Below are 55,566 nucleotides of genomic sequence, written 5' to 3'. Positions count from 1 at the left end.
GCCATGGCCGCGGGCAGATTGCGTTCCATCTCGGAAAACGCGATGGGCCAACCGGGCAAGTTTACCGGTGGGGACAGGGTAAAGTCGGAAGGCTCGAAGGGGCGGCAACGACCGGCCCAATGATTGGAGGTGCCACCCAGATAGCGCAGCCGGGTTTCTTCAGCGAAGACATCCAGCCCCGTGGAGGGACACTTGTAGAGGTTTTGCGAATACGCGGCATATTCGCGCCCCCCGCCCTCCAGAAGCACTACACGCCAGCCATTGCCAGCCAAACGCAAGGCCAGCGTAATGCCGGCCGGGCCTGCACCAACGATGCAGAAATCATAGTGATCGCGCAGGTCTTTCTGCGTTTGGTAGTCCTTGATCATATGTGCAGTTACCGGAAATGCGCGGCAGGTAATACCCACCCGTTGATCACGACAAACTCCGATTTCCCTGCAGTAGGCCGAACCCCACCCCCGGTAAATTTCATCGCCAGCCCCCCCAGGCTTAACAGGGCAAATGCCCGAATGAGTCCTCTGCGACTGATGACAGAGGTATTCAACACGCGTTCACTCATCACTCACGACTCCACTGGATCGAGATTTGCATCCGAGATTCAAAGGGTGCTTCAACGTCAAGAAAAACCGGTCAGGCGCTTAAATCGAACAGCCACTTGAAAACGACCAGCACCAGCTCCCCGCACAACGCCCCTACCACCAGCATAGGCAACACAATCAGCTCGCGCTTGATATCAAGAATACCCACGCGACGATTGACATACACAACCAACACCAAGGTCGGCAACGTATGCAGCGCGACGCCCCAGATCGCCCAATCGACCCCACCGAAAGCCAGTAACAGCGGGACCAGCACCCATAACGACACCACACGGATGATGTTGTCGATGGCCTGGTACTTGGTAAGTCCCAGGGCGATCCAGATTTGATTGGCCACGATGTAGCGCATCACGAAAAACGACGTCGAGAGCACGGCCATCATGTGGCCAGCCTGGGCGTAACGGTCGTCGTACAACACTTTGATGATGAGCGGACTGGTGACCCAGAGGAACCCGCAAAGAAACAGCAACGCAACGTCGACCATCATCTTGAAGCGGTAATACAACCTGCGCAGGCGCTCAAAGTCATTGGTTCTGGCGGCTTCGCCGAAGGCTGGCAGGGCCACGGCCCCGACCACTTTCAACACGCCGGTCTGCAAAGCGCCAAGAATCAGTACGGCAATCGAATACACACCCATTTCGAAGACTGTCATGCTGCCGCCGAAAATGATCCGGTCACCCTGCATGGACAGTACGCCCACGGCCGAAGACAACAGGATCCAGCGACCGAAGACCATCAGCTCGTGGAGTGCGGCGCGTTCCCAGCGCAGGCTGTTGGAGGGCCCTTCGAACCAGAAATGCCCAAGCAACGTGCTGACCAGGGCCGTGACCAGGCCGGCCGCCACCAGCGACCAGATGGAATGGGTGAAGTAACCGATGACCAGCATCACCAGCAGGCCGACGACCTGGGAGACGAACTCGGCGATCACCACTTTCTTTTGCTGGAAGGCGCGAACGGCCAGGTCGACTTTGGTCGACTGGAACCCATAGATGATCGCGGTAACACCGGTCCAGGCCAACACCATCGGCAGCTCGGGCGCAGCGTAGGTGGAGTTGTGCGACCAGAAATCGATGACTTGCGAATACCAGGCAGCGGCTGCCAGCAACAGCGTAAAGGCGAACAGTATGAAGCCGCGCACGATCTGCACGGTCCAGAGGGTATTGAGGAAGTGCGGGTCGTCTCCACGGGGACTCTGCAAGATGTTCTGGCGCAACCCCACATCGGAGAGCAGGTGCAGAACGAACAAGACGGTGGTGGCGATGGCGATGATACCGAACATTTCCGGCATCAGCAGGCGGGTCATCACCAGGTTGCCGCCCAGGCGTATCGCTTGCGAAGTGACCAGTGCCCCCAGGTTCCATGCCCCAGCAGATATCGCTCGACGACGAAGGCTGAACGTTGGCGATATGTTAACTGAAGGCATAACATCAATCCCCGTATTGAACGACTCGAAAGGTACTATAGTCGCTATTAGGCAAACCACTAGCCATTAGCCATCGCTCTCTCATCAAATAAATCGGTAGCCCATGCCTGAGCACTTTCGCGCGTTAGTCGTCATCCTGGTCCTTGCCGGTATCGTCTTCGCTTTTGCACGGCGACCGGCGGCAGATTTGATCCCCATGAGTGATTTCACCCGTCGGCGCAACCTTTGGTTTGGATTGACGCTGGTGGCCTTTTTTTCCTACAGCTTCTGGGTATACGCCGGCGTTGCCGCAATCATTCTGATAGCCACGCGACAGCGGGAGCGCAATCCCCTGGCGTTGTTCTTCATGCTGTTGTTTCTCATTCCACCCGCCAATGCGCAGGTCCCCGGCTTCGGCCTGGTCAACTATCTGTTTGACCTGAACCATGTACGCCTATTGTCACTGTGTGTGCTACTCCCGGCTTTTCTGGCCTTGCGCGGGAAGCCGGATACGTTGCCCTTCGGGCGTATCTGGCCGGACAAGCTGCTGCTTGCCTTTCTCCTCCTGACCGCTGCGCTTTCGCTACGCCAGACCACGCCCACGGATACATTGCGTCAATCGCTCAATCTGTTCGTCGATGTTTTTTTGCCTTACTACGTTGCCAGCCGGGCGCTGAAGAATGTCAGCGACTTCAAGGATGCGCTGTTGGCCTTTCTACTTGCCGCCATGCTGCTGTCGATAATCGGTCTTTTCGAATTTACCCGCCGATGGCTGCTGTATAACGCGCTGACGGATGCCATGGGCGTGCAATGGGAAATTTCCACTTATCTGAGCCGTGGCGGCTCGCTGCGCGCCAGCGTGACCACTGGCCAGGCTATTGCGCTGGGTTATGTGATCGCCGTGGCCATCGGTTTCTATCTGTTCCTGCAGGAGGGCGTTCACAGCAAAATGCAGCGACGCCTTGGCGCCCTGCTGCTCGCCGGCGGATTGTTTGCGCCCCTGTCGCGCGGCCCGTGGATCGGTGCCGCCGTCATGATCGTCATGTTCATCGGCACCGGCCGATATGCGGTCAGGCGCCTGATGCTCCTCGGGTTCGCCGCCGTGCTCGCCCTGCCGCTGCTGGCCATCGTGCCCGGCGGACAAAAAATCATTGACCTGCTGCCCTTCATCGGCTCGGTGGAAGCCGAGAACATCACCTACCGCCAGCGCTTGATCGATAACTCGCTGATCGTGATCCAGCGCAATTTGTGGCTGGGTTCCTTCGATTACCGCAGCACCCCCGAAATGCAGTCAATGATCCAGGGCCAGGGCATCATCGACATCGTCAACACCTATATCGCCGTCGCCCTGCAAATGGGCGTTATCGGGCTGACGCTGTTCGTGGGCTTTTTCGCCACGATTGCGCTTGGCATTCGCAAGGCGATGCGTTCCTTTCCCAAGCAGGACGATGAGTCACGAAGGCTCGGACGCGCCTTGCTGGCGACACTGGCGGGAATACTGGTGACCATCATCACCGTCAGCAGCATTACAGTCATCCCCGTGGTGTATTGGTCGGTGGCCGGGCTGGGCGTGTCCTATGCTCAGATGGCCCGCAGGCTCAAGCGCGCAGAGACAGCAAGCAGCAAGAGTACCCTCCTACAGACTTGGTAACGCTCATGACGTGTTTTTTTTACCGCATGCCTCTGCTGTCATTCTTTCTCCTGTTTGTTGTCATTTGGCCATTGAGTACCCGGGCGGCGGAGTGGGTCGCCAGCGTGGATGAACGCAGCGGCCTGCCCCAGGTCACGCGTGGTGGCAGCCCTGCCATGGCCTCTCAATTCGTCTTTTGGGGTGGCAACTGGGACTGGGCGGATTTCACCCCCTCGCTCAAGGTGATCTCGCCCTTTGTCTACGCCATGGAGGGCAAGAGCCAGAAACTCGATTTCGATGCGACCGGGCAGATTCGCAAGCAAGACGAGCAGACGTTGAGCATCAACCTTGTGCTGGATGCCCGCAGCCTCAAGACGAACGTGATGGGCGGGGGTATCGTCTTCAACTTCGACCCGGCCCTTGCCGAAGCAATGGGTGAGCCGGTGTTGCTGCCTGGCAACCGCGGCTGGACCTGGGGCAATGCCCAGGGGCGGCGCATCGAGATGCGCTTCGAACCCGCGCTGGCGAGGGTGTATTTTGAACCGGGTGATCGTTCCCAGATACGCGCTTTCCTTTACAAGGACCGGATCCAGCCCGGTCGAGAACACTTCACGGCCACGTTCAGCGTGGCTGGCGACGTGGCGCTGGGGCCGACCGCCGCAGAACGCTTTGGCGTAACGGACCCGAAAAGCTGGCCGAGCGACCGACTGGACTGGAAAACCGCACCGGTCGACCTGTCCTTTCTCAATGCCCCGGAAAAACCTGCAGGCAAGCGTGGATTCGTCAAGGCTGTCGGCGAGCAACTGCTGTTTGCCGACAACACTCCGGCACGCTTCTGGGGCACCAACCTGTCGGCCTATACGTTATTTCAAACACCCGACGATGCGATCAAGCTGCAGGCCAAGCGTCTCTCCGCCCTGGGTTTCAATCTGGTGCGACTGCACCACCATGATTCGTGGTGGGTCCTCCCCAACATCTTCGGTGACGGCAGGAAAGTGCATGATACCCAGCGCCTGAGCGAAGAATCCCTGAAGAAGCTCGACTTGTGGATCAAGTGCCTCAAGGATGAGGGCATCTATGTATGGCTCGACATGCACGTTCAACGCGCCCTCTGGGCGAACGACAACATCTTTGCCTTCGATGAATTGCCGAAGAACGAGTATGGCATCGCCGACCTCAAGGGCTACGCCTACGTAAACGAGACGATCCAGCGGGCCATGAAACGCTTTGCCAAGGATTATCTGAGCCACGTGAACAGCTTCACGGGCCTGGCCTACAAGGACGACCCGGCGGTTGCCGCCGTTCTGATCACCAACGAAAACGACATCACCCAACACTTTGGCAACGCCCTGTTGCCCGACAAGTCCGTGCCCAAGCACAACGAGCTGTACATGAAGGCTGCCAAGGCCTTCGCCAAACAGCACGACCTGCCTGAAGACCAGACCTGGCGATCCTGGGAGCCTGGCCCGGCCAAGCTGTTCCTCAACGACCTGGAACGGCGCTTCAACGTAGACATGATCGAGTCGTTGCGCGAGACCGGCGTGAAAGTGCCGATTGCCACGACCAGCAGTTGGGGCGGCAATGGTCTGAGCGCCCTGCCCGCCCTGACTGCCGGGGATGTAGTCGACGTGCATATCTACGGTGGCCCGGGGACCCTTGAGAAAAACCCGCTGACCAGCGCCAGCCTGGTGGACTGGATTGGTGCCGGCCAAGTCGTCGGCAAACCCCTGACCGTCACCGAATGGAACAACGAACCCTTCCCGATAGCCGACCGCCACTCGCTACCTCTGTACATGGCCGGCACGGCCAGCCATCAGGGCTGGGATGCGCTGATGCAATATGCCTACAGCCAGGAAAAACTCACCGAGCAATCGCAATCAGCCGGCAACTGGCACGCCTACAACGATCCGGCCATGCTGGCCACCCTGCCCGCCGCTGCCCTGCTTTATCGCCGCGGCGACGTTCACGAAGCCAAGACCACCTATGTCTTCGCGCCGACGCCAGAGACCCTGTTCAACCAACGTATTACACCCGACAGCTCGGCCCTGCTGCGCACCGCCATGGAGAAAGGCAAGCTGCAAATCGCCATGCCACAGACACCGCAACTGCCCTGGTTGCAACCGGGCATCATCGCCAGGAATGCACAAGTGTTCCACGACCCGGCACAGTCTCTATTGGACGCCACGGCCAGCGAATCCACCACGGACACCGGTGAACTCAAGCGCAACTGGAAACAAGGCCTCTACACCATCGATACGCCTCGCACCCAGGCGGCCACCGGCTGGATCGGCGGCAAGTCGATCCAGCTGGGCAATATCCAGGTGCAACTCAAGACTGCCTACGCCAGCGTCGTGGTGCAAAGCCTGGACGGCGTGCCCGTCGGCAAGTCCGCAGACCTGCTGATTTCCCTGGGCAGCCGGGCTATCCCCAAGGACAACGACGAGACGCCTTTCCATGTCGAGCCTCTGGAGGGCACGCTGTCCATCCAGGCCCCACCGGGCTTGACGCTGTTCACCCAGGGCGGCCCCCTTGGGCAACTGGGGAAACTGCCTGCCACCTACCTGGATGGCCGCTACACCATCAAATTTGACGGCCTGCAGGCGTCCAATTGGTTATTCCTGAAAAAAGCATCGCAAGCGAGTGAACCTCTGAAGTGACGGCAAAGACCTTTTAAAGGACGGGTCAGCCGCCTTGCGCTGACACCGCATCGATATCAAGGAGAGCGGCATGAAATTCCTGGTGATTGGCGGCGCAGGCTACATCGGTTCACACATGGTCAAGCAGTTGCTTGGCGCGGGGCACGAACTGGTGGTGGCGGACAACTTTTCCACGGGCTATCGCAGCGCGTTGCTGGGCGGAACACTGGTCGAGCTCGACATCGCCGACGCCCAGGCGCTGGATGCCTTGTTCGCCAGCCACCACTTCGATGCCGTGTTCCACTTCGCCTCTTTCATACAGGTGGGCGAATCCGTCACCGAACCGGCCAAGTATTACCAGAACAACCTGGCGGCCACCCTGACACTGCTCAAGGCCATGGTTCGCGCCGGGGTCAAACGCTTCATTTTCTCCTCGACCGCCGCCGTTTATGGCGACCCGCAATACGTGCCCATCGATGAGGCGCACCCCAAGGCTGCGATCAACCCCTATGGTCGCACCAAGTGGATGGTGGAGCAGATGCTGGAAGATTTCGACCGCGCCTATGGGCTCAAATCGGTCTGCCTGCGCTACTTCAACGCCGCCGGCGCGGACCCTGACGGGCAACTGGGGGAACGCCATGAACCGGAAACCCACCTGCTGCCGCTGATCCTGCAGGCCGCTTCCGGACGGCGCAAAACCATCACTGTCTATGGCTTTGACTACGACACGCCGGACGGCACCTGTATCCGCGACTACGTCCACGTTTGTGACCTGGTTGCCGCGCACGCCCTGGCCGTGGACTATTTATTGGCGGGGGGTAGCAGCACGGCGTTCAACCTGGGCAATGGCCAGGGCTTCTCGGTGCAACAAGTGATCGACACCGCGCGCCGCGTAACCGGCCGGGACATCTACATCAGCGAAGCCTCACGCCGCGCTGGCGACCCGCCACGGTTGGTGGCGGATGCGTCCAGGGCTAACACACTGCTGGCTTGGCGACCGCAATACGCCAGGTTGGAACAGATCGTGGCGCATGCCTGGGAGTGGGAGAGGAAGTATCCCTGGCATTGAAGACGGGCATATTTAGTCAACAGAGTCCGGGTAGGCTGGGAGGCGCCTTCACTGGCAAGCCAGCTCCCACAGTGGATCGAGTACATTCGCGAGCGATTGGTTGGCTGTAAAGCCGCCTTCGCGAGCAGGCTCGCTCCCACAGAGGGTAGGTGTACATCTGCAGGGAACAGGTTGGCTGCAAGGCCGCCTTCGCCGGCAAGCCTGGCTCCTACAAGACTCTTACCCCAGTGAGGTATGGACCCCAAGTATGTTCCCCAATCACCCAAACAAAAATGCCCGGCAAAAGCCGGGCATCAAAGACAAACACCAGGGCTCAAAATTCAGTCGGTATAACTCAACTCAGAAGCCCTGCCCTCCTGGGTCCGTCCACGCGTAGCCAGGCAGTAGTAGAGCGGACACGTCACCACCAACCCCACCAGCCAGGACAAATCGGCACCCTCGACCAGATTGGCATAAGGCCCCACATACAACGACGTGTTGGCAAACGGCAACTGCACAATGATCCCGATGAAATACGCCACGATCGCATGCAGATTGAAGCGCCCATACATCCCGCCATCCGCACGGAAAATCGAGGCAATGTCATACCGCCCACGCTTGATCACATAGAAGTCGATCAGGTTGATCGAAGCCCATGGCACCAGCACCAGCAGCAATGCCAGGATCAGCCCGATGAACTGCGAGATGAAATCCGCCGAAGCGCCCAATGCCACCACACAGCAACCCGCCAGCACCCCGCTCGACAAGACCACGCGCACCTTGATGCTCGGCGTCCACTGACTGGCGAACGTCTGGATCGAGGTGATGATCGACAGCACCGCGCCATACAGATTCAAGGCGTTGTGGCTGATGATATTGAGCAGGAACAGTACCATCAGGATCGGTCCCAGCCAGCCGGTGGATTGCTTCACCGCGGCCATCGCTTCAGTACCTTCCGGCGTCGCCAACACAGCCACCGCACCGAAGGTGAAGGACAGGATCGTGCCCAGGGTTGCCCCCAGGTAGGTGGCCCAGAACGGCTTGGCAATGCCGATATCCGCCGGCAGGTAACGCGAATAGTCAGACACGTAGGGCGAAAAGCTTATCTGCCAGATGATCCCCAGGGACACGGTGGCCAGCCAGCCGGACAGGTTAAAACCACCCCGGGTGAAAAAGTCCGCCGGCAGGTCATGGGCAAAGATGTAGAGGAACCCGGCGAGCAAGGCGCTGCCCATGACCCAAGTGCCGATGCGGTTGAGCGAATGGATGAAGCGGTAACCGATCACGCCGATCGCCGTGGCGCTGAGCGCTCCGATCAGGATGCTCGCCGGCACCGGTACCGAGGGCGCGATGCCGACAATCGACTTGCCCGCCAGGACGATGTTGGAGATGAAGAAGCCGACGTAGATCAGTGCGGCGAAGAACACGATCAGCAACGCGCCATAGCGGCCGAACTGGCCACGGCTCTGGACCATTTGTGGAATACCCATGCGCGGCCCCTGCGCCGAGGCCAGGGCAATCACCAGCCCGCCCACCATGTGCCCGAGGGCAATCGCCAGCAGCCCCCAAAACAGGTCGAGATGGAACACCTGGACCACCATGGCACCGGTGACGATGGGCAGCGGCGCGATGTTGGTGCTGAACCACAGGGTGAAGAGATCGCGGGCCTTCCCATGGCGCTCTGCGAGTGGAACGTAATCGACCGTGTGATTTTCGATCAACGGGTCTTGCCGGGACATCTGGGACATATGCATGAACTCGAGTTTGTCTGTTCTTATCTTTGTATGAAGCCAAACCGGGGGGACTCTCTGGCCGCCCCTCAGATGCGCACCATATTATGGTATTCCAACATTTGCACAAGACTGATTCGGTCTTTAAGCGCCCATCTGATCCGGTATTCTCCGGCAGATCTGCACCGGTTGCCTGGCTGAAAGCCCCGCAAACACTGACTTCAATACCACAGGCATACGTTTATCGGACGACCAAAAAAGCCCTTGCAAACGATGTATTACGGTATACCATCAGACCTACAAACTCATAAAAACCACGTTCCACTCCCGAGGACAGTCCAATGATCGATGCCGCCATCTACAAACAAGTCATGGGCTCGTTCCCGTCCGGCGTCTGCGTGATCACCACCCTTGACGACGACGGGCAGATCGTCGGCCTGACCGCCAGCGCCTTCAGCTCGCTGTCGATGGACCCGGCCCTGGTGCTGTTCTGCCCTAACTACAGCTCAGACTCGTACCCGGTCCTGATCAGGAACAAACGCTTCGCCATTCATGTGCTGTCCGGCGGCCAGCAGAGTGAAGCCTATGCCTTCGCACGCAAGGGCAAGGACAAGGCGCAAGGCATCGAGTGGACGTTGAGTGAGCTCGGCAACCCGATCCTGGCCAACGCCACGGCGGTTATCGAATGCGAACTGTGGCGCGAGTATGAAGGGGGCGACCACGCGATCATGGTCGGCGCGGTGAAGAACCTGATCGTGCCCCAACACAATGCGGGGCCACTGGTGTATTGCCACGGCAAGATGGGCGCCCTGCCCGTTCTGGCCTGACACAGCAAAAGATCGCAGCCTTCGGCCGCTCCTACAGGGAGTATGTGAGCTTTTGTAGGAGCTGCCGAAGGCTGCGATCTTTTGATCTGATAGATTTTGCAGCATGGCCGTATTATGGTATACCAATAATCAACAGCCCCGCAGTCGACGGGTCGACCACAAGAGATTCGAGGTAGCGTCATGAAATTTTCCCTGTTCGTACACATGGAACGTTGGGACGAAAGCGTCAGCCATCGCCAGTTGTTCGAAGACCTGACCGAACTGACGCTGATGGCCGAAGCCGGTGGTTTCAGCACCGTATGGATCGGTGAACACCACGCCATGGAATACACCATTTCGCCAAGCCCGATGCCACTGCTGGCGTACCTGGCTGGCAAGACCACCACCATTCATCTTGGCGCCGGCACCATCATCGCGCCGTTCTGGCACCCCATCCGGGTCGCCGGCGAATGCGCACTGCTCGATGTCATCAGCAACGGTCGCATGGAAGTGGGCCTGGCCCGTGGCGCTTACCAGGTTGAATTCGACCGCATGGCCGGCGGCATGCCAGCCTCCTCTGGTGGCCAGGCATTGCGCGAGATGGTCCCGGTGGTTCGAGCCCTGTGGCAAGGCGACTACGCCCATGACGGCGACATCTGGAAATTCCCGACCTCCACCAGCGTGCCCAAGCCGATCCAGAAGCCGAACCCGCCGATGTGGATCGCCGCCCGTGACCCGGACTCGCACAACTTCGCCGTCGCCAACGGCTGCAACGTGATGGTCACGCCGCTGATGAAAGGCGACGAAGAAGTCCTCGACCTGAAGAACAAATTCCAGACCGCCCTGGACAACAACCCGGACGTGCCGCGCCCACAATTGATGGTGTTGCGTCATACCCACGTGCATTCGGTCGACAATCCCGAAGGCTGGAAGGTCGGGGCCAAGGCGATCGCCAAGTTCTACCGCACTTTCGATGCCTGGTTCGGCAACAAGGAAACCCCGGTCAACGGCTTCCTGGCACCGAGTCCGGAAGAGAAATTCGCCGGCCGTCCAGAGTTCGAACTGGAGAGCTTGCACAAGACCGCGATGATCGGCACCCCGGAAGAAATCATCCCGCGCATCAAGTACTACCAGGAGCTTGGCGTCGACGAGTTCAGCTTCTGGTGCGACAACAGCCTGCCGCATGCCGAGAAGAAGAAATCCCTGGAGCTGTTTATCAAGCACGTAGTGCCAGCGTTCCGCTGAGCCCACCCCTCTGTGGGAGCGAGCCTGCTCGCGAAGCGATCTGACAGTCGACATTGATGTTGGATGTGAAACCCTCTTCGCGAGCAGGCTCGCTCTCACAAGGTTTGTTGAATGATGTCCAGGTTCGATTTCCATGCTCAATAATGGTCATCTCCGGTCACTCCCCCTTCCCTCCGGCGCCGCGCAGGCTTACCTGCGCGGCGAATGGACCGCTTCGCATATCCATTTGAAGCGCCTGCCCGCCAGTGTTTCCGCCAAGCAGAACGGCTTCTGGCAACCCGTTTACTGAGCCTGCCCAAATAGAACGTCACGCACGCCATACCGCTTCATTGCGCGGTATGCACCGTGCATTGTGCTTCGGCTCATGATCAGGTTTGCCCCATGAACAATAACAACGCTCTGTTGATCATCGACATGCAACAGGAGGACGGTTTCGTCCTCGAACACTTCGACAAGGTGGTGGCCAACACGGCCGACCTTCTCGATACCGCTCGCCAGCAGAAGGTCCCGATCCTCTACACCCGCCACATCAATCAAGCCGATGGCAACGACCTGCCACGCGGCGAGCCCCGTGCGTGCGATGGTGGTCCGAGCGGCTACCGCGCCGGCACCCGCCAGGTAGAGATCATCGAACGCCTGGCACCGCGGCCTGATGAGGCCATTATCGACAAAGGCCGCTACAGCGCCTTCCACCGTACCGATCTGGATGCCCGGCTCAAGGCGCTGGACGTCGACACCCTGATCATCAGCGGCGTGCTCACCGATGTCTGCGTGCTGACCACGGTGTTCGATGCGTTCGCCCTGGGTTATCACACTCGCCTGGTCAGCGACGCCTGCACCACGACCACCCTGGCCGGGCACTACTCGGCCCTGTTGATCATGGCCAACTGGGTCTACTCCCTGGAAATCCTCACCAGCAGTGAATGCCGGCGCGCCCTGCAAAACCTCGACTACTTGAGCCTCAATCCCGAGCACCCGGACCTGTTCGCGCACCAGCCCCATGAACTGCCAGGCACCATCGCCCGGCTGCAAACCCACCTCGTGCGGACTCAGGAGTAATCGCCATGCAAGTCGAAAAAAGAAGCATCGATTTCATTCCCGAAGCCGAACGCCATGGCCGGCCAGGGTCGCTGTTCTTCATCTGGTTCGGCGCCAACATGAACATAACCACCATCGCCTCCGGGGTGCTGCCGGTGGTGATGGGGCTCAACCTGTTCTGGAGCGCCCTGGCAATTGTCGTCGGCTCGCTGCTGGGGGCGATTTTCATGGCCTCCCATTCCGCCCAGGGGCCCAAGCTGGGCATCCCGCAGATGATCCAGAGCCGTGCGCAGTTCGGTGTACTCGGGGCGGTGCTGCCGCTGCTGTTCGTGATGCTGATCTATCTGGGGTTCTTCGTCAGCAACACACTGCTCGCGGCGCAGGCGCTGGAGTCGGTCAGCCCGTTGCCGGCAAGCGGCAACATCTACCTGATCGGCGCCTTGTGTTTCGTGGTTGCGCTGTATGGCTATCGATTGATTCACCGCTTGCAGAAGCTGCTGTCGATCCTCTCGCTGCTGGTGTTCGCCGCGGCCACGTTGCTCGCCTTGCAACTGACGATCCCGGCCGAACAATGGCTGCCGACGGGCTTCTCGCTGTCGAAGTTCCTGGTGGCGGTGAGCATTGCCGTGACCTGGCAGCTGTCCTACGCGCCCTACGTCGCCGACTATTCTCGCTACCTGCCAAGCCGCGCGAGCGCCGCACAGGTGTTCTGGTACAGCTACGCCGGCACGGTCAGCGGCGGTGCCTGGATGATGATTCTCGGGGCGATCCTGAGCGTCGGGATCGGCGACTTCTCCAGTAATGTCGGGGGCCATGTTGCGGGGCTGTTTGGCAGCGGCGCGATCCTGCTCTTCGCCTTCATCGTCTATGGCCAGGTGTCGATCAACGTGTTCAACCTGTACGGGGCGTTCATGTCGACCATCACGGTGATCGAACCCTTCGCGCGCTTGAAGGTGACGCCACGGGTACGCGGCCTGTTCATGCTGGTGATCAGCGTCGTAGCGACCGGACTGTGCACCATCAGTCAGGACGACTTCATCACCTTCTTCCTCAACTTCATTTTCTTCATGAGCTACTTCCTGATTCCCTGGACGGCGATCAATCTGGTGGACTTCTATTGCCTGCGCAAGGGTGAATACCGGATCGATGACATCTTCGACCTCAACGGGATTTATGGACGGGTCAACTGGATCGCCTGCGGCAGTTTCGTCCTGGCGATTGCCTTGGAGATTCCGTTCATGAATACCACGCTTTACGTCGGTCCGGTCGCCACGGCCCTCGATGGTGTCGACCTGGCCTGGCTGGTGGGCTTGCTGGTGCCGGCCTTGAGTTATTACTGGCTGATGAAACTCGGCAAGCGGGCCGAGCGAGTCGGCGAACTGTCCTGATCCCTCCCTGAAGACCACGACGCCGGGTGCCATGCCCGGCGTCGTGCCCTGGCCCCAGTCGTTGATTAAGCACACTGAATCCTGCGGAGTACGGGTGGTGTATGGCTGCCATCAACTGGTAGCCTGAGCATTCTTGCCTGCGCGTCCCTGATCAATCAGCGGGGCGCGAGGACGCCTTGAAGACCGCTACACCTTCACTCAATCCAGACAACGGTGACCTACCTTGACCAGCACCAACCCCGCACTGGCCCGCGATATCGACGGCAAAGCAATCTCTGCCAAGGTTCTCGACGAGGTTCGAGAAGAGGTTCAGGTCCTGGCCCGCCAACAGATCTTCCCCGCCCTGGCTGTACTGCTTGTCGGTGAAGACCCGGCCAGCGAGGTGTATGTGCGCAACAAGCTGCTGCGGGCCAAGGAAGTCGGCATCCGCTCGCTGGAATACCGCCTGCCGGAAAACGCCAGCCAGAACGACGTGCTGCAACTGATCGCGCAGTTGAACGCCGACGTCACGGTGAACGGCATCCTGGTGCAATTACCCCTGCCGGCCCACATCGATGAAGCGGCGGTGATTCATGCCATTGACCCGATCAAGGACGTGGATGGTTTTCATCGGGAAAACGTCGGTGGACTGGTTCAAGGGATCGAAGTACTGACGCCCTGCACACCCAGCGGCTGCATGCGGCTGCTGCAGGAAACCTGCGGTGACTTGAGTGGCCTGCATGCAGTCGTCATCGGCCGTTCGAACATTGTCGGCAAACCCATGGCGACGCTGTTGTTGCAGGCCGATTGCTCGGTCAGCGTGGTGCACTCGCGCAGCGTCGACGCGCCGACATTGTGCCGGATGGCGGACATCGTGGTGGTCGCGGTGGGACGCCCACAGATGATTGACGCCAGCTGGCTCAAGCCCGGGGCGGTGGTGATTGATGTGGGGATTAATCGCATCACCACCGCATCGGGCACTCGACTGGTCGGCGATGTCGACTACGCCAGTGCACGCACTGTCGCCAGCGCAATCACGCCGGTGCCCGGTGGCGTCGGGCCGATGACCATTGCTTATCTGCTGAAGAACACCCTGGTTGCCAGCCAGTTGCAGCGTGGGGTCCGGACTCGACAACTCGAACCGGTTCTGCGTCCACTGCTGTAGGAGCGAGCATGCTCGCGATGGTCGTTAACGATAACGCGTGCTTACTGGCTGAACACGGCGTTCTTTAGACCATCGCGAGCGGGCTCGCTCCTACAGGTAGATCACTGTCGATCAGTGGTTGTAGGCGCGCTCATTGTGCTCGCCCAGATCCAGGCCCAACTCCTCCACCGACTCATCGGCTCGCAGCCCAACCACGACATTCACCACTTTAAGAATGATCCAGCTGACGACGAAGCAATACACCGTTGTCAGCGCTACACCCTTGATCTGCGCCAGCACCTGCCCGCCCATGCTCACCCCTTCCACCAGCCCGCCCAGCGACGGCACGCAAAACACACCGGTCAACACTGCGCCAATCATCCCGCCGATGCCGTGAAGGCCGAACACGTCGAGGCTGTCGTCGTAACCGAAGCGGCGCTTGAGCACGGTGACGCTCAAGTAGCAGAACACCCCGCATAACAAACCGATGGCCAGGGCACCGCCCACGCCCACATAGGCACACGCCGGCGTAATCCCCACCAGACCGGCCAGGGCACCACTGGCCAGGCCCAGTGCACTCGGCTTGCCGACCTTGAACCACTCGGTGAACATCCAGCCAAGAATCCCGGCGCACGCTCCCAGCTGGGTGTTGAGCATGACGATGCCGGACGTGCCACTGAGGCCGCCACCGGAACCGATATTGAAGCCAAACCAGCCGACCCAGAGCATCGCTGCACCGGCCATGGTCAGGCTCAGGTTGTGCGCCGGCATCGGGGTATTTTCATAGCCCTTGCGCTTGCCCAGGATCAGGCAGGCGGCCAGCGCGGCGACGCCGGCATTGATGTGCACCGCGGTGCCACCGGCAAAATCGAGGACTCCCCAGTTATGCATCAAGGCCCCCGCACCACCCCAGACCATGTGCGCCACCGGGGCGTACACCAGGGTGAACCACAGTGCCATGAACAGCAACGCCGCCGAGAATTTCATGCGTTCGGCGAAGGCACCGGCGATCAGCGCCGGGGTGATGATGGCAAAGGTCATCTGGAAGGTCACGAACACCCCTTCCGGAATCTCGCCGACCAGGCTTTGCGGAGTCATGCCGGCCAGGAAAGCCCGGCTCATGCCGCCGACAAAACTGTTGAAGGACACCTCGCCCTCGACCATGCCCGTGGTGTCGACCACCATGCTGTAGCCGTAGATCACCCACAGGACGCCCACCACCCCGGCGATGCCGAAACACTGGGTGAACAACGACAACATGTTTTTCGCCCGCACCAGGCCGCCATAGAACAGGGCGAGACCGGGCAGGCACATGAACAGCACCAATACCGTGGCGGTCACCATCCAGGCGGTGCTGCCGGTGTTCAATGCTGGTGCATCGGCAGCCTGCGCCAAGGGCACCAGCGCACCACTCGCCAATAAGCCAACAAGGGATTTGCCGAGAAGACGATTGACCATGTTCAAAGCTCCTGCAATGGAAATGGGAAGTGTCGGCAGCGAGCAAGTGTTGGCGCGTGAGCCTCTTGGCGGGCCCCCTAATGTGATCGATCCCACGCAGAGCGTGGGATCGATCCAAACCCACCTCAGAAACCGGAACCCGGGATCCAGCGGGTTCCCGCCAGCGGTACCCGCGCCATGGCCGCCGATTCCACCGTCAATGCCACCAGATCCTCCGGATCAAGGTTATGCAAGTGCGACTTGCCGCATGCGCGGGCCATGGTCTGGGCTTCCAGCACCAGCACTCGCAGGTAATTGGCCAGGCGGCGACCGCCTTCCACCGGGTCCAGGCGCTTGGACAGTTCCGGGTCCTGGGTGGTGATCCCTGCCGGGTCACGGCCGTTCTGCCAGTCGTCATAAAAGCCTGCGGCTGAACCAATCTTGTGCAGCTCTTCATCCAGGCGCGGGTGGTTGTCGCCCAGCGCAATCAGGGCCGCCGTGCCAATGGCCACCGCGTCCGCGCCCAGCGCCATGGCCTTGGCCACGTCAGCACCGTTGCGAATCCCTCCCGAGACGATCAGTTGAACCTTGCGATGCATACCCATCTCTTGCAAAGCCTGTACCGCTTGCGGGATGGCCGGCAAAATCGGAATCCCCACGTGTTCGATGAACACTTCCTGGGTCGCCGCCGTACCGCCCTGCATGCCGTCGAGCACGATCACGTCGGCCCCGGCCTTCACCGCCAGCTTGACGTCGTAGTACGGGCGACTGGCACCGATCTTGACGTAGATTGGCTTCTCCCAATCGGTGATTTCGCGGATCTCGGCGATCTTGATCGCCAGGTCATCCGGGCCGGTCCAGTCCGGATGACGGCAGGCGCTGCGCTGGTCGACGCCGATCGGCAAGGTGCGCATGCCTGCCACCCGCTCGGTGACTTTCATGCCCAGCAACATGCCGCCGCCACCGGGTTTGGCGCCCTGCCCCAGGACGATTTCGATGGCGTCCGCCTTGCGCAGGTCATCCGGGTTCATGCCGTAGCGCGATGGCAGGTACTGGTAGACCAGATGCTGCGACTGCCCACGCTCCTCCGGGGTCATGCCACCATCACCGGTGGTGGTGCTGGTACCAGCGATGGTCGCACCACGGCCCAGGGCTTCCTTGGCATTGGCCGACAGTGCACCGAAGCTCATGCCGGCGATGGTCACCGGGATCTTCAGGTGGATCGGTTTCCTGGCGAAGCGGTTGCCGAGGATCACATCGGTGCCGCACTTTTCCCGATAGCCTTCCAGCGGGTAGCGCGACACGCTGGCGCCGAGCAGGAGCAAGTCATCGAAGTGCGGGACCTTGCGCTTGGTACCACCGCCGCGAATGTCATAGATGCCGGTTTCGGCGGCGCGCTGGATTTCCTGGATGGTCAGGCGGTCGAAAGTCGCGGACTCGCGCAGCACTGGAGGGGTTTTCTCATTCATATCTGTTCTCCTCGCGTGGATCAGTACGCGGACGCGTTATCGACTTTGAAGTTGTACAACTGACGGGCCGAGCCATAGCGCTTGAAGTCGGCGGCCTTGTGCTCGAAACCGGCGCGCTTGAGCAGCACTTGCAGTTCTTCCAAGTGTTCGGCACGCATCTCTTTCTCGATGCAGTCCGACCCCAGCGACGCGACCCTGCCCTTCACGTAAATGTGCGTTTCATACAGCGAATCGCCCAGCGCATCACCGGCATCGCCGCAGACGACCAAACGCCCGGCCTGTCCCATGAAGCAGCTCATGTGGCCAATGCTGCCGCCGACCACGATGTCGATGCCTTTCATGGAAATCCCGCAGCGGGCCCCGGCATCGCCTTCGATTACCAGCAACCCGCCGTGGGCGGTGGCGCCGGCGGCCTGGGACGCGCTGCCCTTGATCCGCACCACGCCTGACATCATGTTTTCCGCGACACCCACACCGGCGTTGCCGTGCACGGTGATGCTCGCTTGCTGGTTCATGCCCGCGCAGTAATAACCGGCGTGCCCCTGGATATCGATGGACACGGCCTGGTTCACCCCGACGGCGAGGTTGTGCTTGCCGTTGGCATGGGTCACCACCCACTCACGGTCTTCTACGTTGTGCACCTGGTCATGCAACGCCTGATTGAGTTCGCGCACGCTGGCAATGGAAAGATCGATGGTTTTCATGTGTGCGCTCCTTAAGCTGACTCGCGTTCCCAGATGTACAAGGTGGCCGGTGCCGGCTCCCAGATCCTGGCGTTCTCAATGCCCGGCAGACTCGACAGCGCCTGGTATTCCGAGGCCATGGCGACGTAGTCGTCGGTCTCGGCGAGGATTGCCGGCTTGCAGGCAATCGGGTCGCGGATCACCGCGAAGCCGTTGCGGGTACCAATGGCGAAGGTGAAGAAACCGTCGAGGTCCTCCAGTGCATGGTCCAGTGCCTCTTTCAACGAATCGCCCTGCTGCAGGCGCCAGGTCAGATAACCGGCGGCCACTTCGGTGTCGTTGTCGGTTTCGAACTGGATGCCTTCACGCTTGAGTGCCTGGCGCAGGCGGAAGTGGTTGGACAGCGAGCCGTTGTGCACCAGGCACAGGTCGGCACCGGTGGAAAACGGGTGGCTGCCTTCCAGGGTCACCGCGCTTTCGGTGGCCATGCGGGTGTGGCCAATGATGTGGCTACCCTGCATGCCGGCCAGGCCAAAGCGCTGGGAAATCTCTTGGGGCAAGCCCATGCCCTTGAGGATCTCGATACTCTGCCCGGCGCTCATGACGCGCACGCCCGGCGCCAGTTCGGCGAGGGCCAGACGCACCGGAGTTTCCTCTGCGTGGATTTTCAATACAGCGGCGCTGGCGTTCTGGAACCAGTCCAGCGAGCAGCCGAGACGACCTTGCAGATCGCCCATCAGGGCCGGCCAATCGAAGCTTTCGTGGGTTGCCTGCAGGGTCAGCTTGACCCAGCCAGCAGCCACTTCATCGCCATAAATGGCGAAGCCGGCGCTGTCCGGGCCACGGTCGGTCATGGCCTGCAACATCGGCTCGAACAGTTGGCCCAGCCGGGATTCCAGCTGCGGGTTTTTCAGGTAAAGACCTACGATTCCACACATGACAACAGTCCTCACTACGTTCGGCAGCCGCAAGTTTCAAGCTGCGAGATGGTTCGTTTTTGCGCGTCTGCTCGCGCTTAGAAAAATTCGGTGTAGCGCGCGACTTCCCAGTCACTCACATGGCGGCTGTACTCCACCCACTCCATGCGCTTGAGCTTGATGAATTCGCCCACGATCTGCGGGCCCAGCACTTCGGCGAACAACGGGTCGGCCTCCAGCGCATCGCAGGCTTCCTTGAGCGATTGCGGCAAGGTCTTGATGCCGCGCGCGGCGATCTGCGCAAGGCTCAGGCTGTAGAGGTTTTCGTTGCAGACGTGGTCGATTTCCAGTTGGCGGTCGATGCCGTCCAGGCCCGCGGCGATGATCGCGGCGCTGACCAGATAGGGGTTGCAGCCGGCATCCGGCAAGCGAAACTCCAGGCGGCCGTAAGGCACCCGGACCATTGCCGAACGGTTATTGGCGCCGAAGGCAATAAACGCCGGCGCCCAGGTAGCGCCGGACAACGAATTGCCCACTACCAGACGCTTGTAGGAGTTGACCGTAGGCGCGGCAAAGGCACACAGCGCCGGGCCATGGGCAAGTAGACCGGCAGCAAAGTGATAGGCCATTTTCGACAGGCCCATGCCGCTCGGGTCGCTGGCGTCGTGGAACAGATTCCTGTTCTCGGCGCTGCTGATCGACAGGTGAAAGTGCATGCCGTTGCCGGCGCGCTTCGGGTCGGGCTTGGGCATGAATGAACAGATCATGCCCAGGTCATTGGCGATCTCGCCGGCGGCCATGCGAAAGAAGGTGAAGCGATCTGCCGAAGTCATGGCATCGCTGTAGGTGTAGTTGATCTCGAATTGGCCGTTGGCGTCTTCGTGATCGATTTGATAGACCTCGAAATCCACTGCCTGCAAGGCTTCGGTCAAGCGTTCAAGGAACACTCGGGAGCGCGACAGGCCCTTGTAGTCGTAGCAAGGCTTGTCCAGGTTGTCGCTCAGGTCGACCAGTTGCAACTTGCCCTGCTCGTCGCGGCGCATCAGGTTGAACTCCGGCTCCAGGCCGGTATTGAGGGTCCAGCCCTTGTCCTGCAGCCGCCGGATCTGCTGCTGCAAGACATAACGGCTGTCATAGGGATGCGGTTTGCCATCGACATGCCCGACGCACACCACCCGGCCATATCCCGGCTGCCAGGGCACGGGCGTCAACGTGGCCAGATCGCCACGGGCCATGAAGTCCGGACCGTGGGGCTCCATACCCATGCCACTGATCGCGAACCCGGCAAAACCGGCGCCCTCTTCGGCCACTGTCTTGAGCCCACAGATCGGCACCGACTTGGTCTTGGCCGCACCATGGATATCGACAAACTGCGCAAGCACGTACTTGATGCCGTGCTTGTCGATGATGCGCTGGGTTTCTGCTGGCAACATTGCTCGTCACTCCTCGCGAAAGGCAAATCTCTAGTGGGTTGGCCCTGACTTTCCATTTATTCCTGAAAAGAAAGTTTATTTCCCAATAGGAATGCAAGCCCCTTGCCAGATTCGCGACGGGTGCGTGATAACCCCCTGTTGTGCTGTTTATATGGGAAAAATCTTTTCCCCATGGGAATATTGGTTGATGGATGTGTTGCGAACGCCGCCACTTGCACTTTCTCAGTGCGAAACTAATATTACTGAACGGAAAGCGTGCAGACGACTATGCCAACCGAAACCGCCCCTCGCCTCAAGCTTGAGCAATACCTGGGCTTGCAGATCAAGCGCCAGCGCCAGGCCCAGGACCTGAAATTGTCCGATGTGGCGAAAATCGCCGATATCAGCCAGGGCATGCTGAGCAAGATCGAAAACGCCCAGGTCTCCACCAGCCTCGACACCCTCAGCCGCCTGTGTGACGTGCTGGGCTTGCCGCTATCGAAATTGTTCAGTGAGTACGACCAGCAGGACGGCAGCGCACTCTTGGTCAAGGCCGACCAGGGCATGGAGGTGGTGCGCCGGGGAACAGAGAAAGGCCACACCTACCATTTGCTTAACCACACCCGCGGGCCCAAGAAGAGTTTCGAGGCCTACATGGTGAGCATGGATGACGCCAGCGAAGAATTTCCAACCTTTTCCCACCCCGGCACCGAGTTTTTGCATTTGCTTGAAGGTGAGCTGATTTATCGCCACGGCAATCAGCTGTATCGCATGGAGGCTGGGGACAGCCTGACCTTCGAGGGCGAAATTCCCCATGGGCCTGAGGCGTTGGTGCAGGTGCCGATCCGGATGTTGTCGATCATGAACTACGGCAGCGACAAGGAGTGATTTAAGCCACATCCAAAATCAAACCGGTCACCCGCCTCGCTTTGGCTGTTGCTGTTGCTGTTGCTGTTGCTGTTGCTGTTGCTTTGGCTCTAGATCCACCCGCCCCTTCGGGAGGCTGAGCGGAGGTGTTCATCCGGGGATTGGCGCGCAGCGCCGTTCGACGCAGTCGAACACGCTGCATGCAGGTGCAGCGAAGCCAACCGGAGGGCAGTGTCCCCGGATGGATACCGGAGCGAAGGAACGCCGAGCCTTAGCGAGGGGCCGGACGCTGGGGCAAGACTTTTTGGTTCCTTTTGTGGCGTTTGACAAAAGGGACTCGCCGTAAGGGCGAAACCATAAGCCGCCGTTACCGCAGCAATGGATATGTACACAGTCAACAAAACACAGGTCGGCTCTCAGGCCGCCTTCGCTGCGATGCGGCGGCCCGACAGGCCAGCTCCTACAGTAATTCGAGTGCACCCGCGTGAGATGGGTTGGCTGTCAGGCCGTTATCGCTGGCAAGCCAGCTCCTACAGTGGATCGAGTGCAGCCGTGAGATGGGTTGGCTGTCAGGCCGCCTTCGCTGGCAAGCCAGCTCCTACAGTGGATCGAGTGCAGCCGCGCGAGATTGGGCAGCTGTCAGGCCGTCATCGCTGGCAAGCCAGCTCCTACAGTGGATCGAGTGCAGCCACGCGGGATGGGTTGGCTGTCAGGCCGCCTTCGCTGGCAAGCCAGCTCCCACAGTGGATTGAATACAGCCACGCCGGCAAGGCGGATCGCCGTACCGCTGGTTCCTACAAGTCTAAACACGTGCGTCTGCAAAAAAATCCCGCCCGGAATTCTCCGGGCAGGATTTATCGAACCGTACAACCCCACACCATTCAGGCAACCGGAATCAACGGATCCGCCGCCGCCCAAGCGCTTTCTCGATCAGCAGCCGGCGGATAAATCCACACTTTGTTGATCTGCGTCTTCAAAGACTTGCCTTCTTGGCGCGTCAGCTTGACCTGGCGATCCCAACCTTCGGTGTAGACCGCCCCCCAAGCCCCCAGATCCAGGCAGGTCACGTATTTGGGCTGGCTGTACGGCGTCGGGTCCACACCGAGGATCTGCGCGGCAACGTTATTGCCGGCATGACGGCCCAGCGCAATGGCGTGCTGGCAGGTCATCAGCGCATGGTTGCCGATGTCATCGCTGGCCGCGTAGGCCACGTCGCCGGTGGCGAAGATGTCTGGCTGGCCAATGACTTGCAGGTGCGCGTCGACGTGCAGGCGGCCAAGGTGGTCGCGCTCGGCGGGGATCTGCTCGGTCAGCGCGCTGGCGCGCACGCCGGTGGTCCAGATGACGGTTTTGGCGTCGATGCGCCGGCCGTCGGACAAGGTCACGCCGTTTTCATCGACAGCGACAACCGAGGCCTTGAGCTGCCATTTGACCCCGGTTTCCTCGCTGGCTTCGGCAATTTTCTCGGCGATTTGCGGGCCCATGGAGCCGCCTACCTTGTCACCGCGATCGACGATGATCACGTTGATGTCCGCACCCTCACCCAGGATGGCGCGCAAACGGGTTGGCATTTCAGTGGCCGTTTCGATGCCGGTGAAGCCACCGCCAGCCACCACGACCGTGTTGCGTGCCTGACTCTGCGGCTGGTTGACCAGGGACTTGAGGTGGGCTTCCAGGCGTATGGCCTGTTCGATCTGATCGACGTCGAACGCATGTTCGGCCACACCCGGGGTGTCAGGCAGTGCGAGACGGCTGCCAGTGGCCAGAACGAGTTTGTCGTAGATACAGACTTGTTTTTCGCCCTGGGCATCGATGTAACCCACGCGCTTTTGCTCGACGTCGATGGTCTCGGCAGCCCCCTTGATGAACTTGACGCCCACTGCATCGAACAGCTCGCCGATGGGAGCCGCCAGCTGGTGGGCGTTCGGCTCGTAGAAGCGTGGACGTACGCGCAGTTCGGCCTGGGGCGCCAGCACCGTTACGTCAACGTCATTGTGACCGTGGATATCGAACAGGCGGGTGGCGCTCAAGGCGCTCCACATGCCACCGAAACCTGCGCCAATTACCAGGATGCGTTGTTTCATTTTTAACTCCAGGGGGAAAAACCAGGCAGTGAATTGGGTTAAGGGGTCAGGAGGTCGGCACCCGCTTCCGGCTGAAAGCGTATTCCGCTCCCGACCCGACAACTACGACTGTATTGATCGTAGTTAATTCGAGCAAGCTGTTTTTCTCAATGGTTCGAATCGAGGCCGTCGATAGACCTGTCACACCACGCCAAATCCGCGCTCTTGATGGGCTTTCCAGGACCTGGAGTAACATTCCAGATCGTTGCCTGGCTAAGGGTCAGCTGATAATATTTACGACAACATTAGTCGGAGATCGATATGTCTCTTTACAGCGCGGGCGTCGAGTACGGCATTCATTGCCTGATTTTCCTGGTGGGCAATGGTGGTGAGACCCGCGAGGCGAGCGTGCGTGACCTGGCAGAGTTGCAAGGCGTGCCACTGGACTACCTGGCGAAAATCTTCACCAAACTGGCCAAGGCAAAACTGGTGGTCGCCACCGAAGGTGTGCGTGGGGGATTCAAGCTGGCGCGGCCGGCCGATGAGATCAGCCTGCTGGACATCGTCAATGCGATCGACGGGCGCAAGGCCATTTTCGAATGCCGGGAAATTCGCGGTCGCTGCGCATTGTTCGAGGGCGAGGTTCCCGAGTGGGCGCTGGACGGCCCTTGCTCGGTACACGGCGCCATGCTGATCGCGCAGAAACGCATGGAGGAAGCCCTCGCCCAGCAGACCATCCTGGACATCGCCAGAAAGGTCGGGCGTAAGGCGCCTGCGCAGTTCAATGCGCAGGTCGACAGCTGGATGAGTGAGCGCAGGGAAAAGAAAGGCAACGTCGGTGCCCAGGCCGATCAACTGATCCAGGTCACCGAGATCAAAGGCTGATCCCTACAGGCAGTCGCGCACAGCCTGGCGCATCGCGCCTGACTTTGCCCAGGGCGGCCCCTGGTACAATGAGACCCGGCTGCCGTCCTTGTACTTGACGATATCCAGCACTTCATCGGCCGTTATGATGCTCGGCGCGGTGATCCTGTAGCCGTTGGATATCGATGTCTGGGTTGTCTTGGGGATCTCCTTTTGCCAGGCCGGCAATACACACGCTGCTAACTCCTTGGGTATCTTATCGCTCGGTTTGTTGTAGTTCGGCTCTCCCGGCACCAGGGACGCAGGCAACGAACATCCCGCCAACAACGCCATCACCACTCCCCCCATCAACATTCGACTCATGAAGCGTCCTTAAACCTGAAAAAATAAAATGTAGCCTGTTGCCGCGCTAACAGCCATTTTGTTGCATCGAACCTCAGGGGCTGATGCTGTGATTGCCGCTGTCCGGGTAGGAGCGCTCGTTCAAAAAACTTGTCCATCGTTCGAAGGCTTCGTGTTGCCATTGACTGACCCGCTCCCATTCCGGCCCGCTGAACTGGTGCTCGGAGATGAGTTTCATCATTTCACTGGTGGCCGCATCCAGATCGGCTTTCAGTTCCCGGGCATGCGCCCTGAAGTCATCGGTTGTCGTCATTTTGAACGGACCCTGCCCTGGTAAAATGTCGGCACTTCACTACGACAGCGGATTTTGCAAAACGCGCAAATTTCCCGACCAATGGAAGCCCTTTGGCATCAGACGAATACAACGCCGCTGCGCGTGAATGGGTCTAAAATTTCGTAGCACGACGTTACGGGAGATCATCATGTGGCTCAACGAACATGAACAAGTGCTTCGGCGTGACCTGCAAGGGCTTGCATCGGACCTGCGATGGTCGGCGGTGGAGCTGTTGCGCATCGCCGAACAATTGCGCCTGACGGGCAACGATGTCGATGCAGAAGCCGTGAAGCGGCTGTGCGATCTGTTTCAGGGCGATGAACAACGGCTGTCAGGCTATGCCGAAGAAGTGAAAGCCAAGATCATCAGTCGAAACAAGGCTGTTTAGCGGGAGTCCGGCCGTGAACGGGTCCGTCTACGCGCTTGCCACCCTGATCACGGTGCTGGCGGGCTGCAGCACCGACTCACAGGTCTATCGGGACCAGCCGCTGGTGGCGAAGGTCGAGACCGGCATGAGCAAGGAGCAAGTCGAGCAAATCGGCGGCCCACCCCTGTCGATCTCCGACCGTACGGTCGAACCCGGCACCTGTTTTGACTACAACCTGAGCCAGCCAGGCCATCAGCAACGGTACAACGTCAGCTTCGATGGCCAGGGCAAGGTCGATCATAAAAGTTTCATGACCTGTGCCGAATGGAGCCATGCGCAGCAAAAGGCCAGGGAACCGTCCCGCAGCAGCGGCGGTGGAGGCTATTGAGCCGCTAACAATTGCACAGTGACTCGATCAGCCACCTCCCCCGGTACCCAGCCCTTCCAGATCTGCGGCTGGTCACGCAGGAAGGCTTCTGCCACTTGGCGCGGTTGCAGGCGCTTTTCGCTCATCTGGCCAAGGGTATGGTTCAGCAGATCGATCGGCAGGTCGACCTTCTCGAAGAATGCCACCAGGTCCGGGTACTGCGCCTTGAAAGGCGCGGACACACCAATCGCCAGGCTGGCCGGCATCGACCGAGTGCCCTTTGGATGCGGGTTGTTGGCGTCGGCCAGGGTCTTCCAGGCTTCGGCGTCGAATACCGGCTCGTCGAGTTTAACCAACTTGAAACGCCCCAACAGCGGCGTCGGCGACCAGTAGTAGAACAGCACCGGTTTGCCCCGACGGATCGAGGAAGCCACCTCGGCATCCAGTGCCGCACCCGAACCTGTGCGGAAGTTGACGAAGCTGTCGGCCAAGTCATAGGCCTTGAGCTTCTGACTGTTGACGATCTCCGATGTCCAGCCGGTTGGGCTGTTGAGGAAGCGTCCACGGCTGGGGTCTTCCGGGTCGCGGAACACGTCCTTGTAGCGGGCCAGGTCGGCGACGGATTTCAGTTCCGGGGCCAGGGGCTTGATACCCCGTTCTGGGTCGCCCTTGATCACGTATTCCGGTACCCACCAACCTTCGGTGGCGCCCTTGACCGTATCGCCCAGACCGAACACTTTGCCTTCGGACGCGGCCTTGACCCACGCCGGACTGCGCCCGGCCCACTCTTCGCCGATCACCTGGATATCGTTCCTGGCCAAGGCCGCTTCGAGGCTGACAGTGCTGCCCGGCAAGGTATCTGTCGGGTAACCGTAACCTTTCTCGACGATCACTCGAAGGATTTCGGTGATGAGGCTGCCGCTTTCCCAAGTGATGTCACCAAAGTGAATCGGGACGTTTTTGTCCGCGGCGGGAACCTGGGCCGCCATAAGGCTCAGGGCCAGCAGTGAACTGCCGAGCAGGGTTTTGAACGATCTCATGCGGACCTCCGGGTCAGGACATTCAAGGGTTGGTTGGCGCTGTGCCGGTTACACAGGGCTTGGGAGCGAGTCATGTAGTCGCTGACCGAGCGTTGGGAAATACCCAGGCGGGCGGCAATTTGCGGGTAGGTCAGGCCGTCGATCCGCGACAACAGGAAGGTGGCCCGAACCTTGCGCGGCAAGCGTTCAAGCGTGCGCTCGATGCCATGTAACGCCTGGATCAATTGCACCTGCTCTTCGGGCGAGAGCGCTTCTTGTTGCTGATCCACGTGTTGCATCTGTTCAAGGTGCTGGCGTTCCAGATCGCGACGGCGCCAGAGCTGAAAGATCAACCGATGGGCAATGGTGGTGAGCAAGGCGCGAGGTTCGCGGATCGGGTTCAGTCCCGACGATTCGAGTAGCTGTAGAAAGGACTCGGCGGCGATGTCTTCGACGCTGGGGTTGGTCCCCAGATACCGACGCAGCCGTGCGCAGAGCCAAGGGTAATGCGCGCGGAATAATCCGCCCACGTCGTGACGATGGGAAAGGTCGGTGCCGGACATAGAGGCTCCAAAGGTCAGGGGTCGCTGAATGTCCGGTGATCCGGTGCGGCGATCCTAACAAGGAGCCTTATTCATTAATAATACTTAAAAAGAATTTTTATATTCCATTAAGGAATTTCAACACAATCGTCCTAATCCCAGATCCTCGGCCTCTCTCTGGTAGTCGAGAACGATTTGATAGTCGCTATCGGTAGCGGGCAGGATCGCTTGCAAACCAAGGATTTCAGCGACCCCAGGCTCCTGCAACGCCTGGTTCATCACCTGCCGAATGTGCCCAGCCTGTTGTTCGGTGACGGTAGTTGCGGTGATGTAGGGCAATGTCGGACTGAATGCACTGCGATTGACGATCCGCAGGCCGGCCACTTCTTCTTTGGCATGTCGCGCCAGGTAGGCAAAGGTCACGCTGTCGATGGCCGCCAGGTCCGCTTTACCCTCCCGCAACCAACGCAGGCTTCCGCGGTGGCTGCCGCTGATACCGACATCTGCAAAAAAACGCCCGTCTTGATGCAGCGGCGCCAGTCGGTGACGCAGCAGGTTCATGCCGCTGTTGGAGTCTTCGCCATTGATCACACCGCGGCTGTCGCGAAAGGCCGGCAAGCTGCGCCTTGGATCATCGGCGCGACCCAGCAACAGGCTGCAATGATTGCCGCCACTGGCGTCCGGCAGCTCATAACGAGGACGCCCGATGATCCGCACCCGACCAGGCAATGCCGTCATCAACGGATAGCCGCAGGTCTGCGTCAGCAGCAAGTGCGGGGACAGCCACAGGTCCATCAGCGAAAGCCCTTCGGCACTGCGGCGCGTGGCCCCCAATCGCTCGAGGATGCGGCTCAGCCAACGCTCGTTGGCCTGGCGCACCGGTTCGGGGGCGACGTACATCAGTAATTCAGCGAGTTGCCGTTTCATCGAAAAACTTCCCATGCAACGTAATTTCAATAGTGGGAGCGAGCCTGTTCGCGAAGAGGCCAGCACACTCAACGCTGATGTCGCCTGACGCAGCGCTTTCGCGAGCAGGCGCGCTCCCACAGGGGACCTCATTCGCAATCAGTGGAACGGATGCCGCGGGCTATCGATGGCCTTTACCCCGTGCCGACGCCATAACTGGCCATATCCCTGCACCAGGAACCCGCCGCTGCGCGCCAGCCATTGCTGGCGACGCGCGTGGTAAGCGCGGGGCAAGTCGTACCAGGCCAGCCCCGGCAAGTCGTGATGCACCAGGTGCAGGTTGAGGTTCAGGAACAGCCAGCGCCACGGCCAGGCGGCCTCATTGATGACTGTCCTTTGCTCGGGCTCGGCATGGGGTCGGTGTTCATAGTAGGAGCGGATCATCGCAATCGATAGCGCCGGCACGCTGACCAGCAACAGGTAATGCCAGACCGGAAGCACGCTGTAGCGGCCGATAAACAACAGCATCAGCAGGGTCACCGTGCCGTGGCTGAGCCACATCGACCAGGCCTGTCGCTCACCGGTCTTCAGGCGCTGCACCTCCTCCCGGGCCAACGCCAACAAGGCCAGTGGAGCCCCAAGGACAAAACGACCCAGCACGGTTTTGTTCAGCCAGTGCAGGCCTCGTTCGAACAGTGAACTGCCCTGCCATTGCGCGGCGCTCAGGTAACGGCTTTCAGGATCGCGGCCAGGCAGGGTCAGGTCTTCGTCGCGGTGATGCAACAAATGGCTGTCGCGATACAGGGTGTAGGGGTACCAGACGGCGAACGGCGCGTAGCCGAGGAGCTTGTTCAGCGCTGCCCAGCGGGTGGGATGGCCATGAAGCAATTCGTGCTGCACCGACAACCAGAGCACCAGCAACGGGATCAACAACAATGTGCTCCACCACAGGCCCAACCCACCACTGCCCAGTACGATGGCGAACCAGCCAGCGTACACGCCGAACAGCAGCAACCAGGTCGGCCACTCGGTGCGAGCGGTCAGGCGTTGGCGCAAGGTTTCGATTTCTACACGGTGGGCGCTATCGAAGTAATGGGGCATGGCGTTGCTCAGATCGGGGACCAATCCCCTTCTGTGCAACGGCGTCGAGTTTTCTTGCAGATTATTTTGTTCGTAAGGAGCGATGGGCCAACGTGCTTGTGATCGTTCCCACGCTGTGGGAACGATCACACACGGGCAATCATGTGGCTTGCTGATTGCGAGCCTTGCCGGCACGCGCCTTATAGCCAGGCAACGCAGCCGCAAAGGCCAGCGCCTCTTCGCGACTGGCAAACGAGCCAAGCCGGTCACCTTGGGTGCAGACCCGCCACGGGCCGTTGTTGACACTGAGTACGTCGTAGCCGTTCATGTGCATCTTGTTCAACATCGGAACGCTCATAGTCACCTCCATCTTGGCAGTGATCACAGGGTTGACTTCCCTACCTTACACCCCCCTGCCGCGAAGATGCCGACCGGACGTCGAGTCAGCACACGGCAGCGCGATTGCACTTTTAGACACGCCTGCCGCTCAAAATATCCAGGAAACATGCAATGGGTTGCGGCCTGAATATTGCATTTTTGTTACTGTTTTATGACATTCCGGATTGAAAGAGCCCATGAAAGTACGTGCAACCGTCATTTGCGAGCAGGACCGGCACATACTCCTGGTGCGCAAACCCAGGAGTCGCTGGATGTTGCCCGGGGGCAAGGTGGAGCGTGGCGAGACCGCGCAGGATGCCGCGGTGCGCGAGTTACTGGAGGAAACCGGACTGGGTGCCGACGATATGCTGTACCTGATGGAGCTGGAAACAGGCGGCACCCGTCACCATGTCTACGAAGCATCGTTGCCGAATCCGGAGCAGGCACGACCGCAAAACGAAATTTTCGATTGCCTCTGGTACCCGCTCAATGCGGTGCACAACCTGAACCCAAGCGACGCCACGCTGCGGATCATCAAAGCGTTTCAACGTCGCCTGTAGTTCACGCGCTTCAGCCCTGGTCGCCGCCGCCCACTGGCATGATCATGCCGGTGATGTAGGACGCTTCATCGCTGGCCAGGAACAAAATGGCTGCTGCCTGTTCATCCAGCGTGCCGTAGCGCTTCATCAAGCTGCTGTCGAGTGTCTGATCGACGATCTGCTGGTACCAGACCTTTTCTTGCTCACTCTGCTCGGCACTGTTACGCGGGATAACCCGTGGCGGGGCTTCGGTGCCGCCCGGCGCAGTGGCGTTGACTCGCACCCCGCGTCCGGCGGTTTCGAACGCCAGGCAGGCGGTCAGCGCATTCACCCCGCCCTTCGCTGCGCCGTAGGGCACACGGTTGACGCTGCGGGTGGCGATCGACGATACGTTGACGATCGCGCCACTGCCCTGCTGCAACATGTACGGCAATGCCGCATGGCAGCACCACAGGGTCGGGAACAACGAACGGCGCACCTCGGCCTCGATCTGCGACGCCTCGTAATGCTCGAATGGCTTGGCCCAGATGGTCCCGCCGACGTTATTGACCAGTATATCGAGTCGACCGAAACGCTCGACGGCGCTTTGCATGACCCGGTTGCATTCCTCGTATTGCTCAAGGTCGGCGGTCAGGGCCAGGACCTGGCTGTCCTTCGCCAACTGCTGCTGAACCTCGAACACCAGCTCGGAGCGATCGACCAGGATCAGCTTCGCGCCTTCCTCCGCCATGCGCTCGGCCACGCGCCGACCGATGCCCTGGGCAGCTCCGGTGATCAGCGCGACTTTGTCGTGAAATCTGTTCATGGAAGGAAACCTCACGCCGCGCTGGCGGCGAATTTTTCGTAGTAGAAATTCGCAGGATTGATGCCTTGCTCGCCGATGTACTTGCTCACCGCTTCAACCATCGGCGGTGGGCCGCACAGGTACACGTCGACGTCGCCATCGTTCAAATGCCTGGGTTCGATGTGCTGGGTCACGTAGCCCTTGAGCGGGTGCTGGCTGTCGGGACTGGCCACGCAGGCGCTGTAGGTGAAGTTGGGGATGCGCGCGGCGAAGGCTTCCAGGCGATCGATTTCCACCAGGTCGAAATCGTTGGTCACACCGTAGATCAAGTGCAACGGGTGTTCGCTGCCCTGCTCGGCGATCTTCTCCAGCATCGCGGTGAACGGCGCCAACCCGGTGCCGCCCGCCAGTAGCAACAAGGGTCGACGGATATCACGCAGGTAAAAACTGCCCAGGGGGCCTGCCAGGCTCATGCTGTCGCCAGCCTTGGCCATGCCGGTGAGGAAGCTGCTCATCAGGCCGCCAGGCACGTTGCGGATCAGGAAGCTGACTTCGCCGTCGCGCTGCAACGAGCTGAACGAATAGGCGCGGGTCTGCTCGCTGCCGGGAATGCCCAGGTTCACATACTGGCCTGGCAGGAACGCCAGTTTGCTCAAGGACTCGCCCTTGATCGACAACGCGATGGTGCTGTCGGACAACTGGCGCACCGCGCTGATGGTGGCGTCGTAGCTGGCCTGGCGGGTGCGGCAGACTTCCGAGGACGTCGGCACCCGCACCACGCAATCGCTCTTGGCGCGCATCTGGCAGGTCAGGACAAAGCCTTGCGCGGCCTCTTCAGGACTGAGGGCGTCTTCGATGTATTCCTCACCCAGATCGTAGCTGCCCGCCTCGGCAAAGCACTTGCAGGTGCCGCAGGCGCCGTCGCGGCAGTCCAGCGGGATATTGATGCCCTGGCGGTACGCGGCATCGGCCACGGTCTCGCCGGCGTTGGCGTCGATGAAACGAGTGACGCCGTCTTCGAAATTGAACGCAATGGAATGGGTCATGACGGCTGCCTCACAAGTGGTAAACATCGATGACCTGACGAACGTAGTCGTTCTTCAGGATCACTTTCTTTGCCTTGATCAAGGGGTTTTCACCGCGCACATCAAGGGTGTAGAAACTGCTGCCGAAATAGCTGTCGACGGTCTTGTAGCGAAAGCTCAGGGTGTGCCAGTTGAAGCGCACCTTGCACATTCCGTCGGCTTGCTCGAGCAGTTCGATGTTGCTGATGTTGTGGGACGTGCGGGTGTCCGGCACGCTGGCGCTGGAGCGCTCGGTCTTGATGCGGAAGATGCGGTCTTCAAGGCCGGTGCGGTTGCCGTACCAGATCAGCGAGATTTCCCGCTGTGGGTCTTCGGTCAGCTCATCGTTGTCGTCCCAGGACGGCATCCAGTACGTCGCGTCGGGGGCGTACAGTTCCAGCCACTCATCCCACTGGCGGTCGTCGAGGTAGCGTGCTTCGCGGTAGAGGAAATCACGTACCGCTTCATAGGAAATGGTCATTGCACGTCCTCCACGGCGATCAGTTTCGACTGCTCGGCAGCCAGGGCCTTGAGCATGGTCTGCTGCCAGTACTTGTGTTGCAGCACGAACAGGCCTTCGTCTTCGGTACGCACGCCGCTGAGCAGCGGATGCAGGTCAATTTCCTTGGCCGCCTCGTCGGCACCTTCGATCCAGTGCTCGGCGCCACGGGACATGTCGTTCCAGGTGGTGACGCTGCCCTGGTAGCTGGTCTGGCAGGAGCGGAACTCTTCCAGATCGTCCGGCGTGGCCATGCCGCTGACGTTGAAGAAGTCTTCGTACTGACGAATCCGGCTCGAACGCGCGTGGTCGCTTTCGCCTTTGGGGGCGATGCAATAGATGGTGATTTCCGTGCGGTTGACCGAGATCGGCCGGGCAATACGGATCTGCGAGCTGAACTGGTCCATCAGGTACACGTTGGGGTACAGGCACAGGTTGCGCGAGTTCTCGATCATCCAGTCGGCGCGAGCCTTGCCGAAGTCCTGGGCGAGCTCATCGCGACGTTCGTACAGCGGACGATCCTCGGGGTTGGCCCAGCGGGTCCAGAGCAACATGTGGCCCTTGTCGAAGGAATAGAAACCACCGCCCTGCTTGGCCCAGCTTCCGGCGCTCATGGTCGGGTTCTCGTCACCGGCTTCACGCTGTTTGCGCTGGTTCTGGGTAGCGGCATAGTTCCAGTGCACGGAGCTGACGTGGTAACCGTCGGCACCGTTTTCGGCGGTGAGTTTCCAGTTGCCTTCGTAGATATAGGTGGACGAACCGCGCAGCACTTCCAGGCCGTCGGTGGACTGGTCGACGATCATGTCGATGATCTTCGCCGACTCGCCCAGGTGCTCGACCAGCGGCACCACATCGGCCTTGAGGCTGCCGAACAGGAAACCGCGATAGGACTCGAAGCGCGCAACCTTGGTCAGGTCGTGGGAGCCTTCACAGTTGAAGCTGCTCGGGTAGCCCGCGTTAGCCGGGTCCTTGACCTTGAGCAGCTTGCCGGAGTTGTTGAACGTCCAGCCGTGGAACGGGCAGGTGTAGGAGCTTTTGTTGCCGGACTTGTGCCGGCACAGGGTCGCGCCGCGATGACTGCAGGCGTTGATGAAGGCGTTGAGCACACCGTCCTTGTTGCGCGCGATGAAGATCGACTGGCGCCCCATGGTGGTGGTGTAGAAATCGTTGACGTTGGGGATCTGGCTTTCGTGCGCCAGATACAGCCAGTTGCCTTCGAAGATGTGTTCCATCTCCAGATCGAACAGGCGCGGATCGGTAAACATCTCGCGCTTGCAGCGATAGATACCCTGCTCTGGATCGTCTTCAAGCAGGGACTCAAGGTATTCAGGTCGCAGGGTCATGGCCGCCGCCTCCATTGTTATTGTTCAGGCAAGGCTCATGCTAGGACGGGGCAATGGGGGGGACTATCCGCGGGGTGCAGACCTTTATCCGTTTTGTGCAGGGGGCAACATCAGTGGTGGATGTACCGGCCTCTTCGCGAGCAAGTCGAATCGTCGCACCGCCGCTCCCACATTCGACCGTATTTCTTCAGGTTGGACGCGATCAAATGTGGGAGGCGGCGGTGCGACGATTCGACTTGCTCGCGAAGAGGCCATGTCAGGCGACTAATGTTCCAGGTCAATGCCGGCGCTTGAGGGTATCCGACGGCAGCTCGCCGAACTGCTTGCGGTAGCTGTCGGAGAAGCGTCCCAGGTGCAGGAAGCCGTAGTCCATCGCGACCTCGGTAACGTTGCGCACGTTGCAGGTCGGGTCGCTCAGGCACGCATTGATGCGTTCCAGGCGTTTCTGGCGGATGTAGTTTTTTGGCGTGGTGCATGCGTTGCGTTCGAACAGGCCATACAACGAGCGCAGGCTCATGCTGGCCTGGCGCGCCAGCTCTTCGCTGTCGATGTCCTGCTTGAGATTTTTGGCAATGTAGTCGGCAATCGCTTCGAACGTGGCAGCCTGGGAGCCGATTTCGAGGCGGCTGACGTTGGTCTTCATCAGGCTGAGCATCTTGCTGACGATGATTTGCGCGTAATGTTCCTGCACCCGTGGAATCTGCTCGGTTGCCTCGGCCTCCTGGCAAATCATCGCCAGCAGGTTGACGAAGCCTTCCAGCTCATTGAGCTGGTAACGGTTCTCGAGAAACCGCACGCCCTGCCCCGGATAGCGCCAGCGCTGCTCGTTGCAGACGGACTCGAACAGGGACGTGGGAACCTTGAGGATGAATTTTTCGCAATCGTCAGAGTAGGTCAAATCGACCGGATCGTCGGGATTGATCAGCAGCAACTCACCGGGGGCAAAGTAGTGCTCCTGGCCATGGCCACGCCACAGGCAATTGCCCTGCAACAACACTTGCAGGTGATAGATGGTTTCCAGCGCGCCCGAAGTGACGCGAACGCTGCCGCCGTAGCTGATACGGCACAGGTCCAGGCTGGCGAATTTGCAGTGATTGAGACTGGCCAGGGGGTGCCCGGCACGAGGCATCAGGATGCAATGATTACCGACATGCTGATTGACATAGCCTGACACCGCGTACGGGTCGGCATGGTCGAATATGGTGCTGCGCTGACTCAGCAGTTGCGCTTGCATCATCGGGTCACTCTCGTTGTTGTTATAGGGTGTATCTGATCATTCTAGGGCAGTACGTGCAACGGTGTATCGGTGGACTGACCTGTGGAGGCTTATGGCCTCTTCGCGAGCAAGCCCGCTGCCACATTCGACCGGATTCTGCCTGAAGAAACACGGTCGAATGTGGGAGCGGGCTTGCTCGCGAAAGCGGTGTGTCAGTCAACACCGTTCGCGAGCCGTTCAGCAGGGATCAGTCCTCCAGCGCACGAACCCGCTCGTGGCGCTGCTGTTCTTCAGGCTGGGCGGTCGACTGCAGGGTGAAGTCGAATTCGATTTCCGCAAAGCGACCGCTGACACCGTATTGCGCTGCACGCTCCTGGTCATCGCTGAAGGTGATCTTGGCGATCAGCTCGTCACGGGTGGCGTAGGCGAAATCGTCGTGCAGGTATTTTTCGCCGTCCAGGTTGATCTGGGTAGTCAGGTGACGATGATCCGGTGCGGAGATGAAGAAGTGCACGTGCGCCGGACGCTGGCCGTGACGGCCCAGTTGATCGAGCAGTTGCTGGGTCGGACCGTCCGGTGGGCAGCCGTAGCCCGACGGCACGATGCTGCGGAAACGGTAGCGGCCTTCGGCGTCAGTGACGATGCGGCGACGCAGGTTGAATTCCGACTGGGAAGCATCGAAGTACGAGTAGGTGCCGCCAGTGTTGGCGTGCCACACATCAACAATGGCGCCAGCCAAAGGTTCGCCAGCGGTGTTGAACACCCGGCCTTGCATGAACAGGGTCACACCCGGATCGACGCCGTCATCCAGACGCGCTTCGCCTTGCGACAGCGGTGCACCGGCCACGTACAGCGGGCCTTCGATGGTGCGTGGTGTGCCACCGGATTTACCGGCCAGCTCGTCTTCGGCGTCCATCAGCAGGTCGAGATAGTGCTCCAGGCCCAGGCCAGCCACCACCAGTCCAGCCTCCTGGCGCGCGCCCAGCACGTTGAGGTAGTTGACCGCTTTCCAGAACTCTTCCGGGGTCACGGCGAGGTCTTCGATGATGTTCACCGAATCGCGCAGGATGCGGTAGATCAGGGCTTTGGTCCGTGGATCGCCGGCATCGTTGTGCAGGCCGCTGGCCTCTTCGAGAAATTTCTGAACTTCGGCAGTGTGGGAAATCTTGACGTTCATTTTACAGGTTCCTCATCTTGTAATTATTGGCATGGCGAGCTGAACGGGCTGGGTTCAGCGGTCATCCTCGCGAATCGACGAAGGATGCCGGCACATCGCGGTGACTTCGATCGCCATGTACGGATACAGCGGCAGTTGCATGAGTAAATCGTGCAGTTCCTGGACGCTGTCGACATCGAACACGCTGTAGTTGGCGTAGAGCCCGGCGATGCGCCACAGGTGACGCCACTTGCCTTGGTCCTGCAGGCGCTGGGCCAGGGCTTTTTCGTCGGCCTTGAGCTGCGCGGCGCGTTCGGGGTTCATGTCGACCGGCAAATTCACGGTCATCTTTACGTGGAACAGCATAATGCTCTCCTCAGGCTTGATGAATGGTGGATGTTTTGTCGCGGCGGAAAAACGCCAGGCGTTCTTCGTCCAGGCTCAGGCCCAGACCCGGGGTCTTGGGCACATGCAACTCGAAATCGCGATAAACCAGCGGTTCGCTGAGAATGTCTTCGGTCAGCAGCAGCGGGCCGAACAGCTCGGTGTCCCACGCCAGTTTGTTCAGGGTGACAAAGGCTTGGGCCGAAGCCATGGTGCCAATTCCGCCTTCGAGCATGGTGCCGCCGTACAGGGCGATACCGGCCGCTTCGGCAATGGAAGCGGTGCGCAGCACGGCGCGCGGTCCGCCATTCTTGGCGATCTTCAGGGCAAACACCGAGGCCGCGCCTTCGCGGGCCAGGTTGAACGCGTCTTCCACGCACTCGATGGACTCGTCGGCCATGATCGGTGCCGGGCTCATGGCATTCAGGCGGGTCATGCCAGCGCGGTTGTTGCGCGAAATCGGCTGTTCGATCAGGTCGATGCCGTTGGTGCCGAGGATGCGGCAGGCACGCAACGCGACGGCTTCGTCCCAGGCCTGATTGACGTCAACCCGTACGCTGGCGCGATCGCCGAGGGCTTTCTTGATCGCAATCACGTGGGCCAGGTCGCGATTGACCTCGCCAGCACCGATTTTCAGCTTGAAGATGCGGTGGCGGCGCAGGTCGAGCATTTTTTCCGCTTCGGCGATGTCCTTTTCGGTGTCGCCGCTGGCCAGGGTCCAGGCCACGGGCAGCGAGTCACGCACGCGGCCGCCCAGCAATTCGCTGACCGGCAGGCCAAGGCGCTTGCCCTGGGCGTCGAGCAGTGCGGTTTCGATACCGGACTTGGCGAAGGTATTGCCACGGATACTGCGCTCCAGGCGCAACATCGCGGCATTGACATTGCCGCTGTCCTGGCCGATCAACAGCGGGGCGAAATGCTTGTCGATGTTGGTCTTGATGCTGTCAGGGCTTTCATTGCCATAGGCCAGGCCACCGATGGTGGTGGCTTCGCCGATGCCTTCGATGCCATCGGCGCAGCGCACGCGAATGACCACCAGGGTCTGGTTCTGCATGGTGTGCATCGCCAGCTTGTGCGGGCGGATGGTCGGCAGATCGACGATGATCGTCTCGATCGATTCAATGGCTGTAGCAAGCATTTCGATACCCGTCAGGTTCTTGAAGTTCTGGGCCTGATTCTCATACGGCTTTTTCCGGGCGGCCAATATAGAATTGGTCTGGCTTGATACCCTGAAGGTATGCAAGCGCTCGACATCCGGAGGCTCCATGGAACTGCGTCACCTGCGTTACTTTCAGGTGTTGGCTCAAACCCTTAATTTCACCCGCGCCGCCGAACGCCTGCACATCGCCCAGCCGCCCTTGAGCCGGCAAATCCAGCAACTGGAAGATGAACTGGGGGTGATGCTGCTCGAGCGTGGCCGACCGCTGAAGCTCACCGATGCCGGGCGTTTTTTCCATGAGCATTCCACCGCCCTGCTCGACCAGTTGCACAAGGTCTGCGACAACACGCGGCGCATCGGCCTGGGGGAAAAGACCTGGCTGGGCATCGGCTTTGCACCTTCGACGCTGTACGGCGTGTTGCCGCAACTGATTCGCCGCTTGCGCAGCGGTGAGCCGCTGGAACTGGAACTCGGGCTGTCGGAGATGACGACGCTGCAACAGGTACAGGCGCTCAAGGCCGGGCGCATCGACGTCGGTTTCGGGCGCATCCGCATCGACGACCCGGCCATCGTCCAGACCGTGCTCACCGAAGACCGCCTGGTGGCCGCCCTGCCCGCCGGTCACCCGCTGCTGGCCGGGCCCGTCAGCCTGCGCGACCTGGCCAAAGAGCCCTTCGTGCTGTACCCCGGCAACCCCCGCCCCAGCTATGCCGACCACGTGATCGCGCTATTCGAGTCCTATGGAGTGAGCATCCATATCGCGCAATGGACCAACGAGCTGCAGACGGCGATCGGGTTGGTGGGTGCCGGGATAGGAATCACGCTGGTGCCGGCCTCGGTGCAATTGCTGCACCGCGACGACATCGGTTTCACCCCGCTGCTGGAAGACAACGCCACCTCGCCGATCATTCTCAGTCGGCGGGTGGGCGACGTGTCACCGGGGTTGAACCATTGCTTGCGGATGATCGACGAGTTGCTGCCACAAACAATCAAGCCCCTGTAGGAGCTGCCGCAGGCTGCGATCTTTTGACTTTTTCAAGAGCAAGATCAAAAGATCGCAGCCTGCGGCAGCTCCTACAGAGGCTCGGGAGTGTTCAGCCGGCAAAGGCCCGGCGACCAGCGCTCATCTCGGTGCGCAATTCACCGATGAAGTCAGAGATGGCACGCACGCTGGTCAACTGCTCGGTCGACACACCGGCGATCAGCAGCTTGACTTGTCCGCTGGCGGGATCAAAGACCTCGATGCGTAGCAGCCCGCCGCTCTCCGTGCATTCGCAGGCCAGGGGCTCGAAACCGGACTCTACAATGTTGCAAAGGACTGAAATGGGTATCACGGCCGATGCCTCCGTGGCAGTTGAACGGGACGGACCCAACGAGAATAGATGCAATTGGCTAATTCCGCGCCAGTCGATACTGTTAACTGCCCCGCATTTTCGGCCTTTGCTCAATGGCTATTGTCTTTCCAGATCCAGTTCCAGATCCCCGGCAACTGCGCCGGCTGTGAACTGTCGCGCAACGTACGCGCCATGGCGGCCCGTTGCAGCGCGGCGGTATCGTCATAAAACGCTATTGGGGCAGTCCTGACCCCCGTCGCCCGGGCACTGTCGAGAAGGATCTGCAGGTATTCACGGGTATGCCGTGCGGTGTAGCGATTGAGGTCGTGGAACGTCACCACCACCGGAATCACGCCGTCTACCACCGGCAGCTCGCCCCGGGCAATGCGCTCGCGAACCTCGGACATCGAACGCAACATGTGCGCGCGGCGCCGGGGGCTGGCATTGAAGCCCCAGATCTTGCCGTCATTGGCGCTCAGGTCGGTCAGCAGCACATGCAGGCCATGCTGCTGGTAAGCGGCGAAGGTGCGTTTGTCGTAGCTCCAGAATGGCGGGCGCAGCAGGGTCGGCGGTGCACCGGTGATCGCGGCGATGTCGGCACACCCATCGGTGAGCGCCTGCTCCAGCGCTTGCGCGTTGAGCGAGCGATGATTGGTGTGCGAGGGCGTGGCCGTGTGGAAGGCCAGGATGTGCCCGGCATCGCGCTCGCGGTGCATGATCGCCCGCCCGATGTCACTGCCGCCAGCCCGCGAGGCACGGGTCTGCACGAAAAACACCGCCTTGATGCCGGGTTGCACGGGATTGATCGCCAGGCTGTCGAGCACGGTCTCGGTCGGGTTCCAGAAACTCGAGGCGCTGGGGCCATCGTCGAACGTCAGCAAAAAGCGGATCGGTGGTTGCGTGCGCAACGCCTGTTCGGTTTGCGCGGTCATTTCAATAGGTGCGGCGATACAGCCCAGCAGGCCGACTGCCATGGCTAACACCGATAGAACCTTGAACAACTGTTTCATGTTTTGCCTTGCACCAGACCGTGACCCGCGCAGCCGCGGGCCGAGGTTGGATAAGGTACACAGTGTTTGGTTCCGGCGCTCGCCAAGGCGGTGGTTCAGTTCGCCAGTGCCTGCTGGAACGAATGATCGATGATCGGTGCGGTGGCAAGCTCGGCCGGCAGTGCCTTGACCTTGAACAGGAAGTCAGCGGTGTGCTGCAGATCCCCGGCAGCCTGGGCGTCCACCGGGCCGACGGTCAGGTGGGCCTGGCGCAACCAGTGGCGGGACACGTTCTGGTCGAGATTGGCCTTCTTCGCCCACAGGTCAGCGTATTCGTCAGTGTGGTTATCGACCCAGGCCCGAGCCTTTTTCAGGCGCCCGAGAAAATCGGCGATGGCTTCACGCTTGCTGTCGATCGAAGGGGTAGACGCTGCGATGGCACTCAGGCCGGGCATCAGGTTCTTCGCGGTGAGGATGGGCCGCGCGCCGGAGAACAGGATCTGCTGGGAAATGTACGGTTCCCACACCGGGAAGGCGTCGATGCTGCCTTGGGGCAACGCGGCGGCCGCATCGATCGGCATCAGCTTGATGAAATCGACATAGTCCTGCGGCAGGTTCGCCTGTTCCAGGGCGCGCAAGGTCAGTTGCTGGCTCCACGCACCCGGCCAGTAGGCGACTTTCTTACCCTTGAGATCAGCGATGGTTTTCACCGGCGAGTCCTTGGGCACCAGCAAGGCGATGGTGTCCGGGTTCTGTCGCGATACCCCGATCAGCTTGACCGGCGCCTGTTTGGCGGCCAGGAACAGAAAGCCCGAATCGCCCAGGAAGCCCAGGTCCAATGCACCGGTACTCAAGGCTTCGGCTAGCGGCGCGGCAGCCTGGAAGTGTTTCCAGTCGACGGTATAGGGCGCCCCTTTCAACACGCCGGACGCTTCGACCGAAGCACGAATGTTGTAGTAGTTCTGATCGCCGACATGCAGGACGACAGGTTCGCTGGCGTAGGCCAGTGGCGCGGCAAACAGAGCGCTGGTCAACAGACCGCGCAGCAATCGGGACAGGTTCATCCGGAGGCTCCTTGAGGTTCATTTCTTTAGACCACAAAGGCCTTAATAAGATATTTTAAATACCCTTTAAGCATAAGCTCATGACCCGTTGCACACAGTGTTTGCTCAGCAACAGCGACTCGACAGAATGCCTTTTGCCGGACACCCGACCCAAGGTTCAAACCTCTATGCTGAACACACCAGCCGGAGGGTTTAATCGATGTGCGGACGCCTGTCGCAATACCGGGGCATTCACGACTTCGTGGCGGTGCTGAGCATTCCCGATGCCTTGATCAACCACGTTGGCGATCAGCCACTCGCTCGCTACAACGCTGCGCCCACCACCCAGCTGGCGCTGTTGCATCTGGAGAGCGATGGCTTGCACGCCGACTCGCAGCGCTGGGGCTGGCGGCCGCACTGGGCGAAGGATCGTGCGGCGCCGATCAATGCCCGGGTCGAGAAAGTCGCCCACGGCCCGTTCTTTCGAGCGATCTGGCCCCATCGCGCTATCTGCCCGGTCGACAACTGGTTCGAATGGGTCGATGCCGGGGACGGCACGCGGCAACCCTGGCTGATTCGCCGACGTGACCAAGGGCCGGTCTACTGTGCGGCAATCGGGCAATTCCCGATGGGCGGTGCAGCCCCCAGGGACGACGACGGCTTTGTCATCATCACGGCCGATAGCGCCGGCGGCATGCTGGACGTTCATGATCGCCGTCCGGTGGTGTTCAGCCCGGAACTGGCCCGCGAATGGCTGGACCCGGCGACGCCCAGGGAGCGTGCCGAACAAATGGTGCTGCTACAGGGGGAAGGCAGTGATGCTTTTGAGTGGTACCGGGTCGACAAGGCCGTGGGCAATGTGAGGAATCAGGGGGCCGGATTGATTGACGCATTGAACGCATGATCCCTCTAAAAACATGGCACTTTGATGCTCCTCACCGCTTGTCAGACATCGTCAGGGGCTTACATACATTTGCCAATGCTGCGGCTAGGATTCGCGCCATGTTGCCAGTGGCATACCAAGTTGACCAAAGAGTCAGCAAGAAAGGAAATTCCATACATCAAGCCCTTGCAGAGAACTCAATTGCGCGACGATTTCACCAATAATCAAGTCGCGAGTCTGGCGTGCATTTATCTAACAAAGACAGAGCACTACCAACTCGACCATTTCATCGGGCAGTACATACAGACCCGCAACCTGCTTTCAATTCCCAATATCCAGCAAGTCCTGGGTTCAATCCTCGAATGCTATCCGGGTAAATTCCCGGTCATGGTCAACGAGTTGAATGCGTGGATCGACAGGAAGCTGGGTTATCGGGCCACTCATCCCGAGTTCCCCGACCTGCCGCTGTAGGAGCAAGCATGCTCGCGATGGACTTAAGAACGCCGCGTTAAACCAGCAAAAACGCGTTATCGTTGACGACCATCGCGAGCATGCTCGCTCCTACAGTCAGGGTGTTCGCAAGAAGCTCAGAACTTGCGGTCAGGCTCCGACAACTCTCTGCTGTCGTCATGCTTCCACGTCTGCTCTGAATGTTTTTGCTCTTCGATTTCTTCTTCCGTCGGTTCATCCATGTCGTCCTCGGGGTCCGGCTGTTTTTGCTCTATTGCCATGGTTTCACCTCTCTTCCTGAAGGGATCGGTCATCAACTTTAAGCGTAGAACAATTTGCCGTGCCCGGCTTACAGCCATGCACGCAGCAAAAAGAAAAAGCCCATGCTCAACAGCATGCTGAGCAAGGTGTTGCGGGTGTACAGCACCAGGCCGACGGCCACCAGCGAACTGATCAGGTAGGGATTGTCCCATTGCAGGTTCAGTTGTTTGTCCGGCATGAACACGATCGGACCGCAAATCGCCGTCAACATGCCGGGCACGGCGAACCCCAGGAACTGCCGGGCATTGCTGCTCAAACGCAGCGGCAGGCGCGGTTCCAGGAACACATAGCGGTTGAGAAACACCAGGACGCCCATGCCGATAATCACTGCCCAGACCATCATGTGCGCGCTCCCTGGAATTTGTTGCAGATAAAACCCGCGGTCATGCCGGCAAGTCCCGACAGCACCAGGGCCGAGCCCCATTGCCAATAGCTGAACAGCACCGAGCAGAACAGCGAGACCGCGACACAGACCACCGTCGGGACGTTGCGCACCACCGGGGTGATCAGGGCGATGAAGGTGGCAGCGATGGAAAAGTCCAGACCCAGGTGTTCCAGGCCCGGGATGCTGCTGCCCAGCACGATGCCTGCCAGGGTGAAGAGGTTCCAGGCCACGTAGAACGTCAAGCCGACACCCAACGCGTACCAGCGATCGAACTGCTGTTTGTCGTGCTGGCTGGTCAGGGCGAACAGCTCATCGGTGAGCAAAAAGCCCAGCCCCGCTCGCCAGCGACCCGGCAATGGCGAGATCACCGAACGCATGCTCATCCCATAGAGCAGATGCTGGGAGGTCAGCAACAAGGTGGTCAGCAGGATCGAAAAGATCCCGGCCCCGCCCTTGAGCATGCCAATGGCCACCAACTGCGCGGCGCCGGCGAACACGATGCTCGACAAGCCCTGGCCTTGCAGGGGGGTGAGGTTGGCTTCGATGGCCATGGAGCCGGCCAGCAGGCCCCAAGGGGCTGTCGCCAGGGATAACGGCATGATCGCCACGGCGCCCCGCAAGAATGCGCTGCGCGGCAAGTGTGAATTGGACATAACGCTCTGCAACCAGGAAAAGACTTGAGACTGTGCCAGCAGTCGCAGGCGATGGCTTGAATAATCTTGCGCACTTTGGCCATTTACAGTCGGGCGCCGCATCTTTGCCGATGTTCGACATTGACAAACAACGCGCTGGCTTTTAAAACTGGGCACCTCATTCAGGGTGTAAGCAAAGATGTCCGCAACCTTCAATCTCGACACTTCCGTTATTGGCTTGACTGCCAAGGCGCAAGTTGGCGTTGCGCGCACCCTCAAATCGAAGAAACAGTCGCTCATGTGACCGGGGCGCGCTGTCCCGTCAGATGAGCTGACAGGACATTGAGCGCGACGGACCACCCTCCCCTTGCTTACTTCCTACTACGCTTCTGACGGTGACGAAATCGGTCGACCATCAGGAGAAAGTGCATGTCATCGTTTCAAGGTATCTGGGTTCCCCTCGTCACACCGTTCCACAATGGCGCCATCGATTTCGTCGGATTGCGCCGGCTGGTCAGCCATCTGCTCGAAGCAGGTGTCGACGGCCTCATCGTCTGTGGCACCACAGGCGAACCGGCAGCCATGGGCAAGCACGAGCAGCTGGCAGTGCTCGATGCGGTGCTGGAGCAAGTGCCGGCCCGGCAGGTCGTCATGGGTTTGGCCGGCAACAACCTGATCGAACTGCTGCACTTTCAGGAGGAAATTCTAAAGCGCCCGCTGGCCGGCCTGCTGGTGCCACCGCCCTATTACATCCGGCCCTCCCAGGCGGGGCTCGAAGCGTTTTTCCAGACGGTCGCCGACGCTTCCAGCGTGCCGTTGATCCTGTACGACATCCCCTACCGCACCGGCGTAGCCTTCGACCAGTCGACCTTGCTGAATATCGTCGCCCATGAGCGCATCGTCGCGATCAAGGACTGCGGTGGCAACCTGGGCAACACCCTGGCCTTGCTGTCCAGCGGCAAGGTCGATGTGCTGTGCGGTGAAGACAACCAGATCTTCAATGCCCTGTGCCTGGGTGCCAAAGGTGCGATTGCCGCGTCGGCCCATGTTCATCCGCACCTTTTCGTGGCGTTGTACCGACAGATTCGCGACAACCAGCTGGCGGCCGGTCGAGCAACATTCTTCCAGCTTCTGCCACTGATCCAGAGCCTGTTCATCGAGCCCAACCCGGCACCGGTAAAAACCGCGCTGGCTCTGCAAGGCTTGATCACTGATGAGTTGCGTGCACCGATGCAACGCAGCAGCGATGACATGGTCGGGCGCTTGAAGGAGGTGCTCGGCGTGCTGGGCAGCGACAATCGATAGAGTGCCAGGCACCCGCGCGAGTACGATGGAGCGATTCGACTGACGCGCCAGGGGGGCGACATGCTCTACCGAATCGCTGCCGATGGGCTGATGCTGTTGCACCTGGCATTCATTGTGTTCGTAGTGTTCGGCGGGCTGCTGGTTCTCAAATGGCCCCACTTGATCCTGTGGCACCTGCCCGCCGCAGTCTGGGGCGTGGCAGTGGAGGTGTTCCACTTGCCTTGCCCACTGACGCACTGGGAAAACCTGATGCGCCAGGCCGCCGGGCAAGGTGGTTACGGCGCCGGCTTCATCGAACATTACGTGTGGCCGGTCATTTACCCGGCCGGGCTGACACCGGCCATCCAGCTGGGATTGGGCAGCCTGGTACTGGTGCTGAACGCTGCGATCTATCTTCGATTGATCTGGCTCAGGAAACGGCGGCGGCAATTGTAATCGTCAAACACGAGGGTTCGGCCAATGCTGTCGACTGAAGACCTGGCGCTGCTGCAAGCGATTCGCGAAACCGGCAGCCTGTCGCGGGCCGCGGCCTATCTTGGCAAGGCGCCTTCTACGGTGTCCTATGCCGCGCGGCAACTGGAAGAACGCTTCGATGCCCTGCTGTTCGATCGCCGGCGCTACCGCCTGCAACTCACTCCGGCCGGAGAATTGCTGGTCAATGAAGCGGCGCGACTGATGCAAGACGTCTCGCGCCTGACCCAACGGGTGCAGCAAGTGGCCAATGGTTGGGAAAGTCGTTTGTGGATCGTCACCGATGAACTGTTGGAATTCGAAACCCTGCTCCCGGTGATCCACGAGTTCGATGCGCTGGGCTCTGGCGTACCGCTGCGCATCACCCAGGAAGTGCTGCGGGGTGTCTGGGAGGCTCTGCGTGAAGGCCGCGCGGACCTGGTCATCGGCGCCACCAACGAGCCACCGGCCATCGCGTCATTGCGCTGGATGCAACTGGGGGAAATGCAGTGGGTGTTCGCCGTCTCGCCCAGGCATCCGCTGGCCAAGGCCCGCGAACCGATCACCCGCGCCATGGTGGCGCAGCACCGGGCGATTGTCGTGGCGGATTCGTCCCGGGCCAGCGAAGGCAGTACCTACGGGGTCTCCGGTGGCCAATCGGTGCTGGCGGTGCCGACCATGCGCGCAAAAATCCTCGCCCAATGCGACGGTCTCGGCGTGGGCTGGCTGCCCAGGCATCGCGTCACCTCGTTACTGGACAATGGCTCGCTGGTGGAAAAACAGATGGCCGATCCGCGCGAGCCGAACATTCTGTATGCCGGCTGGCGCGGCGATCACGACGGGCGGGCGCTGGGCTGGTGGCTGGAAAAGCTCAAGCAACCGCACCTGTGCACCCGGCTGGTACAAGGCAGCGACCGGTTTGCCTGAGCCTCAGTTGGCTATCACGCTCATGTTGCGCCCGCTGGCCTTGGCCACGTACAGCGCTTTGTCGGCCGCCCCGATCAACTCACTGGTCTGGGCCTCCGATGCCGGATCATACCCGCACACACCCACGCTGACCGTCACCTTGCCATCAGGGCTTTCAGTGTGCGGCAGGCCGGCGGCCTGGACCGCGTGGCGGATTTTTTCCGCCAGCAAAAATGCTCCGACGTAGTCCGTTCCCGGTAGCACCACGGCAAACTCCTCACCACCAAAGCGCGCAGCCAGATCGCCGGGGCGCCTGATGTGCTCGGTAATCAGCACAGCGATCTTGCGCAGGCACTCATCACCGGCCAGGTGGCCGTAGCGATCGTTAAATGGCTTGAAGTGATCGACATCGATCATCAACAGGGCCAACCCCGTCATGTTGTGCCGGGCGCGGCCCATTTCCGCCTGGATGAACAGATCGAACTGGCGCCGGTTGGCCAGGCCCGTGAGCGCGTCTTCCAGCGCCAGCAACTCAAGGTTGCGATTGAGTTCGAGCAGCCGCTCCTGAGTGCCGAGCAACTCGCCCTGGATGCGGTCCTGCTTCTTCATCAACTTGATCAGGCGATAGCCGAGCACCCCCAGCACCCCGAGCAACAGCGCGACGATACCCGCACTGAGCCAGGACTCCTGGCGCCAGCCCGCCAGCACTTCCTCCTTGTTGAGCGCGGCAAAGACGATCAACGGATAACCTTCGACACGGCGATAGCCCACCACCCGCTCCACGCCATCCAGCATGGACCGGACGGTAGCCGTCCCCGAACTGCCCTGTGGCAGCAGCCGGGTGAACAATGGGCTTTTGGCCAGGCTGGTGCCGATGTCAGCCTCGTGAAACGGCCGGCGCACGATAATGCTGGCATCGTCGGCGATCAGGTTGATCACACCGTTGCGGCCCATGTCGATGCCATCGTAAAGCTGCAGGAAATGGCTGAGGTAAAGGGTGGCCAGCGCCACGCCGGCGAAACGGCCATCCGGGTGATTGATCCGGCGCGACACCGTCATGATCCATTCGCCGCTGGAGCGGCTCCTGATCGAAGGGCCGATGTGCGGTCCGCGGTCAGGATGATCGCGGTGATAGATGAAGTACTCGCGGTCGGAATTGTTGGCAACCCCCACCTCGGCGCCGTTGGAGTTGGCAATCCATTTGCCGGTTTCGTCATAGACGAACAGCCCATGCACCTGGCTCAACTCACGGCGCTGTGCGCCGAGCAAGCGTTGCAGGCGATTGAGCCGACCCGGCTCCATACCGTCGTTCTCCAGGCGGTCGACCAGGGTGAACAGCAGCGTGTCAGCTTGCTTGATCGCCGCCTGGGCCTGCGAGGCCAGGGTCTGCGCAAGGTTGGACATCGCCACTTCCTTGTCATGCAGATGGTACTGGCGCGAGCTCCAGGTTTCCCAGATCACGATCACCGCCATCGACAGGCAGACTGCAATCAAAAGGGTGACGGCAGAGCGCGTCTTGAGCCGGGCGACACCCTGCCGGTTTTGTTCCACAGGATCGTGAATGGACGGCTGCCCCATGACGTTCGCTCCTTGAATCGAATGAAAAGGCCCTTGCTGCTCCATGGACCTATCGCGCTGTGCGCCTCAGCGCGTCCAGCCAGGCCGGGTCCAGCCGCGTCTGCCGGATATCGATGCCCAGCGCTTGCATCCGCGCCTGATGTTGCTCCATTTCCCGGTGTAGTTGCGCATCATCGCTGGAGTTACCGTCCAGTTGGTGCATCTGGCTCAATCCCAGGTGATAGAAGCGCAACAGCTTCATGGCGTCCGGATCCCCCGATTCCACGGCCGCCTTGAGGTGGTGCATAACGTTGGTGATGCTCATCAGGCTGCGCTTGAGTTGCCAGCTGTAGACCGCCGGCGCCATCCATTGCTGGTGCCAGAACAGCTTGCACATCAACGCGGCCATGACCAATACCGCGGCAAACACTCCGCCGATATTGAAGCGTAGATTGTCCCCACCCGGCTCGCCGAACAACGTCACCGCCGCGGTGGACAGGGCCATCGCCAGCGCGAGAAAGATCAGCGCGATCATCAGCGTGCTGCGCCGCGTCCGTTGCCGATAGTCGTCGGCGTTCATCGGCTGGATTTCGAACATGACGTCGGGATTCCTTGGCTTCAATGGCAAAAAATAGGTCGCTGGGCAAAAAGACCGCGGGCCATTATCGCCTCTGCGACGGATTTAGCTATGCTGGGGCTCCTTTTCATCTATACATCATCAAAAGGAGGACATGGCGAGACCGCGCCGTTCGTGCCATCTTCTTTCATGGATACTCTCTATTCGGATGCCATTCGTTGTTTGCGCGTGAATGACATCGTTTTAAGGATCATTGAATGACCCAACGACAAGTAATCAATGCTTCGGTCAGCCCGAAAGGCAGCCTGGAAACACTCTCCCAACGGGAAGTCCAGCAACTGAGCGAAGCTGGATCCGGCAGCACCTACGACATCTTCCGCCAGTGCGCCCTGGCCATCCTCAACACCGGCGCCCACGTCGATAACGCCAAGACCATCCTCGAAGCCTACAAGGACTTCGAAATCCGCATCCACCAGCAAGACCGTGGCGTACGCCTGGAACTGCTGAACGCCCCGGCCGACGCCTTCGTCGACGGCGAAATGATTGCCAGCACCCGTGAAATGCTGTTCAGCGCCCTGCGCGACATCGTCTACACCGAAAATGAACTCGACAGCCAACGCATCGACCTGAGCACCTCCCAGGGTATCAGCGACTATGTGTTCCACCTGCTGCGCAACGCCCGCACGCTGCGCCCGGGCGTGGAGCCGAAGATCGTGGTGTGCTGGGGCGGTCACTCGATCAATACCGAAGAATACAAATACACCAAGAAAGTCGGCCACGAACTGGGCTTGCGCAGCCTGGACGTGTGCACCGGTTGCGGCCCCGGCGTGATGAAAGGCCCGATGAAAGGCGCCACCATCGCCCATGCCAAACAGCGCATCCACGGCGGGCGCTACCTGGGCTTGACCGAGCCGGGAATCATCGCCGCCGAAGCGCCGAACCCGATTGTCAACGAACTGGTAATCCTGCCGGACATCGAGAAGCGCCTGGAAGCCTTCGTCCGCGTTGGCCACGGCATCATCATCTTCCCGGGTGGCGCCGGTACCGCCGAAGAGTTCCTGTACCTGCTGGGCATTTTGATGCACCCGGACAACGCAGGCCTGCCCTTCCCGGTCGTCCTCACGGGTCCGAAACATGCGGCGCCCTACCTGGAACAGCTTGACGCGTTCGTCGGCGCCACCCTGGGCGCAGATGCCAAGAAGCACTACGAGATCATCATCGACGACCCGGCAGAAGTCGCCCGGCAGATGACCCAGGGCCTCAAGGCGGTCAAGCAGTTCCGTCGCGAACGCAACGACGCGTTCCATTTCAACTGGCTGCTGAAGATCGACGAAGGCTTCCAGCGCCCGTTCGACCCGACTCATGAAAACATGGCCAACCTCAAGCTCAGCCGTGACCTGCCACCCCACGAACTGGCCGCCAACCTGCGCCGTGCGTTCTCCGGCATCGTCGCCGGCAACGTCAAGGACAAGGGCATCCGCCTGATCGAAAAACACGGGCCATACCAGATCCGTGGCGATGCGGCCGTCATGCAGCCCCTGGATCAACTGCTCAAGGCCTTCGTCGCCCAGCACCGGATGAAGCTGCCGGGTGGTGCGGCGTATGTGCCGTGTTATCGAGTGGTTGCGTAAGCAAGTTAATGTAAATTGTTAAGTGCGAGCCGAAGCCAATGCTTCGGCTTGTTGCTTTCTGGGAGAGGTGAGTCGGATCGCACTAGCGGCGCCTCTACCAATGTTGATCCATGCCGCGTCAAAGCCTGTGGGAGATGTTGTCTGACTACATATCCGTTGCGGCGGTAACGGCCACTTATAGTTTCGCTCTTACAGCGACTCCCTTTTTCAAACGCCGGAGTGCCGGCCCAGCAAAAAGGAAGCAAAAGGCTTTGCCCCACCACTCGGTGCCTCGCTAGGGCTCGGCATGCCCTCTCTCCGGCCATCGTGGTTAACGGGGCACCCAGATCAAAAACAAAAGCGAGGCGGCCTGACAGCCGACCTGACTATTGCAGATACCCCAATCTCCTGTGGGAGCGGGCTTGCTCGCGAAGGACGTCAACGATAACGCGCCCTGTCTGGATGATCGCGTTGTCTGGACGTCCTTCGCGAGCAAGTCCGCTCCCACAATGGGATTGCGGACAGTCCTGCAATCAGGTCGGCTGTCAGGCCGCCTCGCTTTGCTTTTGCTCTGCTTTGGCTTTTGATTTTCTTGCCCCATCGAGAGGCTTCGTTCCGGTTCTGCGTAGTGGGCAACCCGGCATGGATGCCGGGTTAGCCGCGCACGACCATGGATGGTCGATCGCGGCGGGCCCACGGAGCAGGACCGGAGCGAGGCACCGAACGCCAGGGGCAAGAGCGTTTGGTTACTTTGCGCCGGGCGGCGTTCCGCTCTTCAAAGTGACTCGCTGTAAGAGCGAAACCATAGGTGGCCGTTACCGCTGGAATGGATATGTACACCTGAAAGAGAATTGGTTGACTGTAAGGGCGCCTTCGCCGGCAAGCCTGGCTCCTACAGTAAATCAGTAGATCAGTAGATCGGGTACATCCGAGAGCTATGAGGCCGCCATCGCTGGCAAGCCAGCGCCTACAAAATGTATCGTTGCAAAAAAAGAGGATCGATCGATGGACCACGTCAACCACATCCTGATCGTCGACGACGATCGCGAGATTCGCGAACTGGTTGGTAACTACCTGAAGAAAAACGGCCTGCGCACAACCGTGGTTGCCGACGGCCGGCACATGCGCAGCTTCCTCGAAGCCAACCAGGTCGACCTGATCGTGCTCGACATCATGTTGCCCGGCGACGATGGCCTGGTCCTGTGCCGCGAACTTCGCGCGGGCAAGCACAAAGCCACGCCGATCCTGATGCTCACCGCTCGCAACGATGAAACCGACCGTATCCTCGGCCTGGAAATGGGCGCTGACGACTACCTGACCAAACCCTTCTCCGCCCGCGAACTGCTGGCGCGGATCAACGCCGTATTGCGCCGTACCCGCATGCTGCCCCCCAATCTGCTGATCAGCGAAAGCGGTCGGATGCTCGGTTTTGGCCGCTGGCGCCTGGACACCACCGCCCGTCATCTGCTCGACGAAGACGGCACCCTGGTGGCCCTCAGTGGCGCCGAATACCGCCTGCTGCGGGTGTTCCTCGATCACCCGCAACGGGTGCTGAGTCGCGACCAGTTGCTCAACCTGACCCAGGGCCGCGACGCCGATCTGTTCGACCGCTCGATTGATTTGCTGGTCAGCCGCCTGCGCCAACGACTCAAGGACGACTCACGGGAATCGACCTACATCAAGACCGTGCGCAGCGAGGGGTACGTGTTCTCCTACCCGGTGGAAATGCTCGATGCACAGGCCTGAATAGATCAACACCCTCGATAACGACTATGCGCAAGGGTGTTTTTTCAGCGCGACGCTCCAGCACTACAGTGGCCACATCTTCTCCCCACGCTCTGGAGCAACATCATGAAAAGCCTCATCGGTCTCGGCTTCGCCCTTTCGGTGCTTGGCGCCACTAGCGCCATCGCCGCCCCACACGCCACTACCCCATTGGTTGCTGCGGCGAAAGTCAGCCAACCGGCGACACTCAACGTGAACACCGTCAGCGCCGACCAGAAAGACAAACTCTACGTCGCGGAAAACCGCCCTGAGTTCGGTTCAAAGTATCAGCGCTATTGATCAACAGCCTTGGTCTGCCTGAAACAACAAACCTGTGGCGAGGGGATTTATCCCCTCGCCACAAATGCGGGATTTGTTCATTTGTGTAACGTTCCGACTGTTGCCAATCGCGCGGCCAGTGCCTTGGCCTGGCTTGCCACATCCGTCACCGCAGTGCTTTCCCACCACATCCCGCGCAACGGCGGGCCCATGGCAAACAGACGGCTCGCAGCCTGACCGTCGGCATCCAGTACCGCACCGTCGACCTCGGCCGCAATGCCCAGCGCCAGGTGTCCCGGGCGAATCAGCCCGCGCGCCAGCAATTGCCGGGGCAATGGTCGCGCCACCCGTCGCCAGTCATATTCGATGCCGCTGGAGTTGATCAACGCCGCGCCACTGACGACAACGGTTTGCGTTTCACCTCGGCGGCGAATTCGAATACTCACCTCATTGCCCGAAGAAGGCTCCAGCCCTTTGAACGACGCTGCCTGAATCTGCAACCGCCCTTCCTTGTGCAGGCGTTCCACCAGTTCGGCGCTCAACGGTGGCGAGCGGTGATGATGGCTTTCCCACCACGGCCGTACATGGCGCACGAATTGCCGACGCTGCAGGTCGGTGGCCTGACTCCACAGACGCCCGATGTGCGCCCGCACCGTGTCCAGCGGTGCCTGCCAGTCAATGCCCTGGACGGTGGCATCGCGGCAATGCCGGCGTAATTCACGCACCAGCTGTCGGGGCGTGCGAATGCTCTGATCCTCGGCCAGGAAATCCACCCAGGCCGGTGGTTGGCGCCGCACATGGGGCAACAGGCCGTGACGGGAAAACACGTTGATCGGCCCGCGATGCCCAGCCTGTTCCAGCGACACCACGGCATCGACCATGGTCAGCCCCGAGCCGATGATCAGCACCGTCGATTGCGGATCGAGCTGGCGCATCGCAGCAACATCCCACGGGTCAAGCGCCGCCGCGTTCAAACCGCTGGACTGCGTCTGCGGCGTGCGCGCGGCCGGGAACATCCCCGTGGCGAGCACGGCAAAGGAACCCTGCAGTCGCTGGCCGTCGCTCAAGCTCAAGCGCACCGACTGCGCATCGGTTTGCAAATCCACCACCTCGGCGCGCACATGCTCGACCGTCGAGCCGTTCAGCGCCCCCACCGCTTGCGCCTCGGCCAGGCGTTGCTGCACGTACAGACCGAAAATCCCCCGGGGCGGGAACAACTCGCTGATCGGTACATGCTGCTCATCCGACTCCGGCCAGCCGCCGGCCGCAATGTAGTCGGTCAACCATTGGGTCAGGTCATCGGCGTTGTCCGGATCGACACTCATGCGCGCCGCGTTGCCGTTAAGCGTATGCCCCAGCTCCACGGCGCTGTAGGCCTCGCCGCGCCCGAGCTCGGCGCGTGGCTCGATCACCAGCACCTGGCGTTTGCCCGGCAGGCGTAACAGTTGCGCCGCCAACATCGCGCCGCTGAGGCCGCCGCCGATAATCAGGATGTCCGCGTGACGGACGACGTCGCTCGCCTGTCCGTTTTGGGTTTCACTCATGCCGTTCTCACTGCTCAGTGTTTACCTAGATAGAAGTCATGCAGATCGCCCCGGGCCAGCAGCTCGCTGGCGCTGCCGGACAACACCACCCGGCCGGTGTCGAGGACATAGGCCGTGGAAGCGTACTTGAGCGCCACATTAATATTTTGCTCGGCAATCAGGAAGCTCACCTGTGCCTCGCGGTTGAGCTGGGCGACGATCTCGAAAATCTCCTGGACGATGATAGGCGCCAAACCCATGGAAGGTTCGTCGAGCAGTACCAAAGTAGGACGTGTCATCAATGCGCGGCCGATGGCGACCATCTGCTGTTCGCCACCGGACGTGAGGCCGGCCTGGGTCTTGCGCTTGGTCTTCAGGCGCGGAAACCAGGCGTAGATGCGCTCCAGGTCCCGGGCCATGTCCTGGCGACTCAAGCCGCGGACAAATCCACCACTGCGCAAGTTGTCCTCCACCGTCAATTGCGCGAAGACGTGCCGGCCCTCCAGTACGTGGACCATCCCTTCGCGCACCCGCAGGCTCGGATCGACGCCTGCGGTATCGCGCCCCAGAAACTCGATGCTGCCACGACTGACCTCGGCCCGCTCGGCCCGCACCAGCCCGGAAATCGCCTTGAGCGTGGTGCTTTTACCCGCACCGTTGGCCCCGAGCAACGCGACGATGCCGCCCTTGGGCACCGTCAGCGAGACGCCGGCCACGGCCAGGATCGCGCCGTCGTAGATCACTTCGATGTCATTGACCCGCAACAGATCGTTGACGGCAATGTCGCTGGCGGCATGGCTCATGGCTTATTCCTCTGCAGTGCAGGTGCGTGGCGTCAGGCCTTTTTCCTTGGCGAACGCGGCGGATTTCTCGTCGATCAACGGCCGCAACAACGCGCGGTCGGCGGCGATCCAGTCACTGATCAGCGTCCAGTTGGCGCCGTCCCACTGCTGCACCCGCGCTGAACCGCCGCCCTCGTGATCCTTGCAAGACAGCTTGAGGTTTTGCATCAGGCCCAAGTAACCCATGTCCTTGAGCCGCTCATCGTCGATATTCAGATGTTCCAGGCCCCAACGCCCTTCCTCACCGTTGAGCGGGCGCTTGCCGAATTTGCCCTGGGCGGTGCGGATCGCTTCCACGGCGACGGCGGCATTCACCAGCCCGGAGTTGTAGTAGACGCTGCCGAAATTCTTCAGGTCCTTGAGGTCGCTCTTGCCCTTGTCGAGGATGTATTGCTTGAGGCGCTTGTGGATCTCGAAGTCAGTGCCGGCCGGGTACGGCGTCAGCGCCAGGTAGCCTTTGGCGGCAGCGCCAGCGGGCAGCACGTCTTCGCTGGAGCTGGCCCAGATGTCGCCGACGATGTGGTCCACCGGGAAGCCGAAACGCGCAGCGGTCTTGACCGCCACCGGGGTCGACACGCCCCAGGTGCGCAGGAACACCCAGTCCGGGTTGAGCTGACGGATCTGCCGCCATTGCGCCGATTGCTCATTGCCCGGATCGGCCACCGGAATCTGGATGTTCTCGAACCCGTACTTCTCGGCCAACAGCTTGAGCGGCCCCAGGGTTTCGCGACCGTATGCGGAGTCGTGGTAGACCGTGGCGATTTTCTTGCCCTTGAGTTTGTCGAAGCCACCCTCTCGCTGGGCGATGTAGTTGATCAGGCTGGAGGCTTCGCTGTAGAAGGTCAGCATCACCGGGAAGTTGTACGGGAACACCGTGCCG

The 55,566-nt window shown here is 60.4% G+C and carries 58 protein-coding genes (2 of these 58 only partly in view); 23 read left to right on the top strand and 35 right to left on the bottom strand.

All coding sequences use genetic code 11. The annotated features are described in order from the left end of the window. Both CGA21_RS20170 and CGA21_RS20165 read right to left on the bottom strand, forming a co-directional pair. On the bottom strand, positions 1–368 hold the start of the coding sequence (locus tag CGA21_RS20170) for an FAD-dependent oxidoreductase (RefSeq protein ID WP_188264883.1). 1,099 nt of this gene lie to the left of the window's left edge; 368 of the gene's 1,467 nt are visible here — the first part of the coding sequence; its start codon is at positions 366–368; its stop codon lies off the left edge, out of view. Between the two features lie 262 nt (positions 369–630). Further along, positions 631–2,022: an oligosaccharide flippase family protein gene (locus tag CGA21_RS20165; protein WP_188264882.1), complete on the bottom strand. Its 1,392-nt coding sequence runs from the start codon at positions 2,020–2,022 to the stop codon at positions 631–633. A 103-nt stretch (positions 2,023–2,125) separates the two neighbouring features. On the opposite strand from CGA21_RS20165, the gene CGA21_RS20160 reads away from it, so the two are divergent. The 3 genes from CGA21_RS20160 to galE all read left to right on the top strand — a co-directional run bounded on the left by CGA21_RS20160 (position 2,126) and on the right by galE (position 7,336). After that, on the top strand, positions 2,126–3,652 hold the full coding sequence (locus CGA21_RS20160) for an O-antigen ligase family protein (protein WP_188264881.1): 1,527 nt from the start codon (positions 2,126–2,128) through the stop codon (positions 3,650–3,652). Between the two features lie 5 nt (positions 3,653–3,657). Then, positions 3,658–6,288, top strand: coding sequence for a cellulase family glycosylhydrolase (locus CGA21_RS20155; protein ID WP_188264880.1), 2,631 nt, complete (start codon positions 3,658–3,660; stop codon positions 6,286–6,288). 70 nt (positions 6,289–6,358) lie between these two features. Further along, complete coding sequence (galE, locus tag CGA21_RS20150) at positions 6,359–7,336, top strand: UDP-glucose 4-epimerase GalE (protein WP_188264879.1); 978 nt, start codon at positions 6,359–6,361, stop codon at positions 7,334–7,336. A gap of 320 nt (positions 7,337–7,656) precedes the next feature. On the opposite strand, the gene CGA21_RS20145 is transcribed toward galE, so the two are convergent. Beyond that, the gene (locus tag CGA21_RS20145; protein WP_188264878.1) at positions 7,657–9,063 is read right to left on the bottom strand and encodes a purine-cytosine permease family protein; all 1,407 of its coding nucleotides are present in this window, start codon (positions 9,061–9,063) and stop codon (positions 7,657–7,659) included. A gap of 323 nt (positions 9,064–9,386) precedes the next feature. Between CGA21_RS20145 and CGA21_RS20140 the strand changes: the two genes are divergently transcribed. The 6 genes from CGA21_RS20140 (at position 9,387) to folD (ending at position 14,666) form a co-directional block, all read left to right on the top strand. Beyond that, positions 9,387–9,872 (top strand): flavin reductase family protein, encoded by a 486-nt coding sequence (locus CGA21_RS20140; protein WP_110750707.1) that lies wholly within the window; start codon positions 9,387–9,389, stop codon positions 9,870–9,872. 180 nt (positions 9,873–10,052) lie between these two features. Continuing rightward, positions 10,053–11,096, top strand: coding sequence for an LLM class flavin-dependent oxidoreductase (locus tag CGA21_RS20135; protein WP_020801142.1), 1,044 nt, complete (start codon positions 10,053–10,055; stop codon positions 11,094–11,096). A 133-nt stretch (positions 11,097–11,229) separates the two neighbouring features. After that, a complete protein-coding gene (locus tag CGA21_RS20130; protein ID WP_020801141.1) occupies positions 11,230–11,385 on the top strand; it encodes a hypothetical protein in 156 nt (51 codons plus the stop codon). A gap of 92 nt (positions 11,386–11,477) precedes the next feature. After that, the gene (locus CGA21_RS20125; protein ID WP_188264877.1) at positions 11,478–12,155 is read left to right on the top strand and encodes an isochorismatase family cysteine hydrolase; all 678 of its coding nucleotides are present in this window, start codon (positions 11,478–11,480) and stop codon (positions 12,153–12,155) included. Between the two features lie 5 nt (positions 12,156–12,160). Further along, complete coding sequence (locus CGA21_RS20120) at positions 12,161–13,522, top strand: purine-cytosine permease family protein (protein ID WP_188264876.1); 1,362 nt, start codon at positions 12,161–12,163, stop codon at positions 13,520–13,522. A 223-nt stretch (positions 13,523–13,745) separates the two neighbouring features. Next, entirely contained in the window at positions 13,746–14,666 is a 921-nt protein-coding gene (gene folD / locus CGA21_RS20115) for a bifunctional methylenetetrahydrofolate dehydrogenase/methenyltetrahydrofolate cyclohydrolase FolD (protein WP_110750713.1), read from the top strand. A 111-nt stretch (positions 14,667–14,777) separates the two neighbouring features. Here folD and CGA21_RS20110 read toward each other — a convergent pair whose 3' ends face one another. The 5 genes from CGA21_RS20110 to glnT all read right to left on the bottom strand — a co-directional run bounded on the left by CGA21_RS20110 (position 14,778) and on the right by glnT (position 20,584). Next, on the bottom strand, positions 14,778–16,103 hold the full coding sequence (locus CGA21_RS20110; RefSeq protein ID WP_188264875.1) for an ammonium transporter: 1,326 nt from the start codon (positions 16,101–16,103) through the stop codon (positions 14,778–14,780). 125 nt (positions 16,104–16,228) lie between these two features. Beyond that, complete coding sequence (locus CGA21_RS20105; RefSeq protein WP_110750716.1) at positions 16,229–17,551, bottom strand: FMN-binding glutamate synthase family protein; 1,323 nt, start codon at positions 17,549–17,551, stop codon at positions 16,229–16,231. Between the two features lie 20 nt (positions 17,552–17,571). After that, positions 17,572–18,255, bottom strand: coding sequence for a protein glxC (locus CGA21_RS20100; RefSeq protein WP_188264874.1), 684 nt, complete (start codon positions 18,253–18,255; stop codon positions 17,572–17,574). An 11-nt stretch (positions 18,256–18,266) separates the two neighbouring features. Further along, entirely contained in the window at positions 18,267–19,172 is a 906-nt protein-coding gene (locus CGA21_RS20095) for a class II glutamine amidotransferase (RefSeq protein ID WP_188264873.1), read from the bottom strand. Between the two features lie 77 nt (positions 19,173–19,249). Further along, entirely contained in the window at positions 19,250–20,584 is a 1,335-nt protein-coding gene (gene glnT, locus CGA21_RS20090) for a type III glutamate--ammonia ligase (RefSeq protein ID WP_110750722.1), read from the bottom strand. 267 nt (positions 20,585–20,851) lie between these two features. On the opposite strand from glnT, the gene CGA21_RS20085 reads away from it, so the two are divergent. After that, positions 20,852–21,451, top strand: a complete 600-nt coding sequence (locus tag CGA21_RS20085; protein WP_020801132.1) for a helix-turn-helix domain-containing protein — start codon at positions 20,852–20,854, stop codon at positions 21,449–21,451. Positions 21,452–22,311: 860 nt separating this feature from the next. Here the strand turns inward: CGA21_RS20085 and CGA21_RS20080 are convergent. Next, on the bottom strand, positions 22,312–23,514 hold the full coding sequence (locus tag CGA21_RS20080) for an NAD(P)/FAD-dependent oxidoreductase (RefSeq protein WP_188264872.1): 1,203 nt from the start codon (positions 23,512–23,514) through the stop codon (positions 22,312–22,314). A 300-nt stretch (positions 23,515–23,814) separates the two neighbouring features. Here CGA21_RS20080 and CGA21_RS20075 point away from each other — a divergent pair, with 300 nt between their 5' ends. Then, entirely contained in the window at positions 23,815–24,378 is a 564-nt protein-coding gene (locus tag CGA21_RS20075) for an RrF2 family transcriptional regulator (RefSeq protein WP_110750726.1), read from the top strand. 3 nt (positions 24,379–24,381) lie between these two features. Here the strand turns inward: CGA21_RS20075 and CGA21_RS20070 are convergent, their stop codons facing one another. Both CGA21_RS20070 and CGA21_RS20065 read right to left on the bottom strand, forming a co-directional pair. Beyond that, positions 24,382–24,720, bottom strand: coding sequence for a hypothetical protein (locus CGA21_RS20070; RefSeq protein ID WP_033044452.1), 339 nt, complete (start codon positions 24,718–24,720; stop codon positions 24,382–24,384). 73 nt (positions 24,721–24,793) lie between these two features. Further along, positions 24,794–25,012, bottom strand: coding sequence for a hypothetical protein (locus CGA21_RS20065; protein ID WP_033044453.1), 219 nt, complete (start codon positions 25,010–25,012; stop codon positions 24,794–24,796). Between the two features lie 169 nt (positions 25,013–25,181). Here CGA21_RS20065 and CGA21_RS20060 point away from each other — a divergent pair, with 169 nt between their 5' ends. Next, on the top strand, positions 25,182–25,421 hold the full coding sequence (locus tag CGA21_RS20060) for a hypothetical protein (RefSeq protein WP_110750728.1): 240 nt from the start codon (positions 25,182–25,184) through the stop codon (positions 25,419–25,421). Between the two features lie 13 nt (positions 25,422–25,434). Next, positions 25,435–25,788 carry an osmotically-inducible lipoprotein OsmE gene (gene osmE / locus CGA21_RS20055; RefSeq protein ID WP_188264871.1) on the top strand — a complete coding sequence of 118 codons (354 nt, stop codon included), beginning with the start codon at positions 25,435–25,437 and terminating at the stop codon, positions 25,786–25,788. On the opposite strand, the gene CGA21_RS20050 is transcribed toward osmE, so the two are convergent. From CGA21_RS20050 to CGA21_RS20030, 5 genes are all read right to left on the bottom strand, one after another. Next, on the bottom strand, positions 25,782–26,807 hold the full coding sequence (locus CGA21_RS20050) for an ABC transporter substrate-binding protein (protein ID WP_110750732.1): 1,026 nt from the start codon (positions 26,805–26,807) through the stop codon (positions 25,782–25,784). The genes osmE and CGA21_RS20050 overlap by 7 nt on opposite strands. Beyond that, positions 26,804–27,349 carry a sigma-70 family RNA polymerase sigma factor gene (locus tag CGA21_RS20045; protein ID WP_188264870.1) on the bottom strand — a complete coding sequence of 182 codons (546 nt, stop codon included), beginning with the start codon at positions 27,347–27,349 and terminating at the stop codon, positions 26,804–26,806. The genes CGA21_RS20050 and CGA21_RS20045 overlap by 4 nt, the downstream gene beginning before the upstream one ends. 117 nt (positions 27,350–27,466) lie before the next feature. Then, a complete protein-coding gene (locus tag CGA21_RS20040; protein WP_188264869.1) occupies positions 27,467–28,255 on the bottom strand; it encodes a phosphate/phosphite/phosphonate ABC transporter substrate-binding protein in 789 nt (262 codons plus the stop codon). Between the two features lie 138 nt (positions 28,256–28,393). Then, a complete protein-coding gene (locus CGA21_RS20035; protein ID WP_188264868.1) occupies positions 28,394–29,335 on the bottom strand; it encodes a fatty acid desaturase in 942 nt (313 codons plus the stop codon). 139 nt (positions 29,336–29,474) lie between these two features. After that, positions 29,475–29,672 carry a DUF2188 domain-containing protein gene (locus CGA21_RS20030; protein WP_110750739.1) on the bottom strand — a complete coding sequence of 66 codons (198 nt, stop codon included), beginning with the start codon at positions 29,670–29,672 and terminating at the stop codon, positions 29,475–29,477. A gap of 217 nt (positions 29,673–29,889) precedes the next feature. Here CGA21_RS20030 and CGA21_RS20025 point away from each other — a divergent pair, with 217 nt between their 5' ends. Continuing rightward, entirely contained in the window at positions 29,890–30,252 is a 363-nt protein-coding gene (locus CGA21_RS20025) for an NUDIX hydrolase (RefSeq protein ID WP_110750741.1), read from the top strand. Positions 30,253–30,262: 10 nt separating this feature from the next. Here the strand turns inward: CGA21_RS20025 and CGA21_RS20020 are convergent, their stop codons facing one another. The 8 genes from CGA21_RS20020 to CGA21_RS19985 form a co-directional block, all read right to left on the bottom strand. After that, positions 30,263–31,036 carry a 1,6-dihydroxycyclohexa-2,4-diene-1-carboxylate dehydrogenase gene (locus CGA21_RS20020; protein ID WP_110750743.1) on the bottom strand — a complete coding sequence of 258 codons (774 nt, stop codon included), beginning with the start codon at positions 31,034–31,036 and terminating at the stop codon, positions 30,263–30,265. Positions 31,037–31,047: 11 nt separating this feature from the next. Then, entirely contained in the window at positions 31,048–32,061 is a 1,014-nt protein-coding gene (gene benC, locus CGA21_RS20015; protein WP_110750745.1) for a benzoate 1,2-dioxygenase electron transfer component BenC, read from the bottom strand. A gap of 10 nt (positions 32,062–32,071) precedes the next feature. Beyond that, positions 32,072–32,560, bottom strand: coding sequence for a benzoate 1,2-dioxygenase small subunit (benB, locus tag CGA21_RS20010; RefSeq protein WP_033042204.1), 489 nt, complete (start codon positions 32,558–32,560; stop codon positions 32,072–32,074). Then, positions 32,557–33,921 (bottom strand): benzoate 1,2-dioxygenase large subunit, encoded by a 1,365-nt coding sequence (benA, locus tag CGA21_RS20005; RefSeq protein WP_020800183.1) that lies wholly within the window; start codon positions 33,919–33,921, stop codon positions 32,557–32,559. Before benA ends, benB begins: the two co-directional genes overlap by 4 nt. Positions 33,922–34,198: 277 nt before the next feature. Next, the gene (locus CGA21_RS20000; protein ID WP_110750747.1) at positions 34,199–35,158 is read right to left on the bottom strand and encodes an AraC family transcriptional regulator; all 960 of its coding nucleotides are present in this window, start codon (positions 35,156–35,158) and stop codon (positions 34,199–34,201) included. Between the two features lie 226 nt (positions 35,159–35,384). Continuing rightward, a complete protein-coding gene (gene catA / locus CGA21_RS19995) occupies positions 35,385–36,314 on the bottom strand; it encodes a catechol 1,2-dioxygenase (protein ID WP_033041573.1) in 930 nt (309 codons plus the stop codon). A gap of 54 nt (positions 36,315–36,368) precedes the next feature. Beyond that, positions 36,369–36,659 (bottom strand): muconolactone Delta-isomerase, encoded by a 291-nt coding sequence (gene catC, locus CGA21_RS19990; RefSeq protein ID WP_008029082.1) that lies wholly within the window; start codon positions 36,657–36,659, stop codon positions 36,369–36,371. Positions 36,660–36,669: 10 nt separating this feature from the next. Further along, positions 36,670–37,815 carry a muconate cycloisomerase family protein gene (locus CGA21_RS19985; RefSeq protein WP_188264900.1) on the bottom strand — a complete coding sequence of 382 codons (1,146 nt, stop codon included), beginning with the start codon at positions 37,813–37,815 and terminating at the stop codon, positions 36,670–36,672. 127 nt (positions 37,816–37,942) lie between these two features. Here CGA21_RS19985 and CGA21_RS19980 point away from each other — a divergent pair, with 127 nt between their 5' ends. After that, positions 37,943–38,839 carry a LysR family transcriptional regulator gene (locus CGA21_RS19980; protein WP_110750870.1) on the top strand — a complete coding sequence of 299 codons (897 nt, stop codon included), beginning with the start codon at positions 37,943–37,945 and terminating at the stop codon, positions 38,837–38,839. 91 nt (positions 38,840–38,930) lie between these two features. Here the strand turns inward: CGA21_RS19980 and CGA21_RS19975 are convergent, their stop codons facing one another. The 3 genes from CGA21_RS19975 to CGA21_RS19965 all read right to left on the bottom strand — a co-directional run bounded on the left by CGA21_RS19975 (position 38,931) and on the right by CGA21_RS19965 (position 41,223). Further along, complete coding sequence (locus tag CGA21_RS19975; RefSeq protein ID WP_110750751.1) at positions 38,931–39,170, bottom strand: DUF1652 domain-containing protein; 240 nt, start codon at positions 39,168–39,170, stop codon at positions 38,931–38,933. 110 nt (positions 39,171–39,280) lie between these two features. Beyond that, positions 39,281–40,180 (bottom strand): polysaccharide deacetylase family protein, encoded by a 900-nt coding sequence (locus CGA21_RS19970; protein WP_110750753.1) that lies wholly within the window; start codon positions 40,178–40,180, stop codon positions 39,281–39,283. A gap of 95 nt (positions 40,181–40,275) precedes the next feature. After that, a complete protein-coding gene (locus CGA21_RS19965) occupies positions 40,276–41,223 on the bottom strand; it encodes an ABC transporter substrate-binding protein (protein WP_110750755.1) in 948 nt (315 codons plus the stop codon). A gap of 199 nt (positions 41,224–41,422) precedes the next feature. On the opposite strand from CGA21_RS19965, the gene CGA21_RS19960 reads away from it, so the two are divergent. Further along, positions 41,423–42,106: an SOS response-associated peptidase gene (locus tag CGA21_RS19960; RefSeq protein WP_188264867.1), complete on the top strand. Its 684-nt coding sequence runs from the start codon at positions 41,423–41,425 to the stop codon at positions 42,104–42,106. 180 nt (positions 42,107–42,286) lie between these two features. Further along, on the top strand, positions 42,287–42,556 hold the full coding sequence (locus CGA21_RS19955) for a hypothetical protein (protein WP_188264899.1): 270 nt from the start codon (positions 42,287–42,289) through the stop codon (positions 42,554–42,556). 116 nt (positions 42,557–42,672) lie between these two features. On the opposite strand, the gene CGA21_RS19950 is transcribed toward CGA21_RS19955, so the two are convergent. The 3 genes from CGA21_RS19950 to CGA21_RS19940 all read right to left on the bottom strand — a co-directional run bounded on the left by CGA21_RS19950 (position 42,673) and on the right by CGA21_RS19940 (position 43,894). Further along, positions 42,673–42,816: a hypothetical protein gene (locus CGA21_RS19950; protein ID WP_177411630.1), complete on the bottom strand. Its 144-nt coding sequence runs from the start codon at positions 42,814–42,816 to the stop codon at positions 42,673–42,675. Positions 42,817–42,884: 68 nt separating this feature from the next. After that, positions 42,885–43,196, bottom strand: a complete 312-nt coding sequence (locus tag CGA21_RS19945) for an AzlD domain-containing protein (RefSeq protein ID WP_177411632.1) — start codon at positions 43,194–43,196, stop codon at positions 42,885–42,887. Then, positions 43,196–43,894 (bottom strand): AzlC family ABC transporter permease, encoded by a 699-nt coding sequence (locus CGA21_RS19940; protein ID WP_020801067.1) that lies wholly within the window; start codon positions 43,892–43,894, stop codon positions 43,196–43,198. Before CGA21_RS19940 ends, CGA21_RS19945 begins: the two co-directional genes overlap by 1 nt. 408 nt (positions 43,895–44,302) lie before the next feature. Between CGA21_RS19940 and dapA the strand changes: the two genes are divergently transcribed. The 3 genes from dapA to CGA21_RS19925 are packed head-to-tail and all read left to right on the top strand — an operon-like array spanning position 44,303 to position 46,555. Then, positions 44,303–45,178, top strand: coding sequence for a 4-hydroxy-tetrahydrodipicolinate synthase (gene dapA, locus CGA21_RS19935; protein WP_188264866.1), 876 nt, complete (start codon positions 44,303–44,305; stop codon positions 45,176–45,178). A 60-nt stretch (positions 45,179–45,238) separates the two neighbouring features. Further along, positions 45,239–45,613 (top strand): DUF2784 domain-containing protein, encoded by a 375-nt coding sequence (locus CGA21_RS19930; protein WP_188264865.1) that lies wholly within the window; start codon positions 45,239–45,241, stop codon positions 45,611–45,613. A gap of 24 nt (positions 45,614–45,637) precedes the next feature. Beyond that, on the top strand, positions 45,638–46,555 hold the full coding sequence (locus CGA21_RS19925; protein WP_033044565.1) for a LysR family transcriptional regulator: 918 nt from the start codon (positions 45,638–45,640) through the stop codon (positions 46,553–46,555). 3 nt (positions 46,556–46,558) lie between these two features. Here the strand turns inward: CGA21_RS19925 and CGA21_RS19920 are convergent, their stop codons facing one another. Next, positions 46,559–48,112, bottom strand: a complete 1,554-nt coding sequence (locus tag CGA21_RS19920) for a sensor domain-containing diguanylate cyclase (RefSeq protein ID WP_110750765.1) — start codon at positions 48,110–48,112, stop codon at positions 46,559–46,561. A 49-nt stretch (positions 48,113–48,161) separates the two neighbouring features. After that, positions 48,162–48,689 carry a DUF3087 family protein gene (locus tag CGA21_RS19915; protein WP_188264864.1) on the bottom strand — a complete coding sequence of 176 codons (528 nt, stop codon included), beginning with the start codon at positions 48,687–48,689 and terminating at the stop codon, positions 48,162–48,164. A gap of 236 nt (positions 48,690–48,925) precedes the next feature. On the opposite strand from CGA21_RS19915, the gene ppnN reads away from it, so the two are divergent. The 3 genes from ppnN to CGA21_RS19900 all read left to right on the top strand — a co-directional run bounded on the left by ppnN (position 48,926) and on the right by CGA21_RS19900 (position 52,342). Next, the gene (ppnN, locus tag CGA21_RS19910) at positions 48,926–50,299 is read left to right on the top strand and encodes a nucleotide 5'-monophosphate nucleosidase PpnN (RefSeq protein WP_020801060.1); all 1,374 of its coding nucleotides are present in this window, start codon (positions 48,926–48,928) and stop codon (positions 50,297–50,299) included. 984 nt (positions 50,300–51,283) lie between these two features. After that, complete coding sequence (locus CGA21_RS19905; RefSeq protein ID WP_110750769.1) at positions 51,284–52,024, top strand: response regulator; 741 nt, start codon at positions 51,284–51,286, stop codon at positions 52,022–52,024. Between the two features lie 105 nt (positions 52,025–52,129). Further along, the gene (locus tag CGA21_RS19900) at positions 52,130–52,342 is read left to right on the top strand and encodes a hypothetical protein (protein WP_020800966.1); all 213 of its coding nucleotides are present in this window, start codon (positions 52,130–52,132) and stop codon (positions 52,340–52,342) included. A gap of 77 nt (positions 52,343–52,419) precedes the next feature. Here CGA21_RS19900 and CGA21_RS19895 read toward each other — a convergent pair whose 3' ends face one another. The 3 genes in view from CGA21_RS19895 to CGA21_RS19885 are tightly spaced (at most 14 nt apart) and all read right to left on the bottom strand, a layout consistent with a single transcriptional unit that may run on beyond the window. Next, positions 52,420–53,865, bottom strand: coding sequence for an FAD/NAD(P)-binding protein (locus tag CGA21_RS19895; protein WP_188264863.1), 1,446 nt, complete (start codon positions 53,863–53,865; stop codon positions 52,420–52,422). A gap of 14 nt (positions 53,866–53,879) precedes the next feature. Continuing rightward, on the bottom strand, positions 53,880–54,647 hold the full coding sequence (locus tag CGA21_RS19890; protein ID WP_033043851.1) for an ABC transporter ATP-binding protein: 768 nt from the start codon (positions 54,645–54,647) through the stop codon (positions 53,880–53,882). A gap of 3 nt (positions 54,648–54,650) precedes the next feature. Next, a protein-coding gene (locus CGA21_RS19885; protein WP_110750776.1) for an ABC transporter substrate-binding protein crosses the window boundary here: on the bottom strand, positions 54,651–55,566 show its 3' portion. Its footprint extends 425 nt past the window's final position; only the last 916 of its 1,341 coding nucleotides appear in the window; the start codon falls outside the window, past its right edge; the stop codon is at positions 54,651–54,653.

The sequence above is a fragment of the Pseudomonas sp. PSB11 genome (assembly GCF_014596605.1).
GTDB lineage: Bacteria > Pseudomonadota > Gammaproteobacteria > Pseudomonadales > Pseudomonadaceae > Aquipseudomonas > Aquipseudomonas umsongensis.
Note: the sequence above shows the minus strand (reverse complement) of the source record. Positions and strands in the feature narration are given on the sequence as shown.

Coding starts and splice junctions, on each gene's coding strand:
- CGA21_RS20165 (WP_188264882.1), bottom strand. CDS start 2,022: ATGCCTTCAGTTAACATATCGCCAACGTTCAGCCTTCGTCGTCGAGCG.
- CGA21_RS20160 (WP_188264881.1), top strand. CDS start 2,126: ATGCCTGAGCACTTTCGCGCGTTAGTCGTCATCCTGGTCCTTGCCGGT.
- CGA21_RS20155 (WP_188264880.1), top strand. CDS start 3,658: ATGACGTGTTTTTTTTACCGCATGCCTCTGCTGTCATTCTTTCTCCTG.
- galE (WP_188264879.1), top strand. CDS start 6,359: ATGAAATTCCTGGTGATTGGCGGCGCAGGCTACATCGGTTCACACATG.
- CGA21_RS20145 (WP_188264878.1), bottom strand. CDS start 9,063: ATGTCCCAGATGTCCCGGCAAGACCCGTTGATCGAAAATCACACGGTC.
- CGA21_RS20140 (WP_110750707.1), top strand. CDS start 9,387: ATGATCGATGCCGCCATCTACAAACAAGTCATGGGCTCGTTCCCGTCC.
- CGA21_RS20135 (WP_020801142.1), top strand. CDS start 10,053: ATGAAATTTTCCCTGTTCGTACACATGGAACGTTGGGACGAAAGCGTC.
- CGA21_RS20130 (WP_020801141.1), top strand. CDS start 11,230: ATGCTCAATAATGGTCATCTCCGGTCACTCCCCCTTCCCTCCGGCGCC.
- CGA21_RS20125 (WP_188264877.1), top strand. CDS start 11,478: ATGAACAATAACAACGCTCTGTTGATCATCGACATGCAACAGGAGGAC.
- CGA21_RS20120 (WP_188264876.1), top strand. CDS start 12,161: ATGCAAGTCGAAAAAAGAAGCATCGATTTCATTCCCGAAGCCGAACGC.
- CGA21_RS20110 (WP_188264875.1), bottom strand. CDS start 16,103: ATGGTCAATCGTCTTCTCGGCAAATCCCTTGTTGGCTTATTGGCGAGT.
- CGA21_RS20105 (WP_110750716.1), bottom strand. CDS start 17,551: ATGAATGAGAAAACCCCTCCAGTGCTGCGCGAGTCCGCGACTTTCGAC.
- CGA21_RS20100 (WP_188264874.1), bottom strand. CDS start 18,255: ATGAAAACCATCGATCTTTCCATTGCCAGCGTGCGCGAACTCAATCAG.
- CGA21_RS20095 (WP_188264873.1), bottom strand. CDS start 19,172: ATGTGTGGAATCGTAGGTCTTTACCTGAAAAACCCGCAGCTGGAATCC.
- glnT (WP_110750722.1), bottom strand. CDS start 20,584: ATGTTGCCAGCAGAAACCCAGCGCATCATCGACAAGCACGGCATCAAG.
- CGA21_RS20085 (WP_020801132.1), top strand. CDS start 20,852: ATGCCAACCGAAACCGCCCCTCGCCTCAAGCTTGAGCAATACCTGGGC.
- CGA21_RS20080 (WP_188264872.1), bottom strand. CDS start 23,514: ATGAAACAACGCATCCTGGTAATTGGCGCAGGTTTCGGTGGCATGTGG.
- CGA21_RS20075 (WP_110750726.1), top strand. CDS start 23,815: ATGTCTCTTTACAGCGCGGGCGTCGAGTACGGCATTCATTGCCTGATT.
- CGA21_RS20070 (WP_033044452.1), bottom strand. CDS start 24,720: ATGAGTCGAATGTTGATGGGGGGAGTGGTGATGGCGTTGTTGGCGGGA.
- CGA21_RS20065 (WP_033044453.1), bottom strand. CDS start 25,012: ATGACGACAACCGATGACTTCAGGGCGCATGCCCGGGAACTGAAAGCC.
- CGA21_RS20060 (WP_110750728.1), top strand. CDS start 25,182: ATGTGGCTCAACGAACATGAACAAGTGCTTCGGCGTGACCTGCAAGGG.
- CGA21_RS20050 (WP_110750732.1), bottom strand. CDS start 26,807: ATGAGATCGTTCAAAACCCTGCTCGGCAGTTCACTGCTGGCCCTGAGC.
- CGA21_RS20045 (WP_188264870.1), bottom strand. CDS start 27,349: ATGTCCGGCACCGACCTTTCCCATCGTCACGACGTGGGCGGATTATTC.
- CGA21_RS20040 (WP_188264869.1), bottom strand. CDS start 28,255: ATGAAACGGCAACTCGCTGAATTACTGATGTACGTCGCCCCCGAACCG.
- CGA21_RS20035 (WP_188264868.1), bottom strand. CDS start 29,335: ATGCCCCATTACTTCGATAGCGCCCACCGTGTAGAAATCGAAACCTTG.
- CGA21_RS20030 (WP_110750739.1), bottom strand. CDS start 29,672: ATGAGCGTTCCGATGTTGAACAAGATGCACATGAACGGCTACGACGTA.
- CGA21_RS20025 (WP_110750741.1), top strand. CDS start 29,890: ATGAAAGTACGTGCAACCGTCATTTGCGAGCAGGACCGGCACATACTC.
- CGA21_RS20020 (WP_110750743.1), bottom strand. CDS start 31,036: ATGAACAGATTTCACGACAAAGTCGCGCTGATCACCGGAGCTGCCCAG.
- benC (WP_110750745.1), bottom strand. CDS start 32,061: ATGACCCATTCCATTGCGTTCAATTTCGAAGACGGCGTCACTCGTTTC.
- benB (WP_033042204.1), bottom strand. CDS start 32,560: ATGACCATTTCCTATGAAGCGGTACGTGATTTCCTCTACCGCGAAGCA.
- benA (WP_020800183.1), bottom strand. CDS start 33,921: ATGACCCTGCGACCTGAATACCTTGAGTCCCTGCTTGAAGACGATCCA.
- CGA21_RS20000 (WP_110750747.1), bottom strand. CDS start 35,158: ATGATGCAAGCGCAACTGCTGAGTCAGCGCAGCACCATATTCGACCAT.
- catA (WP_033041573.1), bottom strand. CDS start 36,314: ATGAACGTCAAGATTTCCCACACTGCCGAAGTTCAGAAATTTCTCGAA.
- catC (WP_008029082.1), bottom strand. CDS start 36,659: ATGCTGTTCCACGTAAAGATGACCGTGAATTTGCCGGTCGACATGAAC.
- CGA21_RS19985 (WP_188264900.1), bottom strand. CDS start 37,815: ATGCTTGCTACAGCCATTGAATCGATCGAGACGATCATCGTCGATCTG.
- CGA21_RS19980 (WP_110750870.1), top strand. CDS start 37,943: ATGGAACTGCGTCACCTGCGTTACTTTCAGGTGTTGGCTCAAACCCTT.
- CGA21_RS19970 (WP_110750753.1), bottom strand. CDS start 40,180: ATGAAACAGTTGTTCAAGGTTCTATCGGTGTTAGCCATGGCAGTCGGC.
- CGA21_RS19965 (WP_110750755.1), bottom strand. CDS start 41,223: ATGAACCTGTCCCGATTGCTGCGCGGTCTGTTGACCAGCGCTCTGTTT.
- CGA21_RS19960 (WP_188264867.1), top strand. CDS start 41,423: ATGTGCGGACGCCTGTCGCAATACCGGGGCATTCACGACTTCGTGGCG.
- CGA21_RS19950 (WP_177411630.1), bottom strand. CDS start 42,816: ATGGCAATAGAGCAAAAACAGCCGGACCCCGAGGACGACATGGATGAA.
- CGA21_RS19945 (WP_177411632.1), bottom strand. CDS start 43,196: ATGGTCTGGGCAGTGATTATCGGCATGGGCGTCCTGGTGTTTCTCAAC.
- CGA21_RS19940 (WP_020801067.1), bottom strand. CDS start 43,894: ATGTCCAATTCACACTTGCCGCGCAGCGCATTCTTGCGGGGCGCCGTG.
- dapA (WP_188264866.1), top strand. CDS start 44,303: ATGTCATCGTTTCAAGGTATCTGGGTTCCCCTCGTCACACCGTTCCAC.
- CGA21_RS19930 (WP_188264865.1), top strand. CDS start 45,239: ATGCTCTACCGAATCGCTGCCGATGGGCTGATGCTGTTGCACCTGGCA.
- CGA21_RS19925 (WP_033044565.1), top strand. CDS start 45,638: ATGCTGTCGACTGAAGACCTGGCGCTGCTGCAAGCGATTCGCGAAACC.
- CGA21_RS19920 (WP_110750765.1), bottom strand. CDS start 48,112: ATGGGGCAGCCGTCCATTCACGATCCTGTGGAACAAAACCGGCAGGGT.
- CGA21_RS19915 (WP_188264864.1), bottom strand. CDS start 48,689: ATGTTCGAAATCCAGCCGATGAACGCCGACGACTATCGGCAACGGACG.
- ppnN (WP_020801060.1), top strand. CDS start 48,926: ATGACCCAACGACAAGTAATCAATGCTTCGGTCAGCCCGAAAGGCAGC.
- CGA21_RS19905 (WP_110750769.1), top strand. CDS start 51,284: ATGGACCACGTCAACCACATCCTGATCGTCGACGACGATCGCGAGATT.
- CGA21_RS19900 (WP_020800966.1), top strand. CDS start 52,130: ATGAAAAGCCTCATCGGTCTCGGCTTCGCCCTTTCGGTGCTTGGCGCC.
- CGA21_RS19895 (WP_188264863.1), bottom strand. CDS start 53,865: ATGAGTGAAACCCAAAACGGACAGGCGAGCGACGTCGTCCGTCACGCG.
- CGA21_RS19890 (WP_033043851.1), bottom strand. CDS start 54,647: ATGAGCCATGCCGCCAGCGACATTGCCGTCAACGATCTGTTGCGGGTC.